39 protein-coding genes (1 of these 39 running past the window's edge) are annotated in these 57671 nt (G+C 71.5%); 19 read left to right on the top strand and 20 right to left on the bottom strand.

The features are described 5' to 3' along the window. Positions 1 to 272, bottom strand: partial view of an ABC transporter ATP-binding protein gene (locus JK364_RS47990; protein ID WP_201857763.1) — the start only. The gene continues 466 nt to the left of window position 1, outside the view; the window shows 272 of its 738 coding nt (coding positions 1-272); the start codon lies at positions 270 to 272; its stop codon lies beyond the left edge, outside the window. 203 nt (positions 273 to 475) lie between these two features. On the opposite strand from JK364_RS47990, the gene JK364_RS47985 reads away from it, so the two are divergent. Continuing rightward, on the top strand, positions 476 to 1738 hold the full coding sequence (locus tag JK364_RS47985) for a sensor histidine kinase (RefSeq protein WP_201857776.1): 1263 nt from the start codon (positions 476 to 478) through the stop codon (positions 1736 to 1738). Further along, positions 1711 to 2370: a response regulator transcription factor gene (locus JK364_RS47980; RefSeq protein WP_201857762.1), complete on the top strand. Its 660-nt coding sequence runs from the start codon at positions 1711 to 1713 to the stop codon at positions 2368 to 2370. The genes JK364_RS47985 and JK364_RS47980 overlap by 28 nt, the downstream gene beginning before the upstream one ends. A gap of 28 nt (positions 2371 to 2398) precedes the next feature. Here the strand turns inward: JK364_RS47980 and JK364_RS47975 are convergent, their stop codons facing one another. Next, positions 2399 to 3031, bottom strand: coding sequence for a TetR/AcrR family transcriptional regulator (locus JK364_RS47975; RefSeq protein ID WP_201857761.1), 633 nt, complete (start codon positions 3029 to 3031; stop codon positions 2399 to 2401). A 191-nt stretch (positions 3032 to 3222) separates the two neighbouring features. Here JK364_RS47975 and JK364_RS47970 point away from each other — a divergent pair, with 191 nt between their 5' ends. Further along, positions 3223 to 3963, top strand: coding sequence for an SDR family NAD(P)-dependent oxidoreductase (locus JK364_RS47970; protein ID WP_201857760.1), 741 nt, complete (start codon positions 3223 to 3225; stop codon positions 3961 to 3963). Positions 3964 to 3999: 36 nt separating this feature from the next. On the opposite strand, the gene dacB is transcribed toward JK364_RS47970, so the two are convergent. Further along, on the bottom strand, positions 4000 to 5361 hold the full coding sequence (gene dacB / locus JK364_RS47965) for a D-alanyl-D-alanine carboxypeptidase/D-alanyl-D-alanine endopeptidase (protein ID WP_201857759.1): 1362 nt from the start codon (positions 5359 to 5361) through the stop codon (positions 4000 to 4002). A 313-nt stretch (positions 5362 to 5674) separates the two neighbouring features. Here dacB and JK364_RS47960 point away from each other — a divergent pair, with 313 nt between their 5' ends. Further along, on the top strand, positions 5675 to 7099 hold the full coding sequence (locus JK364_RS47960) for a DUF1996 domain-containing protein (protein ID WP_201857758.1): 1425 nt from the start codon (positions 5675 to 5677) through the stop codon (positions 7097 to 7099). A gap of 102 nt (positions 7100 to 7201) precedes the next feature. On the opposite strand, the gene JK364_RS47955 is transcribed toward JK364_RS47960, so the two are convergent. Together JK364_RS47955 and JK364_RS47950 are read right to left on the bottom strand one after the other, a co-directional pair. After that, positions 7202 to 8143, bottom strand: a complete 942-nt coding sequence (locus JK364_RS47955) for a D-alanyl-D-alanine carboxypeptidase family protein (RefSeq protein WP_201857757.1) — start codon at positions 8141 to 8143, stop codon at positions 7202 to 7204. A gap of 116 nt (positions 8144 to 8259) precedes the next feature. After that, complete coding sequence (locus JK364_RS47950; RefSeq protein WP_201857756.1) at positions 8260 to 8940, bottom strand: HAD family hydrolase; 681 nt, start codon at positions 8938 to 8940, stop codon at positions 8260 to 8262. 155 nt (positions 8941 to 9095) lie between these two features. Here JK364_RS47950 and JK364_RS47945 point away from each other — a divergent pair, with 155 nt between their 5' ends. Beyond that, on the top strand, positions 9096 to 10130 hold the full coding sequence (locus JK364_RS47945) for a lactonase family protein (protein ID WP_201857755.1): 1035 nt from the start codon (positions 9096 to 9098) through the stop codon (positions 10128 to 10130). 93 nt (positions 10131 to 10223) lie between these two features. On the opposite strand, the gene JK364_RS47940 is transcribed toward JK364_RS47945, so the two are convergent. From JK364_RS47940 to JK364_RS47915, 5 genes are all read right to left on the bottom strand, one after another. Beyond that, positions 10224 to 11222, bottom strand: a complete 999-nt coding sequence (locus tag JK364_RS47940) for a sirohydrochlorin chelatase family protein (protein ID WP_201857754.1) — start codon at positions 11220 to 11222, stop codon at positions 10224 to 10226. A 311-nt stretch (positions 11223 to 11533) separates the two neighbouring features. Then, positions 11534 to 12928 carry an N-acetylglucosamine kinase gene (locus tag JK364_RS56365; RefSeq protein WP_372462082.1) on the bottom strand — a complete coding sequence of 465 codons (1395 nt, stop codon included), beginning with the start codon at positions 12926 to 12928 and terminating at the stop codon, positions 11534 to 11536. Positions 12929 to 12932: 4 nt separating this feature from the next. Then, the gene (locus JK364_RS47925; RefSeq protein ID WP_201857753.1) at positions 12933 to 13754 is read right to left on the bottom strand and encodes an LURP-one-related family protein; all 822 of its coding nucleotides are present in this window, start codon (positions 13752 to 13754) and stop codon (positions 12933 to 12935) included. 39 nt (positions 13755 to 13793) lie between these two features. Next, complete coding sequence (locus JK364_RS47920; RefSeq protein ID WP_201857752.1) at positions 13794 to 14471, bottom strand: uracil-DNA glycosylase; 678 nt, start codon at positions 14469 to 14471, stop codon at positions 13794 to 13796. A gap of 91 nt (positions 14472 to 14562) precedes the next feature. After that, a complete protein-coding gene (locus tag JK364_RS47915; RefSeq protein ID WP_201857751.1) occupies positions 14563 to 15651 on the bottom strand; it encodes a WD40/YVTN/BNR-like repeat-containing protein in 1089 nt (362 codons plus the stop codon). A gap of 206 nt (positions 15652 to 15857) precedes the next feature. Between JK364_RS47915 and JK364_RS47910 the strand changes: the two genes are divergently transcribed. Both JK364_RS47910 and JK364_RS47905 read left to right on the top strand, forming a co-directional pair. Beyond that, positions 15858 to 16937, top strand: a complete 1080-nt coding sequence (locus JK364_RS47910) for an NADH:flavin oxidoreductase/NADH oxidase (RefSeq protein ID WP_201857750.1) — start codon at positions 15858 to 15860, stop codon at positions 16935 to 16937. 191 nt (positions 16938 to 17128) lie between these two features. Further along, complete coding sequence (locus tag JK364_RS47905; RefSeq protein ID WP_201857775.1) at positions 17129 to 17458, top strand: ArsR/SmtB family transcription factor; 330 nt, start codon at positions 17129 to 17131, stop codon at positions 17456 to 17458. Here JK364_RS47905 and JK364_RS47900 read toward each other — a convergent pair. From JK364_RS47900 to JK364_RS47890, 3 genes are all read right to left on the bottom strand, one after another. Then, positions 17372 to 18778, bottom strand: coding sequence for a nucleobase:cation symporter-2 family protein (locus tag JK364_RS47900; protein WP_201857749.1), 1407 nt, complete (start codon positions 18776 to 18778; stop codon positions 17372 to 17374). The genes JK364_RS47905 and JK364_RS47900 overlap by 87 nt on opposite strands. Positions 18779 to 18979: 201 nt before the next feature. Further along, positions 18980 to 20323, bottom strand: a complete 1344-nt coding sequence (locus JK364_RS47895; RefSeq protein WP_201857748.1) for an FAD-dependent oxidoreductase — start codon at positions 20321 to 20323, stop codon at positions 18980 to 18982. A gap of 221 nt (positions 20324 to 20544) precedes the next feature. Beyond that, positions 20545 to 21228: a DUF305 domain-containing protein gene (locus JK364_RS47890; protein ID WP_201857747.1), complete on the bottom strand. Its 684-nt coding sequence runs from the start codon at positions 21226 to 21228 to the stop codon at positions 20545 to 20547. A 192-nt stretch (positions 21229 to 21420) separates the two neighbouring features. On the opposite strand from JK364_RS47890, the gene JK364_RS47885 reads away from it, so the two are divergent. Then, complete coding sequence (locus JK364_RS47885; protein ID WP_201857746.1) at positions 21421 to 22902, top strand: LVIVD repeat-containing protein; 1482 nt, start codon at positions 21421 to 21423, stop codon at positions 22900 to 22902. A gap of 11 nt (positions 22903 to 22913) precedes the next feature. On the opposite strand, the gene JK364_RS47880 is transcribed toward JK364_RS47885, so the two are convergent. Both JK364_RS47880 and JK364_RS47875 read right to left on the bottom strand, forming a co-directional pair. After that, on the bottom strand, positions 22914 to 23555 hold the full coding sequence (locus JK364_RS47880) for a TetR/AcrR family transcriptional regulator (protein WP_201857745.1): 642 nt from the start codon (positions 23553 to 23555) through the stop codon (positions 22914 to 22916). Between the two features lie 184 nt (positions 23556 to 23739). Further along, positions 23740 to 24453: an HAD family hydrolase gene (locus JK364_RS47875; protein ID WP_201857744.1), complete on the bottom strand. Its 714-nt coding sequence runs from the start codon at positions 24451 to 24453 to the stop codon at positions 23740 to 23742. Between the two features lie 808 nt (positions 24454 to 25261). Here JK364_RS47875 and JK364_RS47870 point away from each other — a divergent pair. The 5 genes from JK364_RS47870 (at position 25262) to JK364_RS47850 (ending at position 33909) form a co-directional block, all read left to right on the top strand. Then, positions 25262 to 28105 (top strand): helix-turn-helix transcriptional regulator, encoded by a 2844-nt coding sequence (locus tag JK364_RS47870; protein WP_307841631.1) that lies wholly within the window; start codon positions 25262 to 25264, stop codon positions 28103 to 28105. A gap of 126 nt (positions 28106 to 28231) precedes the next feature. Then, complete coding sequence (locus JK364_RS47865; RefSeq protein WP_201857742.1) at positions 28232 to 29425, top strand: cytochrome P450; 1194 nt, start codon at positions 28232 to 28234, stop codon at positions 29423 to 29425. Positions 29426 to 29523: 98 nt separating this feature from the next. Continuing rightward, positions 29524 to 29718 carry a ferredoxin gene (locus JK364_RS47860; RefSeq protein ID WP_201857774.1) on the top strand — a complete coding sequence of 65 codons (195 nt, stop codon included), beginning with the start codon at positions 29524 to 29526 and terminating at the stop codon, positions 29716 to 29718. An 86-nt stretch (positions 29719 to 29804) separates the two neighbouring features. Then, on the top strand, positions 29805 to 30869 hold the full coding sequence (locus tag JK364_RS47855; protein ID WP_201857741.1) for a 3-dehydroquinate synthase family protein: 1065 nt from the start codon (positions 29805 to 29807) through the stop codon (positions 30867 to 30869). 250 nt (positions 30870 to 31119) lie between these two features. Further along, positions 31120 to 33909 carry a helix-turn-helix transcriptional regulator gene (locus tag JK364_RS47850; RefSeq protein WP_307841630.1) on the top strand — a complete coding sequence of 930 codons (2790 nt, stop codon included), beginning with the start codon at positions 31120 to 31122 and terminating at the stop codon, positions 33907 to 33909. 58 nt (positions 33910 to 33967) lie between these two features. Here the strand turns inward: JK364_RS47850 and JK364_RS47845 are convergent, their stop codons facing one another. Further along, complete coding sequence (locus JK364_RS47845) at positions 33968 to 34624, bottom strand: O-methyltransferase (protein WP_201857739.1); 657 nt, start codon at positions 34622 to 34624, stop codon at positions 33968 to 33970. A 232-nt stretch (positions 34625 to 34856) separates the two neighbouring features. On the opposite strand from JK364_RS47845, the gene JK364_RS47840 reads away from it, so the two are divergent. Genes JK364_RS47840 through JK364_RS47815 form a run of 6 tightly spaced genes read left to right on the top strand, consistent with a single transcriptional unit; the run spans position 34857 to position 40658 of the window. Beyond that, positions 34857 to 35723, top strand: a complete 867-nt coding sequence (locus tag JK364_RS47840; RefSeq protein ID WP_201857738.1) for a 3-hydroxyacyl-CoA dehydrogenase family protein — start codon at positions 34857 to 34859, stop codon at positions 35721 to 35723. Then, entirely contained in the window at positions 35720 to 35995 is a 276-nt protein-coding gene (locus JK364_RS47835) for an acyl carrier protein (RefSeq protein WP_201857737.1), read from the top strand. Before JK364_RS47840 ends, JK364_RS47835 begins: the two co-directional genes overlap by 4 nt. Next, positions 35992 to 37125, top strand: coding sequence for an acyl-CoA dehydrogenase family protein (locus JK364_RS47830; protein WP_201857736.1), 1134 nt, complete (start codon positions 35992 to 35994; stop codon positions 37123 to 37125). Before JK364_RS47835 ends, JK364_RS47830 begins: the two co-directional genes overlap by 4 nt. Then, positions 37122 to 38240, top strand: a complete 1119-nt coding sequence (locus tag JK364_RS47825; RefSeq protein ID WP_201857735.1) for an HAD-IIIC family phosphatase — start codon at positions 37122 to 37124, stop codon at positions 38238 to 38240. Before JK364_RS47830 ends, JK364_RS47825 begins: the two co-directional genes overlap by 4 nt. Positions 38241 to 38290: 50 nt before the next feature. Next, positions 38291 to 40351, top strand: coding sequence for a carbamoyltransferase family protein (locus JK364_RS47820; RefSeq protein WP_201857734.1), 2061 nt, complete (start codon positions 38291 to 38293; stop codon positions 40349 to 40351). Positions 40352 to 40355: 4 nt separating this feature from the next. After that, positions 40356 to 40658, top strand: a complete 303-nt coding sequence (locus JK364_RS47815) for an O-linked N-acetylglucosamine transferase (protein WP_201857733.1) — start codon at positions 40356 to 40358, stop codon at positions 40656 to 40658. 98 nt (positions 40659 to 40756) lie between these two features. Here JK364_RS47815 and mhpA read toward each other — a convergent pair whose 3' ends face one another. The 4 genes from mhpA to JK364_RS47795 form a co-directional block, all read right to left on the bottom strand. Beyond that, positions 40757 to 42373, bottom strand: a complete 1617-nt coding sequence (mhpA, locus tag JK364_RS47810; protein ID WP_201857732.1) for a bifunctional 3-(3-hydroxy-phenyl)propionate/3-hydroxycinnamic acid hydroxylase MhpA — start codon at positions 42371 to 42373, stop codon at positions 40757 to 40759. Positions 42374 to 42390: 17 nt separating this feature from the next. Beyond that, a complete protein-coding gene (locus tag JK364_RS47805; protein ID WP_307841629.1) occupies positions 42391 to 43176 on the bottom strand; it encodes an arylamine N-acetyltransferase family protein in 786 nt (261 codons plus the stop codon). Then, positions 43173 to 54935: a type I polyketide synthase gene (locus JK364_RS47800; RefSeq protein WP_201857730.1), complete on the bottom strand. Its 11763-nt coding sequence runs from the start codon at positions 54933 to 54935 to the stop codon at positions 43173 to 43175. The genes JK364_RS47805 and JK364_RS47800 overlap by 4 nt, the downstream gene beginning before the upstream one ends. Positions 54936 to 54961: 26 nt before the next feature. Next, positions 54962 to 57671, bottom strand: a 2710-nt coding sequence (locus JK364_RS47795; RefSeq protein ID WP_201857729.1) for an SDR family NAD(P)-dependent oxidoreductase, incomplete at its 5' end; no start/stop codon positions are given.

Genomic DNA, 57671 nt, shown 5'->3' with positions numbered 1-57671 from the left:
AACCCGACGCGCCGGCGGCGCAGCAGGGTCAGCCCGGTCTCGCTCAGCTTCGTCAGCTCGGTCCCGGCCACGGTGACCGACCCCGATGTGGGGCGGTCCAGCCCCGCGGCGCACTGCAACAGCGTCGACTTGCCGGACCCCGAGGGGCCCATGACGGCGGTGAACGATCCCCTGGGGAACGCCAGCGAGACGTCGTCGAGCGCCGTCACCGCCCCATTGCCCGCACCGTAGCGTCTGCTGACGGAACGCAACTGGATCACGTCATCGTTCATCTGTCCCCACCCCGTGGTGTCGCCGTGGCTCTTCTCTTCGGTGACCTCACGAAACCGCGTGGGGGCACCGCGCCGCAGTACGGCAGGGGCGAGACCTGGGGTAGGGCCAGGCATACCCCCGAAGGACTCCCTGGCCCGATGGCACCGGCGGTGCGGGGCCTTCTACGGTGAGCTCCATGCACCCGCGGAACGTGTGGCACGCCATGTCCGGACCGGGCTTCCTGCTGTCGTCGTGGCCGTGGCGCTCCGCCGGATACCTGCTCACCGGAGCCGTGACCGGAGCCGTCGCGCTCGTGGTGATCGCGGCCACGGCGGCGGCCGGAGCCGTTCTCGCCCTCGTGCTGGTGGGGATCCCGCTGTTCGTCCTCGCGGCCCTCGCCGGAATCCCGGTGGCCTGGGTGGAGCGCCACCGGATGCGCCTGATCGACGCGGACCCCGCCCTCGACCCGCACCGGGCGCCCCTCGCCCCCGGCCTCCGGGCCTGGCTGACCACGCGCATGAGGGAGCGGGCGACGTGGCGGGAGCTGGGTCACGCCCTGCTGTTCGCGGTGGTGCTGTGGCCGGTCGACGCGCTCGTCGTCGCCGTCGCCCTGCTCTGCCCACTGTCCATGGTCGCGACCCCGCTGCTGATGGCCGCGGTCGGCGGGGGCCAGGAGATCAAGGTGCTCAAGCAGTGGACGGTCACCACCTGGCCGGCCGCCTTCGGCATCGCCGTCCTCGGTGTGGCGCTTCTGATGCTGGGCGCCTATGCCCTGGGGGTGGTGGCCGGCGCCCGGGCCGGACTGACGCGGTTGCTGATCGCTCCGTACGAGGCCGAACTGGGCACGAGGGTCGTCGAGTTGACCCGTTCCCGCCTCCGGCTGGTGGACGCCTTCGAGGCGGAACGGCGGCGCATCGAGCGCGATCTGCACGACGGGGCGCAGCAGCGGCTGGTGGGACTGACGATGACGCTCGGCCTGGCCCGCCTGGACGCCCCTCCCGGGCCGGTCGCCGAGCAGCTCGCGAAGGCCCACCAGGAGGCGGACCAGGTGCTCGCGGAGCTGCGCGAACTCATCCGCGGCATCCACCCCAAGGTCCTTTCGGACCACGGCCTCCCCGCGGCCGTCGCCGACGCCGCGGACCGCTCCGCGATCCCCGTGGACGTGGCGCTGGCCCTGTCCGGACGGCTGCCCCAAGCGGTCGAGGCCGCCGCGTACTTCGTCGTCCGCGAGGCCCTCACCAACGTCGCCAGGCACAGCGGGGCGAGCCGCGCGGAGGTGAGCGGAGAACACCGGGACGGACGGCTGTTCCTCCAGGTGCGCGACAACGGCCGGGGCGGTGCGGACACCGGCGCCGGAACCGGCCTGACCGGACTCGCGGACCGGGTTTCGGCGCTGGATGGCAGAATCTCCCTGTCCAGCCCGCCGGGCGGACCGACCCTGTTGCGTGTGGAGATTCCTTGCGTACGGACCGACCGCTCCGCGTAGTACTGGCCGAGGACAGCGTGCTGCTGCGGGAGGGGCTCATCGGCCTGCTCGGCCGCTGCGGCCACGACGTCGTCGCGGCCGTCGGCGACGCCCCCGCACTGCTCGCCGCGGTCGGGGAACACGCTCCCGACATCGTCCTGACGGATGTGCGGATGCCCCCGGGGTTCCAGGACGAGGGCCTGCACGCGGCGGTGCGGCTGCGCGAGACACGGCCCACGCTGCCCGTCCTGGTCCTCAGCCAGTATGTGCAGCGGACGTACGCCTCGGAACTGCTGGACTCCGGTGACGGCACGGGCGTCGGCTATTTGCTGAAGGACCGGGTCGGGCAGGTGGCGGACTTCGTGGCCGCCCTGTGCGAGGTCGCGGACGGTGGCACCGTCGTCGACCCCGAGGTGGTACGCCAGTTGCTGCGCCGACGCCGCGATCCGCTGGAGCGGCTCACCGCGCGGGAGCGGGAGGTGCTGGGACTGATCGCGGAGGGCAAGTCGAACGGCGCCATCGCCCGTGCGCTGGTCGTGTCCGAGGCGGCCGTGGGCAAGCACATCGGCAGCATCCTCACCAAGCTGGACCTTCCTCCGGCGGAGGAGACACATCGCAGGGTGCTCGCGGTCCTCGCCTACCTGCGGGCGTGACCCGGAGGCTCCAGGCAGGTCGGCCCGGCTATCGCCGACCCGTGAGGTTCTCCATCACCTCGTAGACCTGATCCGGGGTGAGCGGGCCCACGGGAAGTGGCTGTCGGGCGGCCTCGGTGCGCAGTCCGTCGAGGAGGAAGGCGATATTGCGGCGCCAGGCGTCAGGGGCCGTGCGGGGGGTGGCTCGGGCCAGCACGGAGTTGGAGCCGAGGACGAACACCAGGTCCTCGGTGGTGAAGTCGGGGCGTAGCGCACCCGCGTCCTGGGCCCGCTCGATGATGCGCTTTGCGGCGTCCAGCGTCCGGCCGCAGACGGCCATGAGGCGTTCGGCGCCCGGGTAGTGGCCCCCGACCACATCGGCGACCGCCGGATCGACGGCCTGTATCCGGCAGAGCCCCTCGATGTAGTACGCGAACCCCTCCCAGGCGTCCTCGCGGGACAGGGCCCGCTCGGCGATCTCCTCGAGGCGTTCGGCCGCCAGGTCGGTCACCACCTCGTCGATGAGCGCCTCACGGGTGCCGAAGAGGTTGTAGAGCGTTCCGTGGCTCACCCCGGCCCGCCGGGCGATCTCCTTCAGCGGTACGTGGAGGCCGCGTTCCTGGAACAGCTCGGCGGCGGCTGCCCGCAGCTTCTCCGCGTTTCGTTGCGCGTCGGCCCGCATCCGGTCGTTCCTCCTGGTCCTGGCGTGGCGTCCCCCATGGTCGCATCCTCCCGCGGAACTAACTTGACCCTGCGGTCAAGTTTCATGTTACCGTCGACGACATAAGTTGACCCGCTGGTCAAGTTAGCTGATCCAAAGGGATCCAAAGCTGCTCCAAAACTGATTCATCACTGATCCAAAGGAGAGCCCCCATGTCCAAAGTGATCGCCGTCTTCGGGGCCGGTACCGGTCTCGGTGTGTCCGTGGCCCGCCGGTTCGGGCGTGAAGGCTTCCGGGTCGCCCTGGTGGCGCGCCGCAAGGACCGCCTGGACGGGCTCGTCGAGCGGCTCGCCGGTGAGGGCATCGAGGCGGCCGCCTTCTCCGCCGATCTGTCGATCCCCGCCGAGGCGCCCGCCCTGGTCGCGGCCATCCGCGACCGCTTCGGCCGGATCGATGCCATCGAATACGGGCCGATCAGCGGTGACCAGGGCTTCACCGCCGCCACTCGGCTGGACGCGGCCACCCTGGAGGGTTTGATCCCGCTGCTCCTGCTCACCCCGGTGGAGGTGGTCCGCGCCGTGCTGCCGGAGTGGACCGAGCGCGGCGACGGCGCCTTCCTGCTGACCCAGGGCTACTCGGCGGCGCAGCCGATACCCCACCTCAGCGGCGTGGGCCCGGTGATGGCCGCCGCCCGCAACTATCTGTACTCGCTCAACGGTGAACTCGCCGACACCGGCGTCTACGCGGGCACCCTCACTATCGGGGCCCTGATCGAGCGCAGCGAGATCGCGGAGTCGGCCGCCCTGGCCTCGGCCGACGCCGAAGCGCTCGCGAACTTCCCGGTCGCCGACCCGGACGACCTCGCCGCGCACTACTGGGACATGTACACCAAGCGCGACCGCGTCGAGCAGTTCCACCCCGAGCCCCCGGCCGCGCAGGCCACCGCCGGGTGACCCGCGGAGCCGGGGACTCGGCGGTGGCCTACGCGGCTACGCCCAGCAGCCGTTGACCGTGGCGGCGAGGCCGTCGAGGGTGTCCTTGGTGGCGGCCGGGTCGGCGGAGGACTGGTTCTCGATGAAGGAGAAGACCTTCCACCGGCCGTCCTCCGCCTTCGTCAGGCCGCTGAGCGCGATGGCGCCGGTCAGCGTGCCCGTCTTGGCCTTGACCTGGCCGACGGCGCACTGGGAGTCCTGGGTGTCGAAGCGGCCCCACTCGGGGCCCAGGGTGCTGCCCGCCTCGCCCGCCACGGGCAGGCCCTCGTCGATGGAGCGCAGCAGGCCGCTGTAGCGCGGGTCGGTGACCAGGTCGAGGATGTCCGCCACGGTCCGCGCCGGGATGCGGTTCGCGCGGGAGAGCCCGCTGCCGTCGTGGATCTCGAAGTTGGCCATCGAGACCCCGTAGTGGCGGCTGAGGACGTCCCGCACCACGGCCGTGCCGTCCTCGTAGGTGGCGGGCCGGCCGGCGCCGAGCGCGGTCATGCGCAGCACCGTCTCGGCGATGTCGTTGTCGCTCTTCTTGAGCATCTTCTTGATCGTCTCGGACAGTGTGGGGGACAGGTGCTGTCCCACCGGGACGTCCGTCGCCGAGGCCGTGCCGCGGGTGACCTCGCCGTCGACGGTGACGCCCTGGTCGGCGAGTTGCTTGGCGAAGACCTTCCCCGCGTCGATGGAGGTGTCCGCGGACAGCTTGCCGTCCACCACCAGGGAGCGCACCGGCGACACCTGGTCGTCGTAGTAGGAGTCGTTCCAGCCGGTGGCGAGGGTCGGCTCGGGGAAGAGGCTGTCGTCGATGCGGACCTTCACCGAGTCCAGGCCCCCGAGCTTCACGCCGGCGGCGGCCGTCTTGGCGAGCTCGGTGAGATCGGCGGTGGTCAGCATGCGGTCGCCGCCACCGATGAGGGTGAGCGTGCCGTCGCCGTAGACCACCTTGGTGGTGAACCGGTGCTCGGGGCCGAGCACGGTCAGCGCCGCCGTGGCGGTGGCCAGTTTGGTGTTGGACGCGGGCATCAGCGCGGTGTCGGCGTCATGCCCCCAGATGACCTTGTCGGACGCGGAGTCCAGCACGATGCCGCTGAAGGTGTCGCCGAGATTCGGGTTCTGCGCGCGGGTGTTGAGGTTCTCCGCGATCCGCTGCTCGGCGGGGTCCAGCCCCTCGGTGGCATCGAGCCCGTCGGCGGCCACGGACTGAGCCGTCGTGGTGGTCTTGGTGCTCTTGTCGGCGGCGAGCGCGGACGGAGCGGACAGCAGCGCGCCCGTGACCGGGACGGCCGCGATGATGAACGCGCGGCGCACGGCGAGGCTCATGGGTTTGGCTTTGCGATGACGCCCGTTGGACGAGGTCGCGCTGGACATGGGGGGCTCCGGGGCGCGTAGAGGGACATTGGGGGGTGGTGAAACGAAGCACTCACTTTAGCCATAGCTGATCACCTTCGTCCCGTGGGTCCGTGGATATGTGGTGAAGCCACTAAGGAGATGCACCAGTGCACCGACTCCTCCGGCTATTTACGAGATGTTGCGACCACCGTTGAGAACGATCGCCTCGCCGTCCGTATCCACCGTCGTCGGGTTGCGCCCTCCACTCCGGGACGGGTGGCGGGAGCGCGCTCCGACGTGGCCGAGGGCAACGCGTCCCCGGCGTACGAAGACTGCCGATGAGGGGCGAAGGATGAGGAAGAGACACAAGCGATCCAGGGTCATCGGGCTGACCGTGGTCGGAGTGACCGCACTGGCCGTGGGCGGCGGGGCTCTCCTGATGACCGACAACGATGCTTCCGCCGCCCGCCAGTCGGCCGGGCAGCAGGCGTCGGCGCGAACGGCGATGACCGTCAAGTGCCCGGATGCCGCGACCCGGCTGGCGAGTGTGCCGCAGCAGGCGCGGCCCACCGTGGACAAGGAACTGGCGACGATGGACAGCCAGGTGGCCGACGCCTACAAGCAGTTGGCCGCGCGCGGCCCCGGCGCCGACCGGGACTGGGTGCGCACCCGGGTGCTGGAGCCGCTGACCGCCCAGCGGCGTGGCGCGCTGAACCGCATCGGGAACGAGATCGGCCGGGTGGGGAGCCGCCCGTCCGGCCTGGACACGATGGCGTCCTGCACCGTGCAGGAGGCGCCCAACCCGGCCGCCGCACCGGCCGCCGCGTCGGCGGGTGCCACCCCCGCCGCGGGAACGGCCGCCCCCGCCGCCCCGGCCGCGGGCGGCCAGGCGCAGTCCGGCCCGGTGCGGGCGGACTTCGTGGACATCCGCAAGGTGAAGCCGAACGTCAAGAACCCCCGCACGCAGGGCAACGCCTCCCGTGGCACCTTCTCCTCGCGCTGCGGACGCAATGAGAACAAGCACTTCAACTCGGACAACGTGATCGTCGCCCCCGGTGTGTCCAACGGCGCCCACCACATGCACGACTACGTCGGCAACCGCGACACCGACGCCTTCTCCACCAACGACGGCCTCGCCGCCGCCGGGACCACCTGCACCAACGGCGACCGCTCCACCCACTACTGGCCGGTCCTGCGGCAACAGGACGGGACGAAGGAGGTCGACGCCGACGCGCCCGGCGGCGGCACCGAGGGCAACATCGGGAAGATCCTGCGGCCGACCACCGCGTCGATCACCTTCCGCGGCAGCGCGGTGTCCAAGGTCGTGGCGATGCCCAAGTTCCTGCGCATCATCACCGGCGACGCCAAGGCCTTCACCAACGGCACGGCCAACGCCAACGCCTCCTGGAGCTGCACCGGCTTCGAGAACCGGCAGCTGAAGGACAAGTACCCGCTCTGCCCCAAGGGCAGCAAGGTGGTCCGTACGTTCAAGTTCCAGAGCTGCTGGGACGGCAAGAACGCCGACAGCGCGAACCACCGCACCCATGTGGCGTTCGCGGACGCCAAGGGCGGGTGCGCCAAGGGGTTCAAGGCCATCCCGCAGCTGATCCAGCGGATCACCTACAAGGTCGCGCCCGGCTCGCTCTTCGCGGTCGACAGCTTCCCCGAGCAACTGCACAAGCCGGTGACCGACCACGGCGACTTCATCAACGTGATGTCCGACTCGCTGATGAAGAAGGCCGTGAAGTGCGTCAACACCGGGCGCAAGTGCGGCTGACAGCCGGTGCCCGCAAGGCCCGTGCCCGCAAGGCCCGGTGCCCGCAAGGCCCGGTGCCCCGGCCGGACTTCAGGTCCGGCCGGGGCACCGCCCATATGTGGTTCAGTCCTGGGGCGTGCCCTTGGGCAGCTGCCGCCACGTCACCTTGGTCTGGGCCCGGAAGGCCCAGTCGAGCATCTTCTTCGCGTCCGGGTAGCGCTTGGGCGCGTTGAGGATCACGCCCACGACGGTGCGTCCGTCACGCTTCGCGGCGAAGACCAGGCACCTGCCGGGCGCCGTACCGGTGCCCGTCTTGATGCCGATCGTGCCGCTGTACGAGCCCAGCAGCCGATTGGTGTTGTTCCAGTAGTACGTCCTGGTCCTGCCGTTGGCGGCCGGGGCCTTCTGGATGGTGTCGACGGACTTCACGACCGTGCCGAGGGTGGCGTTGCGCAGCGCGTGCCTGGCCAGCTTGGCCATGTCGCGCGGCGTGGTGTAATTCTGTCCCCCCTCCGAGATGCCGTCGAAGGTGTCGTAGTGGGTCCTGGTCATCCCCAGCGCGGACGCCTTCTTGTTCATCTGCGCGATAAACGACTTGGTGCGCTTGGCGGTGGTGTCACCCGTGCCGAACGTGTCGGCGAGCGCCATGGCCGCATCGCAGCCGGACGGCAGCAGCAGGCCGTACACCAGCTGCTTGACGGTGAGCTTGTCCCCCTTCTGCAGGTCCGCCTTGCTGCCACCGACGCGCGCGGTGTAGTCGATGTACGACTGCTTGACGGAGACCTTCTTGTTGAGATTCAGCCCCCGGCTGTCGAGCACCACCATCGCCGTCATGAGCTTCGTGGTGCTCGCCATCGGCCGCTTGGTGTCCGCCGCCTTGGCCCACAACTGCTTGTTGGTGCCGTTGTCCAGCAGATACGCGCCCTTGGCACTGACCCCCGACGGCCCGCGCGCGGCCTCGGTGGCCTGAGCGGTGCTCGCCGGCACGGCGACCGTCAAGGCCGCCGCCGAGGCGATGACCGCCGTCCCCCAGCGGCGGATCGCCTTGCCCCCACGTCTTTCCATACGCCCTCCGTCTCTCCTACGACATGCCGGTGAATGTCCGGGCATTCGCGCATCGTCTCACTGGAGGGATGGTGGCCGCGGCCCGGGGTACCGACCACAACCAGTCGCGGGGGCCATCAACTACCCCCGGTGACCCACTCATAGGCCCGCCGGGCGTCGAACTCCGGCTGCCCGCCCCGGAAGAGCAGCCCCGCGGAGGCGAACAGCTCGCCGTCCGGGGACGGCCCGCCCGCGTACGGAACGGCGATACACCGCATCCCGGCCCGCCGCGCCGCCTCCACCCCGGGACCGGCGTCCTCGACCACCACACACTGCCCCGGACCGACGGCCAGCAGCCGCGCCGCGGCCAGGAACACATCCGGCTCCGGCTTGCCACGGCCCACGTCCTCCGCGGACACATAGCCGGGCAGCAACGCGTCCAGTCCGGTGGCCTTGAGCGCGGTCTCGATCGCGGAACGGGACGAGCCGGAGGCCACGATCAGCGGATGCCCGGCGGCCCTCAGCCGCTCCACGAAGGCCCGCATCTCGGGAAAGATCTCGGCCGTGGCCGCCAGCTCCAGATAGTGCCGGTTCTTGACGGCGAGCAGCTCCGCCACGGGCGCCTCGATGCCGTACCGCTCGCGCAGCGTCTCCAGCGTCTCGCGGGTCCCGATCCCGATGAACTGCGTGTGCTCCTCCCAACTGAAGCCGGCGACCCCATACCGCTCGAGGGTCCGCCTCCCCGCCTCGTAGTAGAGGGGCTCGCTGTCCACTAGCGTGCCGTCCAGGTCGAAGATCACGGCGGGCATGGTGCTCATGGGGACAGCATGCCAAGAGTTCGCTCGTGCTATCGCCGGAACTCCGCGTACGCCGTGCCCGGCGAGGGCCCGTGTGACGGCGTGTTGGTCTAGACCGCTCTGTTAGCGTCGGCCCCGAGCGGATACCGAACCGGAGTCGGCGGAAGGGTAGTGCGGTGGGTGCGACAGGGAGTGGGTGGCGGGCGTATATCGGGTCGTTCACCTCGGCGGGTGGGGCCGGGGTCACCGTGGCCGATGTCGATGATGAGACGGGGGCGCTGCGGATCCGGAACTCTACGGATGTGGTCGTCAATCCGTCCTATCTGGCGGTCGCGCCCGGTGGGCGTGTGCTGTACGCGGTGAGTGAGACCGATGACGGGGCGGCCGCCGCCCTGGACGTCGGGCAGGATCCGCCCTCGTTGGCCGGGGAGGCCGTACCGGTGCTCGGTGCGGCGCCCACTCATCTGGCGCTGGCCGGTGGGCAGCTGCTGACGGCCAACTACGGGTCCGGCAGTGTCACCGCGCTGCCGGTGCTGGAGGACGGCCGGCTCGGGGAGTCGGTGGCCGTGCTGCGCCACGAGGGCAGCGGGCCGCATCCGGAGCGGCAGCGGGGGCCGCACGCGCATGCCGTGGCGGCCGATCCGTCGGGCGGCTGGCTGCTCGCCGTGGACCTGGGGATCGACGCGGTGCAGGTGTACGCGCTGCCCGGGCCGCGTCCGCATCGGGAGGTCCGGCTGCGTCCGGGGAGCGGTCCGCGCCATCTGGCGTTCCATCCGCGCGGCGACCGCGTGTATGTCATCAACGAGCTCGACCCGACGATCACGGCCTGCCGTTGGGACGCGGCGTCCGGCGATCTGGAACCGCTGGGCGAGACCCGTGTGGTGCCCGAGGGCACGGATGCCGAGACCTATCCCGCCGAGGTCGTGGTCTCCGGGGACGGCCGCTTCGTATGGGCCGCGAACCGTGGTCACGACAGCATCGCGACGCTCGCCCTCGATGCGTCGGGCGACCGCATGGAGCTGGTCACCACCACGCCCTGCGGCGGCCACTGGCCGCGCGATCTGACGCTCGGCCCGTCGGGACGACGGCTCTATGTGTCCAATGAGCGCTCGGGCGATGTCACCTGGTTCGACATCGATCCGTCGAGCGGGGTGCCGCGTCGTGGGGGTTCTGTTCCGGCCACGGCGGCGTCCTGTGTGGTCTTCGGGTGACGTTCGTCGGGGTCATGCGAGTGGGGGCGGTGACCTTGGTCACCGCCCCGCTTCGCTTCGTCGTCCATCGCCCGTCGCCCGGCGCCCGGCGCGTCAGCGCATCGCCGGGGAGGCCTGCTGCAGCGTGATGCCCAGCGCCGCCGCGTACTTCGCCAGGGCCAGCTTGCCCACGGCCGGGTAGTCGCCCAGCGCCTCGGCCGCCGAGCAGCCCGCCTCCTCGGCCGCCGCCGAGATCAGCTCGGCGGAGACCTCCGGGCCGATGAGGTACGGCGCGAGGGCCAGCCGCGCGGAGCCGGCCGAGCGCAGCTGCTCGGCGACGCGGAGGACGGCCCCGTCCTCGTCCAGCGCGGCGGCCATCACCGGCACCGCGAGGCGCGCGGAGAGCAGCATGCCGGTGATGCCACCGGCCTGGGCCGCCTCCTCGCCGCCCACCGTGGCGAGGATGATGCCGTCCGCGGCGGTCGCGACCGTGAAGAGCCGGGCGCGGTCGGCGCGGGCCAGGCCCGCCTCCGACAGACGCACGTGCAGGGCCTCGGCGAGCAGCGGATGCGGGCCGAGGACGTCGGTGAGTTCGGCCGCCGAGCCGCTGCTCATGACGGCCTGGCGTATGCGGCGCAGCTGGCCGTTGTCCGGGCCCGCGAGCAGCGGCACCACGACGGCCGCCGGGCCGTCCGTGGGCACCGTGGGGACGGACGGGACCTCGTCGACGACCTCGCCCGCGGCCTCGGCCGCCGTGATCGCCTCCGCCGCCTCGTCGGCGAGGGCCTTGGCGGCCTCGGCCGCCTGCCGCAGCCGCTCGGGGTTCTCCTGGGCGGCGCGCGTGAGCACCGACTCGAGCTGCGGGAACTCCTCGCCGTCGCCGTCCAGGAAACCGATCTGGGCGTCAAGCCCGGGCATCTCGGAACGGGCGATGCTCAGGAGCTCCTCGGCCAGGCGCCGGGCACCGTCATTCGGCGCACCGGGGATGGCCAGCACCAGCGGAGGCGCGCCGAGAGGTACGGCGGCGGGCTCCGGTCGGCGGTGCCGTCCGGGCTGGCGGGGACGTGGCATTCGTACAGGCAGGCCGGACGCGGGCCCTGTGGGGGAGCTCATGGCGCCGCATGTTAGTCGCTTAATGGGCTCGGCTGTTCGGGAGGGGGTGACTGGGGGCATCTGTCCCGCTTTGTCGACCGGTGTTGTGTGTTGATGTGCGTTCAGCAGCCACACTTGGTCGAAGAATCGGTCATGTGTCCGGAATGGTCGGTCATGGCGTTCGATATGGGTCGGCGGGCATTGGGTGCCCGTATGGGCGCCTGTGCCGGGTGCCCTGTGCCGGGTGCCCTGTGTCGGGCGTCCCGTGTCGGGCGTCCTGCTTCGTGCGCGCGTCGTGTGCGTCTCGTTTCCCGTACGTACGGGGCGTGGGCTCAGACGACGCTGAGCAGCGCCGGGTCCCGCGGCAGCCGCAGTTCGTCCGCCGCCAGCGCCGCCGCGACGCACAGCGCCCCGTCCAGCGGATCCCCGGCCGCCTCGGTGACCCGGGTCCCGGGCAGCCGCGCCGCCAGCTCCTCGCGCACGGGCGTCAGCAGCGGCGCGCCCATACGGAACAGCCCGCCGGTGAGCGCCACCTCGCTCGACACCAGCCGGGGGCAGACCGCCTCGGCGGCCTCGGCGACATGGCGGGCGGCGGTCCGCAGGATCGCCGCCGCGATCGGATCCTCGGCGGCGCACCGGCCCACCTCGGGGGCGAAGGAGGCCAGGACGGCGGGGCGGTCGGGGCGCGGATACAGCTTCCCCGGCAGCCCGGTCGCGGGGCCGAAGACAGCTTCCAGGCGGGCCAGCAACGGCTTCGAGCCGCCGTCGCGCCCGTCGTACGCGCGCATCGCCGCCTCCAGGCCCGCCCGGCCGATCCACGCACCGCCGCCGCAGTCGCCCAGCAGATGGCCCCATCCGTCGGCCCGCCGCCAGCCGGTGGCCGCCCAGCGAGTGTCCCCGCCTGGGTCGGCGGCGTCCGTGCCGGACGCACCGCCCGTGCCGGACGCACCGCTGGTGCCGGGCGCACTGCCCGTGCCGGACGCACCCCTCGTGCCGGGTACGCCGCCCGTGCCGGACGCACCGCTCGTGCCGGACGCACCCCTCGTGCCGGGTACGCCGCCCGTGCCGGACGCACCGCTGGTGCCGGGCGCACCGCCCGTGCCGGGTACGCCGCCCGTACGGGATGCGTCATCCGCGCCGGACAAACCACCTGCGCCGGACAAACCGCCCGCGCCGCCCGAGCCCTCCGTAACCCCCTCCGGCACCGCCCCCAGCGCGATCAGCCCCGTCCCCGCCGCGACCACCGCGCCGGGACGCTGGCCCAACGCCCCGGCGTACGCGGTCACCGCGTCGGCCGCCAGCGCGAGTCGCCGTACGCCCAGGGCGTCGGCGAGCGCGTCCGGGAGTCTGGTGCGCAGGTCGTCGCCGAGTGTGGCCATGCCCGCCGCGCCGACGCAGACCGCGCCGAGGCGCCGGGCCCCGGCTTCGCGCAGCAGCTCCCGGGCGGCGGGCAGGACCCGCGCCAGCAGGTCCTCCGCGTCGATGCCCCGGTCGCCGACGACGGCGGGCGTGGACGAGGACCACGTCAGTGGCGGCGAGGACCACGTCAATAGCGGCGAGGACCACATCAATAGCGGCGAGGACCAGGACAGCGGCGGCGGGGGCCCGTTCTCCGCGGCGGAGCCGCCGTAGGCGTCCGCGCGGGCCACCCCCACCCGTACGCCCGAGCCGCCCGAATCGATCCCGAGCACATGCGTCGCCGCGGCGTCGGGCACCGTGTCGGCCACCGGCTCAGCCGAATCCGCGCGAGTCCTGCTTGAGCGCCGTGTCCACGGTGAGGGCCGTGGCGATCACAAGGCTCAGCAGCGGGTCGGGCAGCTGGCGGTGGATCTGGAGGACGTAGTTGTCCGCCGTCGTGAACATCGTCTTCGCCAGGCCCTCCCAGGTCTTGGTGATCCGGGCGACCTCGCTGTCCGTGTGGTCGACGATGGCGAAGTTCCAGGCCCGCCAGTTCTCCGCCTTGATGGCGCCGACCTGCTGGCCGTTGACGTGAATGCCAAAGTTGATCTTGCCGAAGACGTTCTGCTGGACGATCTCACCGACCGGCTGTCCGTCCGGTCGGGTCACCTGCACCTTGGACTTCACGAACTTCGCGGGCCGGGTGAGCACCAGATGCGGCTGCCCGTTGGCGTCGCGGATCTCCAGCCGGTGGGTCATGAACTGGTCGAGGCTCGAGACGAACCGCGCGACCTTCTTCAGCGTGCTCTGGCCGACCTGGACCACCGAACCGATGGTGCGCCCGTGCTGGTCGAAGACGCTGTACTCATTGGTGAGCTCGATCAGCTTGGCCTTCTGGTTCACCACCAGCACCGGTTCGGTGAACAGCGTGCCGCCGCCGCCCGCCGAGGGGCCCACATGCGCCTGCTGCTGCACCTGGTGCTGGACCTTGCCGGGGTTGTGGTTGGGCGGGGCGGCCTGCTGCGGCGGAGGCTGTCCGGGCTGGCCCGCGTGCGTATGGGCGGTCCACTGGGCGCCGTCCCACCAGCGCAGCTGGTTCGGTGTGCCCTGGGGGTCGGCGTACCAGCCCGGAGGGGTGTTCGTAGGTGATGTCATGGCGGGCAGACTACCCTTGGCCCACCTGGAACGATGGGGTCAGGGAAGGCGCCAGTCCACGGGCTGCGCCCCCTGCTGCGCCAGCAGTTCATTGGCGCGGCTGAAGGGACGTGAGCCGAAGAACCCGCGGTCGGCGGACATGGGGGAGGGGTGCGCGGACTCGACCGCCGGAAGGCTGCCCAGCAGCGGCCGTACGTTACGGGCGTCGCGGCCCCACAGGATGGCCACCAGGGGGCGGCCGCGCCCGGCCAGCGCCCGGATGGCCTGCTCGGTGACCTCCTCCCAGCCCTTGCCGCGGTGGGCGGCGGGGCGGCGCGGGGCCGTGGTGAGCGCCTTGTTGAGCAGCAGTACACCCTGCTGGGTCCAGGGCGTCAGATCGCCGTTGGACGGACGCGGCAGGGCGAGGTCGGTGTGCAGCTCGCGGTAGATGTTCTCCAGACTGCCGGGCAGCGGCCGCACTTCGGGCGCCACCGAGAAGCTGAGCCCCACCGCGTGTCCGGGCGTGGGATACGGGTCCTGACCCACGATCAGCACCTTCACCTCGTCGAAGGGCTGCTGGAAGGCGCGCAGCACATTCTGCCCGGCGGGCAGATAGGTGCGGCCTGCCGCGATCTCGGACCGCAGGAAGTCGCCCATCGCCGCGATGCGTTCCTCGACGGGCTCAAGTGCCTTGGCCCAGCCCGCTTCCACAATTTCATTCAAGGGTCGTGCTGCCACACCGCGTCACTCTAGTGGCTCAGCGGGTGGCCGCGTGCCACCTCTCGATCACTCTCAGCCGATCACGGCGATCGCCATCGGCCGATCGCCCTCAGTTGATCACCGCGGCCCGGACACACAGCACATCGGGGAGGTGGTGGGCGATCTGCCGCCAGCTCTCGCCCTCGTCGGCGCTCGCGTACACCTCGCCGTTGCGATTGCCGAAGTAGACCCCGGCCGGATCGGCGTCATCGGTGCGCAGCGCGTCTCTCAGCACCACCCCGTAGTGCGGCTCGCCCGGCAGTCCGGCGCACCGCTCCTCCCAGCTGGCGCCCGCGTCCTCGGTGCGGAACACCCGGCAGCGGTAGCCCGGGGGGTAGCGGTCCGAGCCGTCGGCGGCCGGGAAGACGTAGGCGACGCCGCTCCGGCGCGGATGGACGGCGACCGCGAAGCCGAAGTCCGCCGGGAGGCCCTCGCTGATCTCGGCCCAGTGCCCGCCGCCGTCGTCGCTGCGGTACACCCCGCCGTGGTTCTGCAGATAGAGCCGGTCGGGGTCGACCGGATCCCGGGCGATCTTGTGGACGCACTGCCCGAACTCGGGATACCGATCCGGCAGGAAATCCGCCCTGAGTCCGCTGTTGGACGGCGCCCAGCTCTCCCCGCCGTCCGTCGAGCGGTACACCCCGCCGGAGGACACGGCGACCATGAGCGCCCGCGGGTCCCTCGGATCGGTGACGACCGTGTGCACCGCCTGCCCGCCGAACCCCTCGCCCCACTCCGGCCGCTGCGGGTGGTCCCACAGACTGCGGACGAACGCGAAGGTCTCCCCGCCGTCCTCGGAGCGGAACAGCGCGCCCGGCTGGGTGCCCGCGTAGACCACCCCCGGCTCGTCGGGCCCGGCCGGCTCCAGCTGCCACACCCGCTCCAGCGAGGTGTCGGTGCCCTCGGGGAACTTCACCGCGGGTCTGGCGGGCTCGTGCCAGCTCGCCCCGAGGTTGTCGGAGCGGAAGACCGAGGGGCCCCAGTGCGAGCTGTCCGCACCGGCCAGCAGCCGGGGGCGGTCGCCCCGGGTGTCGATGCCGACGGAGTACACCGCCTGCATGGGGAAGTGGGGGCCGGTGAAGTCCCAGCCCCCGCTGGAGCCGGGGCGGCCGAGGAAGAGGCCCTTGCGGGTGCCGACGGCGAGCAGGACATCGTTCATGACGGCTCACTCCTTGGGGTGCGAGACGGGACGGCGGAACGGATGGATGTGTCCGTCATCACAGAGTCTGCACCCACCCACTGACAACGGCCCCGAAGTGGTCGCGTCATACGAGAGGCTTCGTAATTTGGCGATCGTCGTACTACGATGATTGTCGAACTAAGCGGTGGTCCGGTCGGACCCCACGAGGAGAAACGGAGACGTTCATGAGTGCCCTCTTCGACCCCTTCACCCTGCGGTCGCTGACCATCCCCAACCGCCTCTGGATGTCGCCCATGTGCCAGTACAGCGCGGACCCGGACAAGGCTCCCGGGGTCCCGCACGACTGGCACTTCGTCCACTACGGCGCCCGCGCCGCCGGCGGCACCGGACTGATCCTGGTCGAGTCGACGGCCGTGTCCCCCGAGGGCCGCATCAGCCCCGGAGACCTCGGCATCTGGAACGACACCCAGGTCGAGGCGTTCCGTAAGATCGTCGGCTTCCTCAAGGAGCAGGGCACCGTCCCGGGCGTCCAGCTCGCCCATGCCGGCCGTAAGGCGTCCACCGACGCTCCCTGGAGGGGCGGCGCGCCGGTCGGTGCCGACCAGTGGGGCTGGCAGCCGCTGGGGCCCAGCCCGGTCCCGTTCGACGAGGGCCATCCGGTGCCGGACGAGCTGTCCGAGGAGCGGATCGGCGAGATCACCCGCCAGTTCGCGGACGCCGCACGGCGCGCGCTCGCGGCCGGTTTCCAGGTGGCCGAGATCCACGGCGCCCACGGCTATCTCATCCATGAGTTCCTCTCCCCGCACAGCAACCGCCGCACCGACGGCTACGGCGGTTCCTTCGAGAACCGCGTCCGCTTCGCCCTGGAGGTCGTCGACGCGGTGCGCGCGGTCTGGCCGGAGGAACTGCCGCTGTTCTTCCGCACCTCGGCCACCGACTGGCTGGAGGAGAACGGCTGGACCCCGGACGACACCGTCCGGCTCGCCGCCCTGCTTAAGGACCACGGCGTGGACCTCCTCGACGTCTCCAGCGGTGGCAACGCCGCGGGTGCGCGCATTCCGGTGGAGCCGGGCTACCAGGTGCCGTTCGCCGCGCGGGTGCGCCGGGAGACCGGGCTGCCGGTGGCCGCGGTCGGGCTGATCACCGAGGCGGAGCAGGCCGAGAAGATCGTCACCAATGGCGAGGCGGACGCCGTGCTGCTGGGCCGCGAACTGCTCCGCGACCCCTACTTCGCCCGCCGTGCGGCGGCCGAACTGGGCGGTCAGGTGCGCACCCCGGACCAGTACCACCGCGCGGTCCGGTAGACCGCGAACGTCACCGTCGTCCCGTCCGGGGCCTCGAGTAGTTCGGAGCCGAAATAGTACGGCGATCGTCAAACTACACTGGAGGTCTCGGAACGAGGCGATGAGGAGCAGCCGTGCAGACGCAGACCACGCCGACCGCGTCCCAGTCCCAGCCCCGGGCGTCGTCCCAGGCCCAGGCGTCCGGGCGCTCGCTGGAGCATCCGCGGCGCGAGGCGATCCGCCTCGAGGACGTGCTGCACGCGCTCTCCGACCCCATGCGGATGCGGGTGGTGCGGACCCTCGCCGAGGAGAACTGCGAGCTGTCCTGTTCGGTCTTCGACCTGCCGGTCAGCAAGTCCACCACCACCCACCACTTCCGGGTGCTGCGCGAATGCGGTGTGATCCACCAGATCTACCGGGGCACCGCGAAGATGAGCGCGCTGCGCCGCGCCGACCTAGACGCGCTGTTCCCCGGACTGCTCGACAGCGTCCTCGCCGCCGCGGCCCTCCAGGAGGGGCGCCTCGGCGGCGACCGGGGCTGAAGTCCGCCCGCCGGGCAGGTGGTTGAAGAGCAGATTGAGCGCGATCGCGGTGACGCAGCCGGCGCTGATCCCGCTGTCCATCACCGTCTGGAACCAGTCCGGGAACTCCTTGTAGATCCCCGGTACGCCGACCGGCAGCAGCCCCACGGCGACCGACACCGCCACCACCGTCAGGTTGTGGTTGTCCCGGAAGTCCACCCCGGCCAGTGTGCGCAGCCCGCTCGCCGCGACCGTACCGAACATCACCAGACCGGCCCCGCCCAGTACCGGGGCCGGGATCGCGGCCACCACCGCGCCCAGCTTCGGGCCCAGCCCGAGCAGCACCAGCAGGCCGCCCGCCGCCGCCACCACCCAGCGGCTGCGCACCCGGGTCATCCCCACCAGGCCGACGTTCTGCGCGAAGGCGGTGTACGGGAAGGTGTTGAAGACCCCGCCGAGCACGGTCGCGGCGCCGTCCGCGCGCAGTCCGTCCGCCAGCCGCCGCCCGTCGACCGGGCGCTCGGTCAGCTCGCCCACCGCGATGAAGTCGCCGGTGGTCTCGGTCATCGTCACCAGCGCGACGACCAGCATGGACACCACCGCGGGCGTCTCGAACGTCGGGGTGCCGAAGTGGAACGGGGTGGAGACGCCGACCCAGTCGGCGTCGCCCACCCCGGAGAAGTCGGTGAATCCCAGGGGTATCGCGGCCGCCGTCCCGGCCACGATCCCCACCAGCACCGCCACCCGGCCGAGGAACCCGGGCCCGAAGCGCTGCACGGCCAGGACCAGGACCAGCACCCCGGCGGCCAGGCCCAGATTCTTCGGCGCCCCGAAGTCCGGCGCGCCCTGGCCGCCCGCCGCCCAGTTGCCCGCGACCGGCAGCAGCGAAAGGCCGATGATCAGTATCACCGTGCCGGTCACCAGCGGTGGGAAGAACCGCAGCAGCCGTCCGAAGACCGGCGCCAGCACGATCATCGCCACCCCGGCCACGATCACCGAGCCGTAGATCGCGCGCAGTCCGCCGCCCTGCGTGCCGATCAGCACCATGGGGGTGACCGCCGCGAAGGTGCAGCCCTGCATGATCGGCAGCCGGACGCCGAACCGCCACAGCCCCACGCACTGCAGGACCGTGGCGATACCGCACAGCAGCAGATCGGCGTTGATGAGATACGCCAGGTCGGCGGGGGACAGCTTCATCGCCCCGCCGACGATCAGTGGCACGGCCACCGCGCCCGCGTACATGGCCAGCACATGCTGGAGTCCGAAGGCGGCGAGCCGGCCGGGCGGCGGCACCTCGTCCACGGGATGGCGCACGGACACGGGATGGCGTACGGACGTCATGGCGGCTCCTCGCGCGGCGCGGGGTTGGGCGGCGGGTCAGGGTGAGGCGACCGTAGAAGGCTTCAACAATCTGTTGATTTCAGGGGTGTTGCCGCCCTGTGTCAACCCCTTGGACCGCGCGGACCTGCCGCCGTGCGCCAACCCCATGGACCGCGCGGACCCGCGGACCGCCGCTGGAAGCCGCCCCTCGTCCGGCCCGGATCACTCCTGCCCGCGCGCCGCGCCCAGCAGCCCCGTCCAGTCCGGGATCTTCACCTTCGTACGCCCCAGCGCCTCGCCGAGCGCCGCCTCGGCCGCCTCGATCCGCAGCCAGCCGGTCCACTCCACCGGCTCCACCCCGGCCTCGCGCAGCGCCCGCAGCGGATCCGCCGCCACCGGGCGGGCGGCGAGCGCGTCCGCGTCGGCCAGCAGCGAGGCCACGGTCTCCTTGGCGCACGGCCGGTTGGTGCCGATCACCCCGGTCGGCCCGCGCTTGATCCAGCCCGCCACGTACTCCCCGGGCGAGGGCACGCCGCCGCGCAGCACCCGCCCCGCCGCGTTGGGGACCGTGCCGCACTCCTCGTCGAACGGCAGCCCCGGCAGCGGCACCCCCCGATACCCCACCGACCGCAGCACCAGCGGCGCCTCGATGTCCTCGAACACCCCGGTGCCGGCCACCCCGCCGCGCCCGTCCGGCGCGGTCCGCTCGAAGCGCACCGCGCGCACCGCGCCCTCGCCCAGCAGCGCCACCGGCTTGAGGAAGAACCGCAGATGGATCCGGCGCGGGCGGCCCGTGGGCGCGCGCCGCGCCCAGTCGCGCAGCACCTCGACATTGCGCCGGTTGATCCCCGGCAGCCCCGACGGGTCCGCGTACGCCGGGTCCAGGGCCAGCTCCTCCGGGCGCACCAGCACATCGGCGCCGGTCAGCGCGCCCAGCTCGCGCAGCTCCTTGGTGGTGAACTTCGCCTGCGACGGCCCGCGCCTGCCGATCATGTGGATGTCCGAGACCTGGCTCTCGGACAGTGTCCCGAGAGCGGCGTGCGGCACATCGGTGGGCCTCAGCTCCTCCGCCCCACGGGCCAGAATGCGCGCCACGTCCACCGCGACATTGCCCACCCCGATGACCACGGCGGAGCCCGCCCCGAGCGCGAAGGAGTCGACGGTCGCGTCGGGATGGGCGCTGTACCAGGAGACGAACTCGGTCGCGGAGAAGCTGCCCGGCAGCTCCTCGCCCGGAACGCCGAGCCGCCGGTCGGTCGCCGCGCCCACGCAGTAGACCACCGCGTGATAGAGCCCCAGCAGCCGCTCGGGCACCAGCGGGTCCGGGCCCACCTGCACATTGCCGAGGAAGCTGACCCGGGGATGCTCCAGGACCGCGCGCAGCGTGTTCTGCAGCGACTTGATCTTCTCGTGGTCGGGCGCGACACCGTAGCGCACCAGGCCGTACGGACAGGGCAGCCGGTCCAGCACATGCACCGACACCTCGGGGACGGCCTGCTGCTGGACGAGCGCTTGGGCGGCGTACACCCCGCTCGGCCCGGAACCGATGACCGCGACACGAAGCACGAGGTAGCTCCTTCCGCAGGATGTCTCCAGCATCCCACCCGGCGGGGTGCCCTGTCCGGCACTACGCGCCGAGGGACCGGCCCGGGTGACACCGCCCGGCCGCCGGTCCACGGGCCCGCGACCGCGCCGCGAGCCCGGCTCCAGGCCGGTCCAACGGTCCGCCGGGGCTCCGTGCGCCGCCCGCTACGACATGCGCCGTCCGCTACGACATGTGCCGTCCGCTACGACATCTGCCGCATCCGCCGGATCTCGCTGCTCTGCTGCGCGATCACGTCGTTCGCCATCTCCTCCACCCGGACGTTGTTGCCCTGGGCCAGCACATCCGTGGCCATGGAGACCGCGCCCCGGTGATGGGTGATCATCAGCTTGAGGAAGAGCGCGTCGAAGTCGGCGCCCTTGGCGGCGCGCAGCCGCGCGAGCTGGGCCTCGGTGGCCATCCCCGGCATCTTCGCGGCATGGCCCTCGTGGCCGTCCCCGTCGCCGCCCTTCGGCTCGCCGCCGGCCGTCTTCTGCCAGGCGCGCATCGCCTCGATCTCCGGCTTCTGCCCGGACGCGATGCGCTCCGCGAGCCGCTTGACCTTCGCCGACTTGGCGCGGTCGGCGGTGAGGCCGGTCATCACCAGGGCCTGCCGGTGGTGCTCGATCATCATGCGGACGTAGGAGCGGTCGGCCGCGTTGGGGGAGTCGTCGTCGCCCGCCTTCGCCGCCTCCTCGGCGGACAGCTTCTTCGCCGCCTCGCCGGGCTTGCCCGGCGCGATCACCGCGGGCTTTCCGTCCTTGCCCTTCCCCGCGTCGGCCCCACCGCCGCTCTCCGCGTCACAGCCGGTCAGGACGAGGGCCAGGGCGGCCGCCGCCGCGGCGGCCGCGAGGGATGCGGAGTGGAGCGTCGTACGGCGGTTCAACACCGTGGCCTCCTGGGGCGCTTGGGTTCCGCAGATTGTCTTAGCACGTCAGCGGGGCTCCCGAGCCGGACGCGTTGGGAAAATCTCTTTACGAACATGTTGCTACCTGTTGTGGTGTACATGGATAGAGCGATACTTCCCCCGGTCGGTCAACCGTTCAACTCCGAACGGAGACGGCTACAAAGGGAGGACGCAGTGAAGCCGTGGGAAAGACCTCCGCAGCGGCGCAGATACCTCGGCGCGGCCGTGGCCGCCTTCGGACTGGTGGCCACCTTGCTGGCCGCGGGCCCGGCGGCCGCCACGCCCGACCCCGGTGACGCTCCCCACAAGGAGCGGGTGACGAAGAGCCAGCAGTCGGAAGCCAGGGCCGCCATCGAGAACGGCGACATCCCCGGGGTGGACCAGGAGGTCCACAGCGACAACGTCAGCCATCTCACCAACATCCCCAAGCAGGACCTCAAGGGCGTCAACTCCGACCTGGCCTTCCAGGGCAAGTACGCCTTCGCGGGCAACTACGACGGCTTCGTCATCTACGACATCAGCCGGCCGAAGAGCCCGAAGATCGTGAGCCAGGTGCTCTGCCCGGGCTCGCAGAACGATGTGTCGGTCTCAGGAGACCTGCTCTTCCTCTCCACCGACTCCTCGCGCAGCGACAACTCCTGCAACAGCACCACCCAGCCCGCGACCGAGAAGTCCTCGTGGGAGGGCATGAAGGTCTTCGACATCAGCGACAAGCGGAACCCGGAGTACGTCGCCGCCGTCGAGACCTCCTGCGGTTCGCACACCCACACCCTGGTGCCCGAGCGCGAGGACGTGTACATCTACGTCTCCTCGTACTCGCCCAGCGCCACCTTCCCGGACTGCCAGCCTCCGCACGACGGCATATCCGTCATCAAGGTGCCCCGTAAGGCGCCCGAGAAGGCCGCGGTCATCGACTTCCCCGTGCTCTTCCCGGACGGCGGAAACCCCGGTGGGCCCACCAACCCCGGCGTCTCCCAGACCACCGGCTGCCATGACCTCACCACGTTCCCCAAGCTGAGGCTGGCGGCGGGCGCGTGCATGGGCGACGGCATCCTGCTCGACATAGCCGACCCCGCGAAGCCGCGGGTCATCGACCGGGTCGAGGACAACGTGAACTTCGCCTTCTGGCACTCGGCCACCTTCAACGAGCGCGGCACCAAGGTCGTGTTCACCGATGAGCTGGGCGGCGGCGTGGCCGCGACCTGCAACACCGAGGTGGGCCAGGACCGCGGTGCCGACGGCATCTACGACATCGTCGGCAAGGGCGACAAGCGCAAGCTGGTCTTCCGGAGCTACTTCAAGATCCCGCGCCACCAGGCCGACACCGAGAACTGCGTGGCCCACAACGGCTCGCTGATCCCGGCCAAGGGCCGCGACATCATGGTCCAGGCGTGGTACCAGGGCGGCGTGTCCATCTGGGACTTCACCGACTCCGACCGGCCGAAGGAGATCGGCTACTTCGAGCGCGGGCCGCTCTCCGGCGACACGCTCATCACCGGCGGATCCTGGTCCGCGTACTACTACAACGGCTACATCTACTCCAACGACATCGACAAGGGCTTCGACGTCCTGAAGATCCACGACCGGCGCACCGACAGCGCCGAGTCGGTCCGGCTGCCCGAGCTCAACACGCAGACGCAGCCCGACTACCGCTGAGCGCCGGCTCCCTAGCCCAGAGCGCTCATCCGGCTCCCGCCGGGCGGCTCATCGCCCGGCGGGAGCCCCAGCTCCCAGTCCAGTTCGTAGCGGTGGAACAGCTCCGCCCGCAGCCGCTCGGGCGCCATCGGCGCGCCCGGCAGCAGCACCGCGACCACCGCCCCCATCAGCAGGGCGCGCAGCAGCCGGTAGTCGGTCTCGGGGTCCTCGGAGCCATAGCGCGTGACGGTGTCCCGCAGCAGGCCGGCCAGCCGCTGCTGCTCGGGGCACTGGATGAAGCCCTCGGCCGTGAGGATCCCCGCCATATGCGTCCGCATCAGCCGGGGCCGGTCCCGGGCCAGGCCCAGGATCGCGTCGATGGCCCGCGCCAGCAGCTCCCGCCCGGCCTCCTCGCCCTCCGGCCGCGGCTCCCGGTCGAGCCCCCGGGCCAGCTCCATGTGCATCAGCCGGTGCACGGCCGTCTGCAGCAGCTGCCGCTTGCCCGGGAAGTAGTAGGACACCAGACCGCGGGCCGCCCCGGCCCGGTCGGCGATGTCGGCGAGGGTGGTCGCCTCGTAGCCGTGCTCGCCGATCAGCTCGACCGTCGCCTCCAGCAGACGGGCCTGGGATCGGCGCCGCAACTCCTCATTGACCGACGGGCTTCGGGGGACCATGCTGTAACTCCTGCGTTGGCTGGCTGTCAGCCAATATACTCAGGGGACGTGCGGTTGTCCGCCGTTCCCTTGGGGGCGGACGCATGTCACCGCCGGTTCGGGCGACACGGGGGGATCGCCCGAACCGGTGGTTCGCACCTTTGGGGAGCCTTTGGAATCCCTTGCGGGGCCCGGCCTTCGGGCGCTAGGGAGCCGGGGCGGCGTCCGGCAGCGGGCCGAGAATCGCCCGCAGGGCGTCCGGGCGCCGGTCCACCGGGAGATGGTCCACCAGATGGACCCGGCAGCCCAGGGCCGCCGCTCCCGCGTCCGCCCGGCGGTCGTCGCCCACCATCACGGCGTCACCCGGGTCCAGCCCCAGCGCGTCGCACGCGGCCTGGAACAGCCGTGGATCCGGCTTCTGGACGCCGTGCTCGTACGAGAGCGCATAGGCGTCCACCAGCCCGTCCAGGCCGTGGGCGCGGAAGACCGGGCGCAGATCCCAGCCGATGTTGCTGACCACCGCGATCCGCACCGCGCGCCGGCGCAGCTCGCCCAGCACCTCCGGGGCGTCGGGGTAGGGCCGCCAGGCGGCGGGCTCCCTGTGGCGGTCGTAGAGGGCGTCGTAGAGCTCGGGGCGGGGGAGCGGCACCTGGCGGGCCAGCCCGGTGTAGGCGGCCCGGTGCAGCTCGGCGTCGCGGTCCCGTACGCGCCACACGTCCTCCAGGTGCGGCGGCACCGCGACCGGCGGGGCGCCGCCGGGAAGCGCCCCGGCGTCCTCCAGGTCCCGCGCGTACCGTACGAACTCCTCGTCCGCGACGGCCGTTCCGGTCCGCTCCAGCGCGGCACGGAGCCAGGACTCGGTGGACTCGACGCGGAACAGCGTCCCCGAGAAGTCGAACAGGGCGCCCTTGATGGTCACAGTTGACGCTCCCTCATCTTTGATGTGGCCAGGAGCCAGGACTTCCGGCATCGTATGCCGTGGATCCGGCCTCGTTCAGCCACCGGCGCATCCGTTTCGGCCGTTTTGCTGGCAGATAAATCCCGGCCGAATCAAGGCGCAGGGTTTAGGGGATTCATGAGGTGGAGGCCGTTTATGGTCTCGCTGTCGTGGTGATCATACAGGGGTCAATCCCCGCAACTCCGCGACCGAGGCGGGGCAGGCGATATCTGCTGAGTGCGAGGAGGTTGCCGGTAATGGTGCGTGACATGACGTCGAGGCAGCCGGGGGATGGCCACGGGTTGGGTGCGTGCCGGTCCGGAGTCCGCCGTGGCGGACGTGGAGCGGTGACCGGCCGGGGTGGCTGCTGGTAAACACCAGCTTTGCCAGAAGCAAAGAATATTGCCGGTTCCAGAACCGGTTTCATAGGCTGAGCAGTATTCGCGTCGGCATGCCGCACTCTCCTTTTCTCCTGCGCGCCGGCGCCGGTGGTGTCCCGCCCTTTCTGGGGTGTGCGGACAGGCCGCCCGCTCAGTTGGGCATGATCACACGGGGGACACGGGGGCGGGTAACCGTGGCTGAGGTCACAACCGAGGGAAGGTATCGTTCCGGTTGTGTCTCTGCTTGTATGACCGTCAAGACCACTGGCTCCCACCGGAGGTGATCCACATCAGGGAATTCGCCGCCGACGCAGCGGATATCTGTCTCGTCAAAGAGATTTTCTTCCGCGGGGTGGGATGACCGCGGAGATCAACTCATCGCTCAAACGCAACCCCCACAGCGAGGACTGATGAGTATGGGACTGACAGATTATCAATCCGAGCTCCGCGACGTTCTTGGCACGGCAGCAGAAGGCAATGGCGGGCTTCTTCAAGTGATCGGGGGTCCCGGTGTCGGGAAGACCACCTTATTGGGAAGTCTGAAGGAGCAGGCGGCCGCATCGGGCGCGGTCTGTCTCACGGCGTCCGGATTCGCGGACGACGCCGCCATTCCGTTCAATATCGTGGAACAGCTGATCCGGTCCTCCACGGCCACCGGGGCATTGGACGTCGTGGCGCGCTGGAGGACCGCCGGGGAGCGGTATGCGGAAGACGAACACGACCTGCTGGGAAGTCTGGTCCGGGAGATATCCGATGTGCTGCACCGCATCGCGGGCGGCAGGCAGCTGATCCTCGCGGTCGATGATGCCGAGCATGCCGACTACCCCTCCCTGATGTGCCTTCTGCATATCGCCCGCCATGCGTCCGGCACTCGCACACTCGTCGTGATGACGAGCGGGCAGACCCACCACCTGTGCGGCCGCATTCACAGCTTCCACCACCTCTACAAGATCGATATCTCCACCCTCCCGGAGTCCGGGGTCGGACGCCTGCTGGAGCGGGATGGCGACGCCGGCCTCGCCGACCGGATCCGCGCCTCCTGCCACGCCATCAGCGGAGGTAACCCGAGGCTGGTCAAGGCCCTGTTACGGGACCACCGCAAGGCCGCTCGGAGTGGGGCAGGCGGAGATGCCACGGTCGGAGCGGAGTTCCGGGAGTCCTATCGCCGCTGCCTGCTGTGCCATCAGACGCCGCTCCAGGTGGCACAGGCGCTCGCCGTGCTCGGCCCGTACGGCAGCCCATGGCGAGTGGCCGGTCTGCTCGAATACGGTGCGGAACGCACATTCCGGGCCATGGACCTCCTCAACTCCGCGGGTCTGCTGGAGGACGGGCGTTTCCGGCACCCCGCGGCCCGTTCCGTCGCACTGGACACGCTGGCGGCGGACGACCGGGCCCGCCTCAGCGCGAAAGCGGCCGAACTTCTGTATGCCGAGGGGGCCGACCCGGTCGCGGTGGCGGAACTGCTGGTCACCGCCGACAAAACGCCGGATCAAAAGGGCGTGGCGGTGCTCTGGCAGGCTGCCCAGAAGCATCTCGACGAGGGTTGTACGGAGGAAGCGATCGCCAGCCTGCGCCTCGCCGACCGCGCGGACCTCAGCCGGCGGGAGCACATGGACATTCTGATGGCGCTGGTCGGCGCCCTATGGTCCAGCAATCCGGCGACCGCCGAACCCGAACTGGACCGCCTGCTGGCCGAGATCCGCACGGAATCCCCCGCGGATATCCCGGAGCAGTATCAGTGCTTCCTGCTCTTCATGGTGCTGTGGTTCGGCCGGTACGCCGACGCGGAAGAAACCTTCAAATGGTCGTCGGGCAGTGGTGCCACCGATACCGCGTCCAGTATGGCCGCTCTGCGGGTGACCCGGCAGTGGGTCACCTTCCTCAAACCCATGCTGATCCATGACTTTCCCGGGCAGGATGCCCCGGACGGGGAAGTCGACGGTCTGTGGGCGGCCAATCTGGAGCACGGCCTGCAGCTCTCCGTGGACGAGCTGGGTATGGAGATCGGGCATCTTCAGGATCCTCGGCAGGTGGCGGACTTCTCCCCCGACACCATGCATCTCCTGTCGTCCTCCAACCATTTCTGGTTCGCTTACGCATACGCTTGCCGGATCGTCTGGGCACTGGCCGCCAGGGGAGAATCGGAGGCGGCGGACCGGCTGTGCGGGGCGCTTTTCACCGCGGCCGACAATTTGAACATGAAGACCCCGTGCGCCGTCGCCCTGTCCATGCGTGCCTATATCCGATGCCGCCACGGGGATTTCACCACCGCCATTGAACTCGCGGGTACCGCATTGCGGTCCATCCCGCCGCGCGGCTGGGGCGTCGCCATCGGCTTGCCGCTGTCCGTGCTGGTGGCGTCCCACACCGCCATCGGCAGACTCGAAGAGGCCCAGCGGTATCTGCATTACTGGGTTCCGAAGGAAATGTTCGACAGCGTGGTGGGACTGGAGTACCTCCGGGCCCGGGGGCAGTACTGCCTGGCCACCAACCGCCCGTACGCCGCGCTGAACGACTTCATGGTGAGCGGAATGCTGATCGACCAGTGGCCCGTGGACTTCGGTGACCTGGCGCCCTGGCGCGTCGACGCCGCCGAGGCGTATCTGCGGGTCCATGAACCGGCGGAAGCCAAGAGACTCGCCCTGGAGGAACTCAAGCTGTCGCCGGACCGGCCCTTGAGCACCCGGGGCAGAGCGCTGCGCATCCTGGCCATGGCCGAGGACCCGGACAAGCGCAGGCTGCTCCTCTACCAGTCCGCCAAGTGCCTGCGCGAGCAGGGCGACCGTTATGAACTCGCCCGCACCCTCGCCGAGCTCAGCCAGGACTACCTCAGCACCGGCGAGACCCAACAGGCGCGCACCACCTGGCACGAGGCGCGGAAGCTGATGGACGAGTGCGGGATGAGCGCTCAGCACGAAAGCCGACGAGAGCTCGTCGTGGACGGTGTGGAGAGCGCCGGGAGCTCTCGGCCGCTCCAGGACGCCGGGCGGTCCGAACACGCCGAGGACGACGTCCCCGGCACACCGGCCGAGAGCGCCGAGCAACCCGTGCTGTCGGAGGCCGAGTGGCGCGTGGCCACGCTGGCGGCGTCCGGAATGACCAACCGGCAGATCGCCAAGAGCCTGTACATCACCGTCAGCACCGTGGAGCAGCATTTGACCCGTATCTACCGCAAGCTCTCGGTGGGAAATCGGCAGGAGCTGTCACGCCGTCTGTGGCTGCTCATCGGTGCCACGGGATCGTCCTCCGGCTGAGCGCCCCCGAGGCAAGGGGGGATAGGGGAGTGGTTAGGGGACTGGGGAGCCGGCGCGCGGACCAGACTTGGCAATCCGTAGGGCGGCGCAGTGGTGGCGATGGAGCGACTGACGGGACGGACAGGCATGGACGAGATACGCGACTACCCCGAACTGCGGGCTGCTGCATGCCCGTTCTCACCCCCGCCGGGATACGAGGAGCTGCGCGAGCGGTCCGCTGTCACCCGGGTGCGGATGTGGGACGGCAGCACCCCGTTCCTCGTCACCGGCTATCACGAGGCGCGGACCGTGCTCGGCGACGACCGGTTCAGCGCCGACGGCACCCACAAGGCGATGCCCCGCTTCGTGAAGTTCGAGGTGCCGGCCGATGTGTTCAATCTCGGGAGGATGGACGATCCGGAGCACGCCCGGATCCGCCGCATGCTCACCGCGCACTTCACCATCCGGCGCACCGAGGCGATGCGGCCGATGGTCCAGGACATCGTGGACGGCCTCCTGGACGGGCTGGTCGCCGAGGGACCGCCGGCCGACCTGGTGGCCGACTTCGCCTTCCCCCTGCCGTCCCAGGTGATCGCCGTGATGCTGGGGGTCTCGGACGCCGACTTCGCCGAGTTCCAGCGGGCGTCGCAGGGCGTCATGGACTTCACCGTGTCGACCGAGGAGATGGGCGCCGCGCTCGGGGTCATGGTGGACTACGTCTCCCGGATGTGTGCGGCCAAGCGTGCCGCCCCGGGAGACGACCTCCTCAGCCGGCTCATCGTCGACCAGGAGCGGACGGGCGCTCTCACCCAGCAGCAGGTGGTCGCCACCGCCCTGGTGCTGCTGCTGGCCGGGCACGAGACCACCGCCAACATGATCGCCCTGTCCACCGTCCTGCTGCTGCGAAACCCCGACCAGCTCGCCCGGCTGCGGGCGGACCCCGGGCTGATGCCCAACGCGGTGGACGAACTGCTCCGGTACATCACGATCGTCCAGGAGGGCACCGGACGGGTGGCCATCGAGGACGTCGAGGTCGGCGGCGTGCTCATCCCGGCCGGTGAAGGGGTGATCATCAACCTGCCCAGTGCCAACCGCGATCCCCATTTCGCGGACGCCCACGAGCTGGATCTGAGCCGGCCGAACGCGCGTGAGCACGTCGGGTTCGGCTTCGGAGTGCACCAGTGCCTGGGGCAGACCCTCGCCCGGGTCGAGCTCCAGATCGCCCTGGAGACCCTGCTGCGCCGGCTGCCGACGCTGCGCCTGGAGGCCCCGTTCGAGGATCTGGCGTTCCTGTACGAGTCGATGAACTTCGGCGTCGCCCGTGTGCCCGTCGCCTGGTGACCGATGGCTGATGGCCGATGACCGATGGCCGATGACCGGAGGCCGATGACCGCCGACCGGAGGCCGGGCGGACAACAGAAGGAGAGGGGAGCACCATGGTGAAGGTCTCGGTGGATCAGGAGAAGTGCTGCGCGGCCGGACACTGCGCGCTGGCCGCGCCGGAGGTGTTCGACCAGCGGGAGGAGGACGGGGCCGTCATCCTGCTGGACCCGAACCCGCCGCTCGCGCTCCGCGACAGCGTCGCCGAGGCGTCGTTCCTCTGCCCGGCCGCCGCGATCGCGGTAGAGGATTAGCAGAGGATCAGCAAGCGCTCCACACCCGATCGCGGCCCCGGCGAGGCTTCTCGCCGGGGCCGCGCAAGCGAGGGGAAGGCAGTCTTTTGACCACGTCGACTTCCAGTCCGGCCGCCAGTTCCGCGTCCGCGTCCCGGCAGGTCACCGTCGGGCTGGCCGAACGCTCGTACACCGTCCACATCGGACACGGTGTGCAGCGGCTGCTCCCGCGGGTGGTGGCCGCCCTGGGCGCGCGCAAGGCGGTGGTGGTCACCGCGCGGCCCCCCGAGCGGACCCCCGACCCGGGTGTGCCCTCGCTCGTCGTACAGGCGCGCGACGGGGAGGAGGCCAAGGACCTGGCCGCCGTGACGGACCTGTGCCGCCGGTTCGTCGGATTCGGGCTGACCCGCTCGGATGTGGTGGTGTCCTGCGGCGGCGGCACCACGACCGACACGGTGGGCCTGGCCGCCGCCCTCTACCACCGGGGCACACCGGTCGTCCATGTGCCGACCTCGCTGCTGGCCCAGGTGGACGCGAGTGTCGGTGGGAAGACCGCCGTCAATCTGCCCGAGGGCAAGAACCTGGTCGGCGCCTACTGGCAGCCCGCGGCCGTACTCTGCGACCTCGACCACCTGGACACCCTGCCCGAACGGGAGTGGCGCAACGGCCTCGGCGAGATCGCCCGCTGCCACTTCATCGGCGCGCCCGATCTCGACCGGCTGCCGCTGCTCGACCAGATCGCGGCCAGTGTGACGCTCAAGGCGGGCGTCGTCGCCGCGGACGAACGGGACTCGGGCCCGCGCCACCTCCTCAACTACGGCCACACCCTGGGGCATGCGCTGGAACGTGCCACCGGGTTCGCACTGCGGCACGGGGAGGGCGTGGCCATCGGCACGGTGTTCGCCGGGCGGCTGGCCGGCGCGCTGGGGCGCATCGGCCCGGAACGGGTCGCCGAGCACCGTGACGTGGTCGCCCGCTACGGCCTGCCGACCGGGCTGCCCCCGCAGGTCTCCGTCCCCGAGCTGGTGGAGCTGATGCGGCTGGACAAGAAGGCCACCGATGGGCTGACATTCGTCCTGGACGGCCCCGAGGGGCCCGGACTGGTGCGCGGGATCCCCGGGGAGACGGTCAGCGCCACCCTCGCGGAGATGCCCCGCGAGCCGGAGGGGTGAGACGCCGCGGTATTCGGCCCGTTCGCTTTAGGGGCACACAGTCCCGGTAGGGGGTTGACCGTACGGCGCGCGCCCTGGATATCAGAACAGCGCGTCGCGTAAATCGAGATGCGTTGGGGTCGGTTAGGGGGCGGAGGTTCCGGTAGGGGTTGATGCTGGTCCGGGCGTGCTGATGGAATCGTTTCCCGATCAACGTTTGGTCTGACCCAAGGGCCGCGAGTCCGCATTTCGTCGACCTCGATCGGGGACCATGAACATGCCCTACAGCTATGCCATGCCGGTGAATACCGAGCGGAATTCCCGTCCGACGGACAGAATATGGAATGCCGCGGCGCACCTCGGACATCCCTTCGGTGACTCTCCGGTGCGGTCCGGGCAGGCCCTTCTCGTGGACGGACCGCCGGCTTGCGGAAAGACGACCCTGCTCCGGTCGTTCGCCGAGCGAGCCTCGGAGGCCGGCCGGCTCGCCGTCACGGCGACGTGTTCCCCCAGCGAGCGGGACCTCCCGTTCGGCGTCGTATCCCAACTGGCCCGCGGGGTCTGGAAGTCACCGGGCGGGCCGCCCGAGGTGCCGGGGCTGTCGGCCATCCTCCACGGGACCAGCGATCCGGCGGACGAGGCCGAGGTCGCCCGGCTGTGCCATCGGCTGTGCACCGCGCTGATCGACCATGCGGAGCACACGCCGCTGCTGCTCGCCGTGGACGATGTGCGGCACAGCGACCCGGCCTCCGCGCACTTCCTCCTCCAGCTGGTGCGCCGCCTGGACTCGGCACGGATCGCGGCCGTGTTCACCGACGACCTGAGCCTGCCCGCGCCGTCCCTGCCGCTCCGCTACGAACTGCTGCGCTCCCAGAGCCTGCACCGCATCGGCCTGGGCCCGCTCACCCCCGGTCAGGTGGCCGATGTGGTCGTGGCCGAGTTGGGGGAGACCGCGGGCCACCGCACCGGCGACGTCTACGCCGCCACCGGTGGCAACCGGCTGTTGCTGCACACCTTGCTGTCCGACTACCGCGAGCACGGCGAGCCCCGCCAGACGGGCTACGGCCAGTCCTTCCTGAGCTGTCTGCACCGCAATGAGCCGATCTTCCTGGACGTGGTGCGCGCGCTGGCCGTGGTGGGCGCCTCCTTACCCGCTGCCGACCTCGCCTGGCTGACCGGACATGAGCCCGAGCCCATCAGCCAGGTGCTGGCGGCGCTGACCGGGGCCGGGCTGATGGACGAGGGCGCGTTCCGGCACGAGACGGCGCGGCTCGGCGTGCTCAACGACATGCCGGCGCGGGCGCGCAGGACCCTGCACCAGCGGGCCGCGCGGCTGCTGCACGACCAGGGCAGGCCCGCCACCACGATCGCCCGCCATCTGGTGCGGGCCGGGCAGATCCCCGATTCGTGGCCCGCGGAGGTGCTGCTGGAGGTGGCCGAGCAGGTGGCGGTGGGCGAAGAGCCGTCCATCGCCGTCGACTTGCTGGAGCAGTCCTTCGAGCAGTGTCCGCATGAAGAGCGGCGCGCCGCCCTGCGGGCCAAACTCGCCGAGGCGGAATGGAAGATCAACCCCTCCACCGCCACCCGGCACCACACACCGCTCTACGGCGCCGTCCGGGCCGGCCGGCTCGGCCTCCCCGACAGCGTCACCCTCCTCATGCAACTCCTGTGGAAGGGCGGTCTGGCCGATGTGGAGGGGCTGCTCGCCCATCTGCGCGAAGACCCCGCGGCCACGGACCAACTGCACGCCATCGAGGCGGCGCTCACCTGCACCTACCCCTGGCTGGCCGAACGGCGGACCGCCCCGGCGCACCACGGTGGCTCAGCGGCCACGCGGGCGGCGGTGTGGCCCCGGGCCGGCACCGTGCTGGCGGACGTGCTCACCGGCGGGCAGACCCATGACACCGTACGGCGCGCCGAGGAGGTACTGCGCGAACTGCAGCTCGGCCACGACCCGGCATGCCAGGAGCAGGCGGGGCTGTTCGCCCTGCTCGCGCTGGTCTACGGCGGCCGGATCGACCTGGCGTCCGCCTGGTGCGAGGGCGCGCTCGGGGAGACCGGCGGGGGACCGCACGTCCCCATGCGGCAGGCGGTGCTGGCGGCGGCCAGGTCGGAGATCGCGCTGCGCCGCGGTGACCTCGCCGAGGCCGCGGAGCGGGCGCGGGCCGCCCTCACCCATGCCACCCCCGGTGCGTGGGGCGTGGCGATCGGGCTGCCGCTCGGCTCCCTCATCCTGGCGTGCACCCGGATGGGCCGGTATGAGGAGGCGGGGTTCCATGTCGCGCAGACCGTGCCCAACGCCATGTTCAAGAGCTCCTACGGGCTGCACTACCTGTACGCCCGCGGCCACTACTTCCTCGCGGCCAACCGCCACCAGGCGGCGCTCGCGGACTTCCTGCTGTGCGGCGAGCTGCTCACCGACTGGGGGCTGAGCAGCGGCTGCGACCCGGTGCCGTGGCGGATCGGGGCGGCGGAGGCATGGCTCGCACAGGGCAACCACGACCAGGCCCGGATCCTGGTCTACCAGCAGCTCAGCCGTCCGCACACGGACGGGGCCAGGGCCCGCGGGCAGTCGCTGCGCCTCCTGGCGGCCACCAGTTCGGCCAAGCGGCGGCCGCAGTTGCTCAACGAGGCGGTGGGGCTGTTCACCGAGCAGGAGGACAAGTACGAGCTGGCCCGTACGCTGTGGGACCTCAGCCAGGCGTACCACGCGCTGGGCGAGAAGAAGCAGGCCCGCCGGACCATGCGCCGGGCCTGGCACGTGGCGAAGATGTGCGACGCGGCGTCGCTGTACGAGGAGTGGCTGCCGGCGGACGACCCGTCCCAGGCCTCGGCGCTGATGCCGAAGTCGGACACCGGGATCGAGCGGTTGACGCACTCCGAACGGCGTGTCGCGTCGCTGGCCGCCATGGGCTACACCAACCGGGAGATCGCCGGGAAGCTGTACGTGACGGCCAGCACCGTGGAGCAGCATCTGACCCGGGTGTTCCGCAAGCTGGACATCAGGCACCGGGAGCAACTGCCCACCGAACTCTACGCCGACCGCATGGAGTTGGCGTGACAGCGGGCGGCCGGTCCCCGGGAGGACCCCGGAGACCGGCCGTCGTGGGGGCGCGGTGTCAGCGCTTGACCGCGAGCGTGACGCCATCACCCACGGTGAGCATGCTGATCTCGACGCGCGTGTCCTCCCGGAGGAGTTTGTTCACCTCGCGCAGGGCGGCGGTGTCGGCGTCCTGCGCGGCCGGGTCGATCACCCGGCCGAAGAAGAGGGTGTTGTCCAGGACGATGAGCCCGCCGCGCCGGAGCAGCGCCAGCGACTCCTCGTAGTAGTGGGCGTATCCGGTCTTGTCCGCGTCGATGAAGACCAGGTCGAACTCCCGGCCCTCCCGCCGCAGTCCGGCCAGTGTGTCCTTCGCGTCACCGATGCGCACATCGATGCGGTCCGCCACGTCGGCGCGCTCCCAGAACGGGCGGCCGAGCCCCGGCCACTTCGGCGTGATGTCGCAGGTGATCAGCGTGCCATCGGCGGGCAGCGCCCGCGCCATGCACAGTGTGCTGTATCCGGTGAAGGTGCCGATCTCCAGCACCGAACGGGCGCCCACGAGCCGCACCAGCAGCCCCAGGAGCTGGCCCTCCTCGGGCATCACCTGCATGGCCTGCGCGGCCGGCAGACCGGCGGTCTCCGCTCGCAGCCCGGCCAGGATCTCGTCATCGCGCAGGGACAGTTCCCGTACATAGCCGAGAATTTCTTCGGTCACATCGACTTGCTGAGCCATCGGATTGCCGCACCCCGCAAAGGTGAAAGGGAAAGTCAATGCGACCGATGCTAAGAATCCGCCGACGCGCCGCGCAATGGCGTCTGCCGTAATACCGGAACTCATATTCCGGGCTGAGGGGGGTCTAGGGGGGATCCTTAGGGGATTTGCGCGATCGCCCGGACAATATCGTGAACGCGGAAGCGCGTGTCATGGTCGGCACGTTGTTCACAACGCGCTGCGGAGGCGATGAATGAGCGGACATGCGGAAGCGCCGCGGCTCATGGTGCTGGGCGCAGGAACGATGGGACTGGGAATCACCTCGCTCGCCGTCGGCCACGGAATCCCGGTGACGGTCGTCGAGGTGGACGAGGCCAGGGCCGGCCGGGCGCCGGCCGCGGTCACCGAACGGCTCCGCATGGCCCAGCTGATGGGAGCCCTGCCGGCCGACCGGCCGCGGGGCGAGCTGACGGTCACCGCGTCCCCGGCCGACGGCCGGGACGCCACCGCCGTGGTGGAGGCCGTCACCGAGGACACCCCCACCAAGGCCAAGGTGCTCGAGGCGGTCGCCGGGCTCACCGGAGCCCAGGTGCCGCTGATCTCGAACACCTCCTCCATCCCGATCGACGAACTGGCCGGTTTCATCGCCGATCCGGCGCGGCTGGTCGGCACCCACTTCATGAACCCGCCCTATCTGATCCCCACGGTGGAGGTGATCCGCGGCCCCCGCACGGGGGAAGCGGTGATGACCGCCGTGACGGATCTGCTGCGGGCGCTGGAGCGCAAGCCGGTCGTCGTCGGCGACGGGCCGGGGTTCGTCACCAGCCGGGTGCTGCACCCGATGATCAACGACGCGATCCGGGTGGTGCAGGAGGGCACCGCGACGGTGGAGGCCGTGGACGACCTCATGCGGGAGTGCCTCGGCCACCGCACCGGGCCGCTGCGCACCGCGGACCTGATCGGCCTGGACAACCTCGCCGACTCGCTGCGCGTGCTGCAGACGCGCACCGGAGACTCCCGGTGCGCGCCGAGCGAATTGCTGCTGGAGAAGGTCCGCGACGGCCACTTGGGCCGCAAGTCGGGCCGTGGGTTCTACGCATACGGGAAGGAACTGGCGTGACCATCTCATCGAAGCCGGACAGCCACACCGCCGAGACGGTGGCGCGGGAGGTGCAGCAGTTCCTCGAACAGCGCACCAAGCAGACCTGGGACCCGGACACCGATCTGTTCGGCAGCGGTGCCGTGTCCTCGATGTTCGCCATGGAACTGGTCGTGCACCTGGAGTCGACCTTCGACGTGGTGATCACCGGCCCCGACCTGGCGCTGGACAACTTCCGCACGGTGAACGCGATGACCACGATGGTCCTGCGCCTGCGCGAGGCGCAGCCGTGACCGACGCCGCCACCAGCCACGCGGAGCTGGTCAGCGGGTTGATCGGGGACCGGGCCGACGCCTGGGACCTGGCCGGGGAGCTGCCCCGCGACCTGCTGGTCAAACTCGGCGCCTCCGGAGTGCTGTGCGCACAGGTCGGCCCCGAGCACGGCGGCACCGGACTGGACAGCCGGACAAACGGGGAGCTCACCGCGCGGGTCGGCGCCCGGTGCAGCTCCCTGCGCAGCGTGATGACCTCGCAGGGCATGGCGGCGTGGACCGTACGGAGGCTGGGCGGCGCGGAGCAGTGGGACACCTTCCTGCCCCGGCTGACCTCCGGCGACCTCGCGGCGGTCGCGTTCAGCGAGCCCGGGGCGGGCAGCGACCTGTCGGCGATGGAGACCGAGATCGCCGACGACGGCGCACAGGTGGTCGTCACCGGGCGGAAGGTGTGGATCACCGCCGCCCACTACGCCGATCTGCTGGTGGTGTTCGGCACGTACCGGGGCGGCGCCACGGCCGTGGTCGTACCCGCACAGGCCCCCGGAGTCCGCATCACACGGGTGGCGAACCCGCTGGGCTGCCGTGCCGCGGGCCACGCGGACATCACCCTGGACGCGGTCCGGGTGCCCGCCGATCACGTACTCGGTGGCACCGGGCTGCCGCTGCCCCTCGCGACCACCGCCGCGCTCACCTACGGGCGGATGTCCGTGGCGTGGGGGTGTGTCGGCATCCTGCGCGCGTGCCTGGACGCCGCCGCCGCGCACACCGCCACCCGGGAGCAGTCCGGCCGGGTACTCGCCGAGCACCAGTTGGTCGCCCGGCACCTGGCCGAGCTGTATGTCGCGGAGCGGCACGCCACCCGGGCCTGCGAACACGCCAGCGCCTCCTGGGACACCGGCTCGCCCGATATGGCGGTGGACGCGGTGCACGCGAAGTACGTGGCCTCGCGCGAGGCGGCCGAGGGCGCGGCCCGCGCCGTACAGCTCCTGGCGTCCGTCGCGGCCTCCGACGGCCATGTGGTGGCCCGGGCGTACCGCGACGCGAAGCTGATGGAAGTCATCGAGGGCACCAGCGAGATCTGCCAGCTCATCCTGGCCCAGCACACCCGGAAGCCGGGCCGGCACACGCGGAGGAAGGTGCAAGCATGACGGAGGGGAAGCCCGTGAGCGGGAGCGAGCCGCCGACGGCCGTCAAATGTCTCGTCTGGGACCTGGACAACACCCTGTGGCGCGGCACCCTGCTCGAGGACGGCGAGGTGCCGCCTTTCGAGTGGGTGCGCGACGTCATCACCACGCTCGACGGACGTGGCATCCTCCAGTCGGTCGCCAGCAAGAACGACCACGACCACGCCTGGGCGCGCCTGGAGGCGCTGGGCCTCGCCGAGTACTTCGTCCTGCCGCACATCGGCTGGGGGCCCAAGTCGGAGGCGGTGCGCGCCATCGCGGAACGGCTGAACTTCGCCCACCGCGCCATGGCCTTCGTGGACGACCAGCCCGCCGAACGCGCCGAGGTCGCCTACCGGCTCCCGGAGGTGCGCTGCTATCCGGCCGAGGACGTGGCCGGGCTCACCGGGCTGCCCGAGTTCAGCCCCGCCGTGGTCACCGTGGACTCGCGGCAGCGCCGGACCATGTACCAGTCGGGTTTCCGCCGGGACGCCGAGCGGGCCGGGTACAGCGGCCCCGACGAGGAGTTCCTGCGCACCCTGGACATCCGGATGGCCATCGCCCGCGCCACCGAGCGGGAGCTGTCCCGGGTCGAGGAACTGACCCTGCGCACCAGCCAGATGAACGCCACCGGGGTGCACTACTCCGACTCCGTACTGCGCGGACTGCTCACCGACCCCGCCCATGAGGTGCTGGTCATCACGATGGCCGACCGGTTCGGCCCGCACGGGGCCGTCGGCATCGTGCTGCTGGAGCGGCACCCGAAGGTGTGGCATCTGAAACTGCTCGCCACCTCCTGCCGCGTGGTCTCCTACGGCGCCGGGTCCACCGTGCTGAACTGGCTGGCCGACCAGGCGGCGCGGGCCGGGGCGCACCTGACCGCCGACTTCCGGCGCACCGACCGCAACCGGATGATGGAGGTCGCCTACCGCTTCGCCGGGTTCGCCGACACCACCTGCGGGTGCACCGCCGCCCTCGCGGTCCCCGGCGAGGAGGGGGTCGAACGCCTCCACCTCACCCCCGCGTTCCAGCCGGCCCCGACGACGCTGCGGCTGACGGCGCCTGAGCTCGCCGACGCGGCGCTGCCGCACCCCCGCTGACCGGGCGCCCTTCCGCCCCGGATCCTCGCGTTCGCCTCTGACTGGTTTGGGTGATCACTGTGCTTGTGCTCGGGCTCAACGGCAACTTCTCCGCCGCGGACACCGATGTGGTGCCGCAGCTGGGCGAGGTGTTTTTCCACGACTCGGCGGCTTCTTTGATCCGCGACGGCGAACTCGTGGCCGCGGTGGAGGAGGAGCGGCTCAACCGGATCAAAAAGACGACGAAGTTTCCCCTCAACGCGGTCCGTGAATGCCTGGCCCTGGCCGGTGCGCGGCCCGAGGACGTCGACGCGGTGGGCTACTACTTTCCCGAGAACCACATCGACACCGTCCTCAACCACCTCTACACCGAATATCCGCGGGTGCCGCTGCGCTACTCCCGGGAGCTGATCCGGGAGCGGCTGAAGGAGGGCCTGGACTGGGACCTGCCGGACGAGAAGCTGGTGTACGTACCGCACCACGAGGCACACGCGTACTCCTCGTATCTGCACTCCGGCATGGACTCGGCCCTCGTTCTGGTGCTGGACGGCCGCGGCGAACTGCACTCCGGCACCGTCTACCGCGCCGAGGGCACCCATCTGGAGAAGCTGGCCGACTACCCCGTGCCCAAGTCGCTGGGCGGGCTCTACCTGAACGCCACCTACCTCCTCGGCTACGGCTTCGGCGACGAGTACAAGGTGATGGGCCTGGCCCCCTGGGGCGACCCCGAGACCTACCGCGACACCTTCGCCAAGCTCTACACCCTCCGCGACAACGGCGAGTACGAGCTGCACGGCAACATCATGGTGCCGAACCTGGTCAGCCCGCTGTTCTACGCCGAGGGCTTCCGGCCGCGCCGCAAGGGCGAGCCGTTCACCCAGGCACACCGCGACTTCGCCGCCGCGCTCCAGGAGACGGTCGAGAAGATCGTGCTGCACATCCTCCAGCACTGGGCCAAGACCAGTGGCCTGCCGCGCCTGTGCTTCGGCGGCGGCGTCGCCCACAACTCCAGCCTCAACGGCCTGATCCTCAAATCCGGGCTGTTCGACGAGGTGTTCGTGCACCCCGCCTCGCATGACGCGGGCGCGGGCGAGGGCGCCGCCTACGCCGCGGCGGCGAGCCTCGGTACCCTCCAGCGGCCGGGGAAGCGGCTGCTCAGCGCGAGCCTCGGCCCGGCGCTGGGCGACCGGGCGCGGATCAGGGCCCGGCTGGCCGACTGGGCGCCCCTGATCGATGTGGAAGTCCCCGACGACGCCGTGGAAACCGCGGCCGGACTCCTCGCCGGGGGAGAGGTGCTCGGCTGGGCACACGGCCGGTCCGAGTTCGGCCCCCGCGCCCTGGGCCACCGCAGCATCGTCGCGGACGCGCGCCCCGAGGAGAACCGCACCCGCATCAACGCGATGGTCAAGAAGCGCGAGGGCTTCCGCCCGTTCGCCCCCGTCGTCACCGCCGAAGCCGCCCCCGACTACTTCGACCTCTCCGGCGCGGAGGGCCACCACGAGTTCATGTCCTTCGTGGTGCCGGTGCTGCCGGAGCGCCGTACGGAACTCGGCGCGGTCACCCACGTGGACGGCACCGCCCGGGTGCAGGTCGTATCGGCCGAGTCGGGCGAGCGGTTCCACCGCCTGGTGCGGCGGTTCGGCGAACTCACCGGCACCCCGGTGCTCCTGAACACCTCCTTCAACAACAACGCCGAACCCATCGTGCAGACCCTCGACGACGTGGTGACCAGCTTCCTCACCACCGACCTGGACGCCCTGGTGGTGGAGGACTGCCTGGTGCGCGCCAAACCCTCGCCCGACCTGGGCGCCCTGGTGCCGCGGTTCCGCCCGGTGACCCGGCTGGCCGAGCGCGGGACCGCCGGTCCGGACGCCTCGGCGGGAGCGAAGACCCACGAGATCTCCCTCGACTACGACGGCGGCCCGACCGCGAAGGTGTCGCCCGAGCTGTACGAACTGCTCGGCGCGGTGGACGGCACCAGCACGCTCGGGGACCTGGCCAAGACCGTCGCGGGCGGGCTGTCGGAGACACTGGCCACCGAGGTGTTCGCCCTGTGGGAGCAGCGGTTCCTCACCCTGGTCCCGGCCGGGGACATCGGGCCGTCGGCCGACGACGGTACGCGGGGGCGCTGACCCGATGGCGGCGGACCCGATCACGGAAGCGCACCGGGAGATCACCCGGCTGCTGACGAAACTGGGCCGATCCTCCGGCACCCGCCCGGACGCCCTCGTGGAGGCGTGCGTGGCCTGCCTGGAGGCCGCCCAGTGCACCTCGGCCGCCGCCACCGGCCAGGAACACCCGGACACCGGCGCCCAGGAGGCGCTGCACGCGGTCAACGCGGCGGCCCTGGCCATCAGATACGCCCTGGTCAAGGCGGGCGATGAACGCCGCCGAGCGGCCGCGGCACGGACGGGGGAGAGCGTCACCTCGGACACCTAATCGCTCCGCTGGGAGTGCACCCTTCAGGGCGCGAAACCAACTGGTCCCTTCCCCCACGGCACTCGGGGGAAGGGACCAGTCGTGTGCGGGCGGGGGGCTTACGACGGGGCGGGGGACGGGCTCAGCCGGGTGGCCAGGTCCTCCACGAGGGAGTGGAGTTCGGCTTCGTCCTTCGCGATGCCGAAGAGGTAGAAGTCCGGGCGTACCAGCACCGCCAGCGCGTCCATCTCCGACAGATAGGGCAGGTACCGGCCCTCCACGTCCAGCGCGTCGCGTGGGCCCAGGTCGGTCGTGGGCGTGTCCGCGGGGACCAGGCGCACCAGCCGGGTGCCGATGCTGTCGAGGAACTTCAGGTGTCGGGCGTCCAGCGTCGGGACCACGTCCTCGGCGTGGAGGAGCACGAAACCGGTGCCCACCACGTCGTCGAAGAGGCCGGTGGTCCCCGCCCGGTGCACTCGCCACTGGGGGCCCGCCTGGCCGGCGTACGGTGCCGGGCGGCCCTGACCGTCCTGCCGCAGCAACCCGTCCACGAGCGGCTTCACCACGGAGCGGCGGGCGGCGCTCGGGCCGATGTTGCGTTTGCGCGCGGCCAGCATCGCCGCGTCACGGTCCGCCGCCGCGGCCGGGTCCGCCATGCACACCACCCGGCCCAGGCCCACCGACATCTCGACCGCGTGCCGCACGTGTGCCCGCCGCTCGGTGGTGTAGGTGTCCAGCAGCGTCGGTGCCGCGTGCCCGCCCAGGACCAGGTCCAGCTTCCAGGCCAGATTGGCCGCGTCACGGAATCCGGAGCACATGCCCTGCCCGGCGAACGGCGGCATCAGGTGTGCCGAGTCCCCGGCCAGCAGCATTCTTCCGGCCCGCCAGCGCTCCGCCCAGCGGGCCTGGAAGGTGTAGACCGCGTGCCGGTCCAGGACGCCGTTGTCGGGCGTCACATCGAACAGCCGCAGCAGCTCCCATGCGCTCTCCACGGTGCCGAAGCGCTCGGGGTCGTCCGCGGGCACCCGCATGAACTCGTACCGCCGGTGGCCGGGGCCCGCGGACACCGCCGTCCGGGGGCGCGCCGGGTCGCAGATCTCCAGGTTGTTCGGCCGGAACTCGCGGTGCTCGTGCAACCGCACATCGCAGATCAGCCAGTCGTACGAGAAGTCGAGGTCCGTCACGGTGGTGCCGACACCCGTCCGCACCAGGCTGTTCGCGCCGTCGCAGCCGACCACCCACAGCGCGGTGAGGTCCGTCTTCTCCCCGTCCGGACCCACCACGGTCAAGGTCACATGGTCGCCGTCGTCCGCGAGTCCCACCGCCTCGTATCCGCGCAGGATCCGCAGCGGCGGCAGCGTCGCCCCGTGCTCGATCAGCGCGGACTCCAAGGCCGGTTGATACGCCGACAGTGCCTCCGGCCAGGTGCAGTGGCCCCGGTCGGCCACCTCGTGGTCGATCAGCGTCTCGCCCTTGGTGTTCTGCCAGGCGTGGTCCCGCGCGGGTTCGGTGAACTTGTCGAGCGAGTCGCCGATCCCGGCCGAGGCCAGGATCCGTGCGGCCTCACTGTCGAACCCGACCGCCCGGGGATGCCGGTACGGCTCCGGCCAGCGCTCCACCACCGTCACCCGCCGGCCGCGCTGGGCCAGCAGGACCGACAGCAGCTGGCCCACCGGTCCATAGCCGACGATCAGCACCTCGGTTTCCAGGCCGTCCGTTTCTCGCGCGGTGTCCACCGCCGCCTCCTTCCCGCTCACGCGCCCGCCAGGATCAGATCGACCACGTTCTGGAATTCGTCCGTCTTCACCAGCACCTTGGTGCGCTCGACGCCGTCCTCGACGGTGAAGTAGCGCCTGCCGATCAGCACGATCTTTCCGTTGTCGGTGGCCCGGCTGCGGAAGGTGGTTCCGGCGAGCACCGAATCCTGTGCGTAGTCGTCCAGGCTGTCCAGCCGCACCGCGTCCCAGCCGGACGGGTCGGCCAGCTCCGGCCGGAACCGGTACACCGGCTGCCAATCGCTCTCCTTGGGCCGCCGTTCCACCACCCGGTAGCCCTCGTGTTCGGTCACGCGGTACGAGCAGCCGTACTGGTGCTGCTCCTCCTCGGACAGGTACAGCGGCTCCGAATAGTTCGGCCCGGGGAAGCCGACGTCCACGAGGTGGGTCCGGCCATCGAGGTGAACCAGGTCGAAGGTGTGCTCCCGCTCCGGGCCGAACGTGCCGTTCGCCTGCCGCACCGCCGCCGCCACCATGCGCACGTCGTAGCCGAGCTCCGCCAGCAGCGTGTGGAACAGCCGGTTGAGCTCGTAGCACACTCCGCCATGGCCCTCGGTCACCACATGCTCGAAGACCAGGTCCAGCGGGACGTTCGTCAGGTGCCGTGAGGCCGGGAGCCGGTCGGGGGCCGTGGAGTTGTCGTACGGGACCGCCATGAGATGCCGTTTGTGCAGATGCCGGAGGGTTTCGAGGGTCGGTGGGGGCGTCCCCTCCACCCCGATGCGCCGCAGATACTTCGCCACGTCGAACATGCTCTGTGTCACCTCTCCGTGCTCTGGTCGTCGTCTTCCGCCGCTTCCCGGGCCGCCACGTCCGTGTCCGTGGTGGCCGCGTCCAGCGCGAGCTGGTCCTGGAGGTGCTCGGCGGCCATCGACGGGGTGGGGTAGTCGAACAGCATCGCCGCCGCGAGCTGGAGGCCGGTGGCCGTGTTGAGGCGGTTGCGCAGTTCCACCGCGGTCAGCGAGTCGAACCCGATCTCGAAGAGGGCGTCGTCCGGCCCCACCGCGTCCGGGGTGGGGTGTCCGAGGACGGCCGCGGCTTCGGCGCGGACGAGTTCGGTGAGCCGCTGGTGCCGCTGGGTCGGGTCAAGGGTGGCCAGCTGCTCGGTGAGGGACGGGGCGTCGTCCTCGGGCTGGGCCGTGGTGTGGGCGGTGGGGCGGTGATGGCCGCGTATGAGGGTGCGCAGCAGGGGCGGGAGTGCGTCCGGGCTGGTGTTGTTCTGGAGGGCGGTGAGGTCGAGTTTGAGGGGGACGAGATGGGGGTGAGGGGTGGCGAGCGCGGTGTCGAGGAGGCGCATGCCGTCGGCGTCGGTCAGGGGGACGACACCGCTGCCACGGGTGCGTTGCTGCTGGGTGGTGGTCATGCCCGCGGTGAGGGCGCTGGTGGTTTCCCACAGGCCCCAGGCGAGTGAGGTGGCGGGGAGCCCGGCGGCGTGGCGTTGGTGGGCGAGGGCGTCGGCGTAGGTGTTGGCGGCGGCGTAGTTGGCCTGGCCGGGGGTGCCGAGGGTGCCGGTGGCGGAGGAGTAGACGACGAACGCCGAGAGGTCGAGGTCGTGGGTGAGGTCGTGGAGATGGGTGAGGGCGTCGACCTTGGGGCGGAAGACGGTGTCGAGGCGCTGCGGGGTGAGGTCGGTGAGCAGCGCGTCGTCGAGGGTTCCGGCGGTGTGGATGACGGCGGTGAGGGGGTGGTCGGCGTCGATGTCGGCGAGGGTGGTGGTGAGTTGGTCGCGGTCGGCGGTGTCGCAGGCGGTGATGTGGACGGTGGCGCCGAGTTGGGTGAGTTCGGTGGCGAGTTCGGTCGCACCGGGGGCGTCGGGCCCTTGACGGCTGGTGAGCACCAGGTGCCGGGCGCCGTGGTGGGTGATGAGGTGGCGGGCGGTGAGGGCGCCCAGGGTGCCGGTGCCGCCGGTGATGAGGACGGTGCCCTCGGGATCGAGGGCGAGGGGCTCGGGTGTGGTGGCGGGTGCGGGCGTCAGATGGGGGGTGTAGGCGGTGGCGTCGCGGAGGGCGAGTTGGGCCTCGGGGGCGGCGAGTGCGGTGGGCAGGGCCTGGTGGGAGTGGTCGTCGGTGTCGATGAGCTGGATACGGCCGGGGTGCTCGGACTGGGCCGAGCGGACCAGGCCCCAGACGGCGGCCGCGGCCGGGTCGGTGACCTCGGCGGTGTCGTGGACGGCCATGGCGCCGTGGGTGAGGACGACCAGGCGGGTGTCCGCGAGTTCGGGCCGGTCCACCCACTGCCGCAGCAGATCCAGGACCCGGGCGCAGAGCGCGTGCGTACGGTCGATGGGCCCGGTCTTCTCCGGCACCCAGGCGGACACGTCGGCGACGAACACGGCGGGCCGCTCTCCGGCCTCCGCGCTCTCCACGGCCTCCGCGACCGCTGAGACATCGGCATGGCCCGGCGGGGAATCCGGGAGCCGGCTCTCCCCGAGCGTGGCCCACCGCGCTTCCGCGGCGCCGAGCCCGCACTCGGCCCAGGCGACCGCCCACAGGGCATTGCCGCCCGATGCGGCGGACAGGGCGCGCAACTGGTCGGGTGTGGTCTCCCGGAGCTGGAGGGAGCCGATCGTGGCCACCGGAACGCCCTGCGGGTCGGTGATCCGTACGCACAGCCCGTCCCCGTCGGACACCGTCGCCCGCACCCGCACGGCGGTGGCGCCCACGGCGTGGAGCCGCACATCGGCCCATGCGAACGGCAGCATCGTGGGCCGCTCACCATCGGACTGGAAGCAGAAGTTCCCGGCGTGCAGGGTGGCGTCCAGCAACGCCGGATGGATGCCGAACTGCCCGGCCACCCCGGTCTGCTCCTCCGGCACGGACACCTCGGCGAACACCTCGTCGTCCCGCTTCCACACCGCCCTCAGCCCGCGGAACGCCGGGCCGTACTCGTACCCGACCTCGGCCAGGTGCTCGTAGAACCCCTCGAGGGCGACCGGCTCCGAGCCCTCGGGCGGCCACGGCTGAGCGGCCTCGGGCGGCGCGGCCGTGGCCCCTGCGATCAGGGTGCCGGTAGCCCCTCCGGACAGGGTGCCGGTGGCCCCTCCGGACAGGGTGCCGGTGGCCCCTCCGGACAGGGTGCCGGTGGCGTGCTCGGTCCACTGCCGTATGCCCTCCGGGCGGGAGTAGACCCCCACCTTGCGGCGCCCGCGGTCCTCGCCGCCGACGAGCACCTGGACGTGCAGCGTGCCCTCGTCCGGCACCGTCATCGGCCGGCTGATGACCAGCTCCTCCAGGGTGGGGGTGTCCGCCTCGTCCCCGGCGCGCACCGCCAGCTCGACCATGGCCGTACCGGGGAGCAGGACGGTGCCGGAGACGGCGTGGTCGGCCAGCCAGGGGTGGCTGCGCAGGGAGAGACGTCCGGTGAGCAGCACACCTCCGGTGTCGGGCACGCTCACCACGGCCCCGACCAGCGGATGGCCGGTGTCCTCCAGCCCCACGGCACGGACGTCGCCCGGACCGCCACGGTCCAGCCAGAACGTCTCGTGTTCGAAGGGGTAGGTGGGGAGCGGGATGTGGGCGGGTTGTGATCCGGTGTACGCGGTGGGCCAGTCCATTGGTGTTCCCCTGGTGGACAGTTCGGCGAGGTGGGTGAGGAATCGGGTGGGGGTGTCGTCGTCGCGGCGGAGGGTGCCGGTGACGGTGGCGTTGCGGGTGTTGGTGGTTTCGAGGGTTTCTTGGATGGCGGTGGTGAGGACGGGGTGGGGGCTGACTTCGATGAAGGTGCGGTAGCCGTCGTCGGCGAGGGTGCGGATGGTGTGCTCGAACCGCACGGTTTGGCGGAGGTTGCGGAACCAGTAGCCGCTGTCGAGGGTGTCGGGTTCGACCCACTGGCCGTCGACCGTGGAGAGCCAGGGGATGGCGCCCGGTTGGGTGGTGACGTCGTGGAGTACTTCGTGTAGCTGGTCTTTGATGGTGTCGACGTGTCCGGTGTGGGAGGCGTAGTCGACGGGGATGATCCGGGCCCTGGTGCCTTGCTCGGTGTAGTGGGTGTGCAGCTGGTGGAGGGCGTCGGTGTCGCCTGCGATGACGGTGGCGTTGGGGCCGTTGTGGGCGGCGATCCAGAGTTTGCCCTGCCAGTTGGTGAGGTTGATGGTGTCGGCGGGGGCGGCGAGGGACATCATGCCGCCGTGTCCGGCGAGGTGGTGGGCGATGGTCTGGCTGCGGAGGGTGACGATTTTGGCTGCGGTGGGGAGGGTGAGGTGTCCGGCGACGCAGGCGGCGGCGATTTCGCCTTGGGAGTGGCCGATGACGGCATCCGGGTGGATGCCTGCGGATTGCCAGAGGGTGGCGAGGGAGACGACGACGGCGAAGGTGGCGGGCTGGACGACATCGACGCGCTCGAGCGAAGGCGCGTGGGGTGCGCCGGTGATGACGTCGATGAGTGACCAGTCGGTGTACGGGGCCAGGGCCGCGGCGCATTCGTGGAGGCGTTCGGCGAAGACGGGGAACGTCTGGAGCAGTTGGGCTCCCATCCCCACCCATTGGGCGCCTTGGCCGGGGAAGACGAAGACCGTCTTGCCGTGGGTGGTGGCGTGCCCGGTGGTGAGGCGGGGGTGGGGTTGTCCGGTCGCGAGGGCGGTGAGAGCCGCCGTGGCTTCATCGCTATCCGCGTCGGTGCCGGTGATGATGACGGCACGGTGGTCGTGGAGGGTGCGGGTGGTGGCGAGTGACCAACCGATGTCCACCGGGCGTGCGTCCACGCCGGATTCCAGGTGGCCCAGCAGGCGATGGGCCTGAGCCCGCAGGGCTGCCGGGGACTTGGCCGACAGGACCCAGGGCGCGATGCCGCCGGTGGCGACCAGACCAGGGGTGTCCGTACCCTCGTCCGCCTTCGACGCGGGTACGGGTTCGGGCTGAGGCGCCTGCTCCAGGATGAGGTGGGCGTTGGTGCCGCTGACGCCGAAGGACGAGATCCCGGCGCGTCGTGGATGGCCGGTGTCCGGCCAGGGGCGGGCATCGGTGAGCAGGGACACCGCGCCGGACGTCCAGTCCACCTGCGTGGTGGGTTCGTCGATGTGCAGGGACCGCGGCAGCGTGCCCTGCCGTATCGCCAGCACCATCTTGATGACGCTGGCCACGCCCGCGGCGGCTTGGGCGTGCCCGATGTTGGACTTCAGCGATCCGAGCCATACCGGCTCGTCCCCCCGGCGCTCCTGCCCGTAGGTGGCCAGGAGCGCCTGGGCCTCGATGGGGTCGCCCAGGGCGGTGCCGGTGCCGTGGGCTTCGACGGCGTCGATGTCCGCGGGGGACAGTCCGGCGTTCGCCAGTGCCTGCCGTATCACCCGCTGCTGCGACGGCCCGTTCGGCGCGGTGAGGCCATTGCTGGCCCCGTCCTGGTTGACCGCCGTACCACGGACGACGGCCAGCACCTCGTGCCCGTTGCGACGGGCCTCCGAGAGCCGTTCCAACAGCACCAGACCGACACCCTCGGACCAGTTGGTGCCGTCGGCGCCCTCGCCGAAGGACTTGCAGCGGCCGTCCGACGCGAGGCCGCGCTGGCGCGAGAACTCGACAAACGCGCCGGGCTGGCCCATGACGGCGACGCCCCCGGCGAGTGCCATCGTGCATTCGCCGGAGCGCAGGGCCTGCGCGGCGAGGTGGAGAGCCACCATCGAGGAGGAGCAGGCCGTGTCCACGGTCACCGCCGGACCGGTCAGCCCGAAGGTGTACGACACCCGTCCCGACGCCACGCTCGTCGCGCCGCCCACCCCGAGGTAGCCTTCCAAGCCCTCCGGCGCCGCGCCCGTACCGGCGCCGTATCCCTGGCCGCTGGCCCCGACGAAGACACCGACCTCCTGTCCGCGCAGTGAGGTGGGAACGATCCCGGAGCGTTCCAGGGTCTCCCAGGCGGTCTCCAGCAGTACGCGCTGTTGCGGGTCCATCGACAGGGCCTCGCGCGGGGAGATGCCGAAGAAGGTGGCGTCGAATCCGCCCGCGTCGCTGAGGAAACCGCCCTCGCGTACGTAGGACTTGCCCAGAGCATCCGGATCGGAGTCGAACAGCTCGGCCAGGTCCCAGCCCCGGTCCTGCGGGAACGGCCCGATGGCATCGTCTCCGGCGGCGATCAGCCGCCACAGATCCTCGGGGGTACGGACGTCCCCGGGCAGGCGGCAGCCCATGCCGACCACGACCACCGGATCCTCGGCCCGGTCCGGAGCGGACCGGTCGCGCCGCACCGGCCGGGGCGTGGCCTCGGCCGTACGCCCGCCCAGCTGGTCGCGCAGAAACTCGGCGGTGGCCACGGGGCTCGGGTGGTCGAAGACCAGCGTCGCCGGCAATCGCAGCCCGGTAGCCGTGTTGAGGCGGTTGCGCAGCTCCACCGCGGTCAGCGAGTCGAATCCCATGTCGCGGAACGCCTGTTCCGGCCCGATGGGGTCGACCGTGGGAAACCCGAGCACCGAAGCGGCCTCAGCGCGGATCAACTCGACCAGCACACGCTGCTGTTGGGCCACCGACAGCCCGGCCAGCCGCTCGACGAGGCCGCCTTCACCGGCCTTCGGCACCGGCCGGGCCGTACGCCGCGTCGGCCGGACCAGACCCCGCAGCAGTGGCGGGGGTTCAGTGGCCTCCGCGCCGAGGGCGCCGAGGGCGGCGAAGTCGAACCTCATCGGCACCAGCACCGACAGCCCGGACGCCACCGACCGGTCGAACAGGCCCAGTGCCTCCGTGGTGGACAGCCCGACGATGCCCCCGCGCCGCATCCGGTGCAGATCGCCGGAGCCGAGCCCGGCCGTCATACCACTGGCCTCCGCCCACATGCCCCACGCCAGCGAGGTGGCGGGGAGCCCGTGCGCCCGCCGCCACTGGGCGAGGCCGTCCAGATAGGCGTTGGCGGTGGAGTAGTTGCCCTGTCCGGGCCCGCCGAGGACTCCGGCGGCGGACGAGTACACCACGAACGCCGCCAGGTCGTGGTTGTCGTGGGTGAGGTCGTGGAGGTGGGTGATCGCGTCGACCTTGGGGCGGAAGACGGTGTCGAGCCGGTCGGGGGTGAGTGCGGTGAGGATGCCGTCGTCCAGGGCTCCGGCGGTGTGGACCACGGCGGTGAGGGGGTGGTCGGCCGGGATGGTGCCGAGGGTGGCGGCGAGTTGGTCGCGGTCGGCGGCGTCGCAGGCGGTGATGTGGACGGTGGCGCCGAGTGCGGTGAGTTCGGTGGCGAGTTCGGCCGCACCGGGGGCGTCCGGTCCCCGGCGGCTGAGCAGCAGCAGGTGGCGTACGCCGCGCTGTGCCACGAGATGTCGGGCGATGGTGGCGCCGAGCGCTCCGGTGCCGCCGGTGACCAGGACCGTGCCATCCGGATCCAGGGCGTGGGGAAGGGTGAGCACGATCTTGCCGGTGTGACGGCCCTGGCTCATCCAGCGGAACGCCTCGGGGGCACGGGTGATCTCCCAGTGCCGTACGGGCAGCGGCTCGATCCGGCCCGTCTCGAACAGTTCCACCAGCTGGCCCAGCAACTCCCGTACCCGCTCCGCGGGGGCCTCGCCACCGAGGTCGAACGCCCGGTAGGTGACCCCTGGATGTCGCGCCCCGACCGCACCGGGCTCCCGCAGATCGGTCTTCCCCATCTCCAGGAACCGGCCGCCGGGGCCGAGGAGTCCGAGGGAGGCGTCGATGTGCTCGCCGGTGAGGGAGTTGAGGACGACGTCGGCGGTGGGAAAGGTGTCGGCGTAGCCGAGGTCGCGGCTGGAGGCGAGGCGTTCGGCGGGAACGCCGAGCCGGTGCAGGGCGTGGTGTTTGGAGGGGTGGGCGGTGCCCAGGACGGTGGCGCCGAAGTGCTGTGCGAGCTGGACGGCGGCCATGCCCACCCCGCCCGCGGCGGCGTGCACCAGCACCGTCTCGCCCGGCTGGACCCTCCCGAGGTCCTGCAACGCGTACAGCGCCGTCAGATAGGCCACCGGCACCCCGGCCGCCGTGCCGAACGACCAGCCGTCCGGCATCCGGATCACCGTGCGCGCGTCGGCGGTGGCCAGCGGGCCGAACGAGCCGGAGAACAGGCCCATCACCCGGTCGCCCACGGCCAGATCCCCGACGTCCGGGCCGACCTCGGTCACCACACCGGCGCCCTCGGTGCCGATCACCGACCGGCCCGGATACATGCCGAGAGTCACCAGCACATCGCGGAAGTTGAGCCCCGCGGCGCGCACCTCGATCCGCACCTGACCGGCCTCCAGCGGTGCGGTTCCGGCCTCGTCGGGCAGCAGCGCGAGGTTGTCCAGGGTGCCGTACTCGGGCGAGTCCAGATGCCACGACGGCTGTGCGGGCACCCGCAGGCCGGGCTCGACCCGGGCCAGGCGTGGCACCCACGTCGCGCCACCGCGCACCGCGAGCTGGGGCTCGTCCCCGGACCCGGACCACACACCGGCGGGCAGCTCGGAGAGCTCCTCGTACGCGCCGTCGGCGTCCACCAGGGCCAGCCGCCCCGGGTGTTCGGCCTGGGCCGAGCGGACCAGGCCCCAGACCGCGGTGGCGGCCGGGTCGGTGACCTCGGTGTCCCCGTGCACGGCGACCGCGCCGCGGGTGACCACGGCCAGCCGCGTCCCGGCCATCGCGTCGTCGCCGACCCACCGCTGGATCTCCGCCAGCAGGCGGCCGGTGAGCTCCCGGGTGCGTGCGGGCAGCGGCTGGGTGAGGTCGTCGGCCCACCCGCGCGTATCGGCCCACCCACGCGTATCCGCCCACGCGCGCGTATCGGCCACCAGGACATCGGGAAGGGTGCTTTCACCGCTCTCCGCTTCGCCAAGCGGAGCCCAGGAGACCGCGCCGCCCTCCGGCACGGCGTGTTCGCTCCAGCGGACCGTCCACAGCGCGTCATCGGCCTTGCCGCTCTCCAGCTGGGCCGGGTCCACCGCGCGCAGGGTGAGCGAGCCCACGGAGGCCACCGTCCGGCCCGAGCCGTCGGTCAGCCGTACCGCGAACGCGTCGTCACCCACCGGCCGGACACGCACCCGGACCGCGGTCGCGCCGCCCGCGTGCAGACGCACGTTGTTCCAGGCGAACGGCAGGAGGGTCACCTGTCGCTCCGGATCGGAGGGCAGACAGAAGCTGCCCGCGTGCAGAGCCGCGTCCAGCAACGCCGGGTGAATGCCGAACCGTTCGGCCTCCGTGGTGTACGCCTCCGGCAACGCCACATCGCCGAAGATCTCACCGTCCCGCCGCCACGCGGCGACGAGCCCGCGGAACGCCGGTCCGTACGCGTAACCGGCGTCCACGAGCGAGCGATAGAAGTCCGCCACCGGGATCGGCTCGGCTTCGGCGGGCGGCCACTCGCCGGCCGCCCCGTCCCGCGGCGCCGGTAGCTGCGCGGTGAGCGTGCCGGTGGCGTGCTCGGTCCAGTCCGTGCCGCCGTCGGCGCGGGAGTAGATCCGCACCGTGCGCCGCCCGCCCTCGTCCGCGCCCACGACGACCTGGACGCTCAGGGCGGTGTCGGCGGGCAGCGTCATCGGCTGCCCGATCACCAGCTCCTCCAGCACCGGGGTGCCGGTCTCGTCCCCGGCGCGCACCGCCAGCTCCACCATCGCCGTACCGGGCACCAACACCGCACCGGAGATGACGTGTTCGGCCAGCCACGGCTGGGCCCGTACCGACAGCCGCCCGCTGAGCTGCACACCGCCCGTCTCCGGCAGCTGCACCACCGCGCCCAGCAGCGGATGACCCGCCTCCCCGAGGCCCACCGCGCCCACATCGCCGGACCCGGCGGCCCGCTCCAGCCAGTAGTGCTCATGCTGGAAGGCGTACGTCGGGAGGGGGACGCGCCGGGCGCCGGACCCGGCGAACAACGCGTCCCAGCCCACCGGCACACCGCGTACATACAGACCGGCGAGACCGGCCAGCACCGCCTGGGCCTCCTGGACACCCGGACGCAGGGACGGTACGAACGCCCCGTCCGCCACCGCGCCCGCGACCGCATCCGCCACCGCGTCCGCGTCCGGCAGACAGTCCTGGCCCATCGCGGTCAGCACCCCGTCCGGGCCGAGTTCCAGATGGGTGCGTACGCCCGCGTCGGCGAGCGCGCGGACACCGTCGAGGAACCGCACCGCGCCCCGCACATGCCGCACCCAGTACTCCGGGGTGCACAGCTCCTCGGGATCCGCGACCCCGCCGGTCAGATTCGACACCACGGGCACCCGGGGAGGCGCGTAGGTCAGCCGCGACACCACCTCGCGGAACGCGTCCAGCATCCCGTCCATGTGGGGGGAGTGGAACGCGTGCGAGACCACGAGGCGCTTGGTCTTGCGGCCCTGCCGCGCCAAGGTCTCCGCCACCGCCGTGACCACGTCCTCGTCGCCGGAGACGACCACGGACGTCGGGCCGTTGACCGCGGCGATGGAGGCCTGGTGCTCCTTCCCCGCGAGCAGGGGGACGACCTCGTCCTCGGCCGCCTCCACCGCGACCATCGCCCCGGTCGCGTCGAGTCGCTGCATCAGCCGCCCGCGCGCCCGCACCAGTGTGCAGGCGTCCGGCAGGGACAGGACCCCGGCCACATGGGCCGCGACCACCTCGCCGATCGAGTGGCCCAGCACATACGCGGGGCGCACCCCCCACGACTCCACGAGCCGGAACAGCGCCACCTCCAGCGCGAACAGCGCGGGCTGGGTGAACTCGGTCCGGTCCAGCAGCGCCGCCCTCGCCGACCCCTCCTCGGCGAACACCACCTCGGCGAGCGAGACCTTGTCGTCCCCGTCCCCGTCGCCATCTCCAGCGCGCAGGTCGTCGAACTGGGCGCATACGTCATCGAAGGCCCGCGCGAACACCGGATAGTGGCCGTGCAGTTCCCGGCCCATTCCGGCGCGTTGGCTGCCCTGGCCGGTGAACAGCACCGCGACCTTCCCGGACGCCACGGACCCGGTGACCGCCGACCGGGCGGACGCGCCCGCCGCCACCGCCTCCAGCCCCGCGACGGCCTCCTCGGCATCGGCGCACAGCACGACCGCGCGGTGGTCGTGGAGGGTCCGGGTGGTGGCCAGCGACCAGCCCACATCCCGCGCGCTGTCGGCGGCCGTCTTCCGCACATGGGTCAGCAGCCGGGCGGCCTGGGCCCGCAGTGCCGCCTCCGTATGGCCCGAGAGCACCCACGGCACCAGGTGGCCGGTGGCGACCGGACCGGGTTCGGCGGACTCCTCCGGCCGCTCGGCGGACTCCTCTGGGGCCTGCTCGAGGATGACATGCGCGTTCGTTCCGCTGACGCCGAAGGAGGAGATGCCCGCGCGGCGTGCGTGTCCCGTCTCCGGCCACGCTCGTCCCTCGGTGAGCAGGGACACCGCGCCCGTGGCCCAGTTCACCTTGGAGGTGGGCTCTTCGGCGTGGAGGGTCTTCGGCAGCCGACCGTGCCGTAACGCCATGACCGTCTTGATGACACTGGCGATCCCGGCGGCGGCCTGCGCGTGGCCGATGTTGGACTTCAGGGAGCCGAGCCACAGCGGCTCATCCCCCGTGCGCCCCTGCCCGTAGGTGGCCAGGACCGCCTGGGCCTCGATCGGGTCGCCGAGGGCGGTGCCGGTGCCGTGGGCCTCGACCGTGTCCACATCGGCCACCATCAGCCCCGCGTTGGACAGCGCCTGGCGGATCACCCGTTCCTGGGAGGGGCCGTTGGGCGCGGTGAGGCCGTTGCTCGCGCCGTCCTGGTTGACCGCGGTGCCACGGATGACGGCCAGGACGTCGTGGCCGTGGCGGCGGGCGTCGGACAGCCGCTCCAGCAACACGAGCCCGACACCCTCGGACCAGGTGGTGCCGTCCGCGCTCTCGCCGAACGACTTGCAGCGCCCGTCGGGCGCCAGGCCACGCTGGCGGGAGAACTCCACGAAGGCGGTGGGCTGGCCCATGACGGCGACACCACCGGCCAGCGCCATGGAGCATTCGCCGGACCGCAGCGCCTGTACGGCGAGATGGGTGGCCACGAGCGAGGAGGAGCACGCGGTGTCCACGGTCACGGCGGGTCCGGTCAGCCCGAGTGTGTACGACACGCGTCCGGAGATGACACTGCCGGAGGCGCCGACCCCGAGATAGCCCTCCAGGCCCTTGGGCGCGTCACCCGGACCGCCGCCGTACCCCTGGCCGCTGCCCCCGGCGAACACCGCGATGTCCCGGCCCTCCACCGACCGCGGATCCAGCCCCGCCCGCTCGAACGTCTCCCACGCGGTCTCCAGCAGCAGCCGCTGCTGCGGGTCCAGCGACAGGGCCTCGCGCGGGGAGATCCCGAAGAACGCGGCGTCGAATCCGCCCGCACCCTCCAGGAATCCCGCCTCGCGCACATAGGACTTGCCCACGGCATCCGGATCGGAGTCGAAGAGTGACTCCAGGTCCCAGCCGCGGTCCGTGGGGAACGGGCCGATCGCGTCCCGGCCCTCGGCCACCAGCTCCCACAGCGACTCCGGGTCGGTCACCCCGCCCGGCAGCCGGCACGCCATCGCCACGATCGCCACGGGTTCGGTGGACTCGGCGATCAGCCGGTCGTTCTCCCGCCGCAGCCGCTCGACGTCCATCAGCGAGCTACGCAGCGCCTTGACCAGGTCTTCCCGGGACGCAGCCATGTGTACTCCTCTCCGCAACCGCGGCGTCAGTCGTTTCCGAAGGTCGTGCCGCGCATCGCCCGGCTCACCAGTTCGTCGGCGTCCAGGTCCGCGATCGCGGAGGTGTCCGCCTCGGCGGCGGTGCTCAGGTCGGTCAGGCCACTCAGCTCGCCCAGCTCACCGGCCGTGGAGTCCGCGAGGCGCACCAGCGCGTCCAGCACCCCGAGCTCGTGGAAGCGGTGCAACGGGACCGAGGCCAGCGCCCGCCGGAGCTCCCGCTCGCGGCCCATCGCACCGGGGGCCTCGCCATCCGCGGTGGGCACCAGTTCCGTACGCAGCTTCCTCGCCAGCGTGGTGGGTTTCGGATAGTCGAAGACCACCGTGGCGGAGAGCTGGAGGCCGGTGGTCGCGTTGATCCGGTTGCGCAGCTCCACCGCGGTCAGCGAGTCGAACCCGGTGTCCTTGAACGCGCGCTCCGGCTCCACCGCGTCACCGTCGGCATGCCCGAGCACGGCCGCCGCCTCGCGCCGTACCAGGTCGGTCAGGAACGCCTCCTGCTCCGGGCCGGTCAGCTCGGCCAGGCTGTCCAGGAGCGTCTCGCGCCGCGACCCGCCCCCGCCCGGCGCGTCCGCCGCCAGGATCTCGGCGACCTCGGGCAACTGCCGCAGCAGCGGCCGCTCCCGGGCCATCGTGTATCCCGGTACGAACCGCGCCCAGTCGATGTCGGCGACGATCACATTCGGTGGGCCACCGCCCACGGCCCGCGCCAGGGCACGCAGCGCGGGCTTCGGGTCCATCGGCAGGACGCCGATACGACGCCACTGGTCGCCGCCGTCGGCGTCGATCATCCCGTGACCGCCGCCCCAGCCGCCCCACGCTACCGACGTGGCCGCGAGACCCCGGGCGCGGCGGCGCTGCGCGAGCCCGTCGAGGAAGGCGTTGCCCGCCGCGTACGGGGCCTGGCCGCCACTGCCCCAGACACCGGCGCCGGAGGAGAACAACACGAACGCGTCCAGCTCCCGGTCGCCCACGAGCTCGTCCAGCACCAGCGCGCCACGCACCTTCGCCCCCGTCACGGCGGCGAACTCCTCGGTGGTCACTTCGGTGACCGGAGCAGGGAGCAGCCCGGCACCGGCGGTGTGCACCACCGCGGTCAGCGGATGTGTGCGCTCCGCCTCCGCCAGCACCGCGGCCACGGCGTCCCGGTCGGTCACATCACACGCGGCGACCGTGACCCGCACATCCGTCAGGTCCGCCACCAGTTCGGCCGCACCCGGCGCGGCACCGCCCTGCCTGCTGAGCAGCACCACATGGTCCGCCCCGTTCGCGGCGAGCCAGCGCGCCACGTGTGAACCGAGCCCGCCGGTGCCGCCCGTGACCAGCACGGTGCCACGCGGCTTCCAGGCGCTGCCCGAGCCGTCCCGGTCCCGCAGCATCCGGCGGGCGAAGAGTCCGTCGGCGCGCACCGCGAGCTGGTCCTCTCCCTCCGGCGAGGACAGCGCCGCGAACAGCGCGTCCGGCAACTCCTTGTCGCCACCCGCTCCTTCGGCCGGAAGGTCGATCAGGCCGCCGAAGGTGTCCGGGTGGTCGAGCCCGAGCACGGCGCCGAATCCCCACACCGCCGACTGCGCCGGGTCGGCCGCCTCACCGGCCACCGCGACCCCGCCACTGGTGACACACCACAGCGGTGCGGTGACGCCGTGGTCGCGCACCGCCTGCGCCGCCGCCAGCGTGGCCGCGGTGCCCACGGACACCGTGCCGTACTCGGTGTCGGCGCGGTCGTCCCACGAGAGCAGGGACACCACCCCGGCACACCCGTCCGCCGACTTGACCTGGTCGCCCAGCGCCTCCCGACTGCTCTCGGAGACCTCGGCGGCCACTACTTCCGCGCCCCGCGCGGCGAGTCCGTCCAGCACCGCGCGGACCCGCGCCGAACCGGCCCGTACCGCCGGGACCAGCACCAGCCACCGGCCCGACAGCCGTGGATCGCCGGCGGCCACCCGGGTCCAGCCGACCCGGTACCGCCATGCGTCGGTGAGGGAGTCCTCCCGGCTGCGGCGGCGCCAGGTGGCCAGCGCGGGCAGCACCGTGCCCAGGGCCGCCGCGTCCACCTCGAGATCCCGCGCCAGGGACTGCGCGTCTCCGCCCTCGATGGCCGCCCACAGGGAGCTGTCGGCGGTCTCGGCCCGCGTCGGTGTTCTGGCAGGCTCCAGCCAGTAGTGCCGGTGCTGGAAGGCGTACGTGGGCAGCGGCACCCTACGGGCCCCGGACCCGGCGAACAGGGCCGCCCAGTCCACCGGTGTTCCGGTGGTGTGGAGTTCGGCGAGGTGGGTGAGGAAGCGGTGGGGGCTGCCGTCGTCGCGTCGGAGGGTGCCGGTGATGGTGGTTTGTAGGTCGGGGTGGGTTTCGGTGGTGTCTTGGATGGCGGTGGTGAGGACGGGGTGGGTGCTGATTTCGATGAACACGCGGTAGCCGTGGTTGAGGAGGGCTTGGGTGGCTTCGTGGAAGCGGACGGTTTCGCGGAGGTTGCGGTACCAGTAGTCGGTGGTGATGTGGGTGGGGTTGGCCCAGTCGGCGTCGACGGTGGACATCCAGGCGACTTCGCCGGGGGATGCGGTGACGCCGTCGAGCACCTGGTGCAGCTGGTCTTTGATGGTGTTGACGTGTCCGGAGTGTCCGGCGAAGTCGACGCCGGGGAGTTGCCAGCGGTAGATCTTGGCTTTGGAGAGGGTTTTGCCGAATTCGGCGAGTGCGTCG

Origin of the sequence: Streptomyces endocoffeicus, assembly GCF_016741935.1 — a bacterium.
Lineage (GTDB): Bacteria > Actinomycetota > Actinomycetes > Streptomycetales > Streptomycetaceae > Streptomyces > Streptomyces endocoffeicus.
This window is presented reverse-complemented; position numbering and strand designations above follow the sequence as displayed.

Coding starts and splice junctions, on each gene's coding strand:
- JK364_RS47865 (WP_201857742.1), top strand. CDS start 28,232: ATGGACGAGATACGCGACTACCCCGAACTGCGGGCTGCTGCATGCCCG.
- JK364_RS47985 (WP_201857776.1), top strand. CDS start 476: ATGTCCGGACCGGGCTTCCTGCTGTCGTCGTGGCCGTGGCGCTCCGCC.
- JK364_RS47955 (WP_201857757.1), bottom strand. CDS start 8,143: ATGGAAAGACGTGGGGGCAAGGCGATCCGCCGCTGGGGGACGGCGGTC.
- JK364_RS47840 (WP_201857738.1), top strand. CDS start 34,857: ATGAGCGGACATGCGGAAGCGCCGCGGCTCATGGTGCTGGGCGCAGGA.
- dacB (WP_201857759.1), bottom strand. CDS start 5,361: ATGTCCAGCGCGACCTCGTCCAACGGGCGTCATCGCAAAGCCAAACCC.
- JK364_RS47950 (WP_201857756.1), bottom strand. CDS start 8,940: ATGAGCACCATGCCCGCCGTGATCTTCGACCTGGACGGCACGCTAGTG.
- JK364_RS47845 (WP_201857739.1), bottom strand. CDS start 34,624: ATGGCTCAGCAAGTCGATGTGACCGAAGAAATTCTCGGCTATGTACGG.
- JK364_RS47910 (WP_201857750.1), top strand. CDS start 15,858: ATGAGTGCCCTCTTCGACCCCTTCACCCTGCGGTCGCTGACCATCCCC.
- JK364_RS47870 (WP_307841631.1), top strand. CDS start 25,262: ATGAGTATGGGACTGACAGATTATCAATCCGAGCTCCGCGACGTTCTT.
- JK364_RS47825 (WP_201857735.1), top strand. CDS start 37,122: ATGACGGAGGGGAAGCCCGTGAGCGGGAGCGAGCCGCCGACGGCCGTC.
- JK364_RS47815 (WP_201857733.1), top strand. CDS start 40,356: ATGGCGGCGGACCCGATCACGGAAGCGCACCGGGAGATCACCCGGCTG.
- JK364_RS47880 (WP_201857745.1), bottom strand. CDS start 23,555: ATGGTCCCCCGAAGCCCGTCGGTCAATGAGGAGTTGCGGCGCCGATCC.
- JK364_RS47800 (WP_201857730.1), bottom strand. CDS start 54,935: ATGGCTGCGTCCCGGGAAGACCTGGTCAAGGCGCTGCGTAGCTCGCTG.
- JK364_RS47900 (WP_201857749.1), bottom strand. CDS start 18,778: ATGACGTCCGTACGCCATCCCGTGTCCGTGCGCCATCCCGTGGACGAG.
- JK364_RS47850 (WP_307841630.1), top strand. CDS start 31,120: ATGAACATGCCCTACAGCTATGCCATGCCGGTGAATACCGAGCGGAAT.
- JK364_RS47940 (WP_201857754.1), bottom strand. CDS start 11,222: ATGAGCTCCCCCACAGGGCCCGCGTCCGGCCTGCCTGTACGAATGCCA.
- JK364_RS47970 (WP_201857760.1), top strand. CDS start 3,223: ATGTCCAAAGTGATCGCCGTCTTCGGGGCCGGTACCGGTCTCGGTGTG.
- JK364_RS47915 (WP_201857751.1), bottom strand. CDS start 15,651: ATGAACGATGTCCTGCTCGCCGTCGGCACCCGCAAGGGCCTCTTCCTC.
- JK364_RS47975 (WP_201857761.1), bottom strand. CDS start 3,031: ATGCGGGCCGACGCGCAACGAAACGCGGAGAAGCTGCGGGCAGCCGCC.
- JK364_RS47925 (WP_201857753.1), bottom strand. CDS start 13,754: ATGACATCACCTACGAACACCCCTCCGGGCTGGTACGCCGACCCCCAG.
- JK364_RS47960 (WP_201857758.1), top strand. CDS start 5,675: ATGAGGAAGAGACACAAGCGATCCAGGGTCATCGGGCTGACCGTGGTC.